Source organism: Arthrobacter sp. CP30, assembly GCF_053470025.1.
Genome location: NZ_JBQEMM010000009.1, coordinates 113,492 through 165,446, shown reverse-complemented (window position 1 = coordinate 165,446; position 51,955 = coordinate 113,492). Strand labels below are relative to the sequence as shown.

Annotated in this window: 49 protein-coding genes and 2 pseudogenes (1 of these 51 only partly in view); 22 read left to right on the top strand and 29 right to left on the bottom strand. The window is 62.6% G+C overall.

The features are described from left to right. Positions 1–964 precede the first annotated feature (964 nt). Positions 965–1,504: a hypothetical protein gene (locus ACTIMO_RS13080; RefSeq protein WP_448182678.1), complete on the top strand. Its 540-nt coding sequence runs from the start codon at positions 965–967 to the stop codon at positions 1,502–1,504. Positions 1,505–1,513: 9 nt separating this feature from the next. Here ACTIMO_RS13080 and ACTIMO_RS13075 read toward each other — a convergent pair whose 3' ends face one another. From ACTIMO_RS13075 to ACTIMO_RS13065, 3 genes are all read right to left on the bottom strand, one after another. Then, positions 1,514–1,651, bottom strand: a complete 138-nt coding sequence (locus ACTIMO_RS13075; protein WP_448182677.1) for a hypothetical protein — start codon at positions 1,649–1,651, stop codon at positions 1,514–1,516. A 372-nt stretch (positions 1,652–2,023) separates the two neighbouring features. After that, the gene (locus tag ACTIMO_RS13070) at positions 2,024–2,584 is read right to left on the bottom strand and encodes a helix-turn-helix domain-containing protein (RefSeq protein WP_448182676.1); all 561 of its coding nucleotides are present in this window, start codon (positions 2,582–2,584) and stop codon (positions 2,024–2,026) included. 104 nt (positions 2,585–2,688) lie between these two features. Next, positions 2,689–4,932 carry a beta-galactosidase gene (locus ACTIMO_RS13065; protein WP_448182675.1) on the bottom strand — a complete coding sequence of 748 codons (2,244 nt, stop codon included), beginning with the start codon at positions 4,930–4,932 and terminating at the stop codon, positions 2,689–2,691. A gap of 381 nt (positions 4,933–5,313) precedes the next feature. Between ACTIMO_RS13065 and ACTIMO_RS13060 the strand changes: the two genes are divergently transcribed. From ACTIMO_RS13060 to ACTIMO_RS13050, 3 genes are all read left to right on the top strand, one after another. Continuing rightward, positions 5,314–6,645, top strand: a complete 1,332-nt coding sequence (locus ACTIMO_RS13060) for an ABC transporter substrate-binding protein (protein WP_448182674.1) — start codon at positions 5,314–5,316, stop codon at positions 6,643–6,645. 128 nt (positions 6,646–6,773) lie between these two features. Further along, entirely contained in the window at positions 6,774–7,628 is an 855-nt protein-coding gene (locus ACTIMO_RS13055; protein ID WP_448182673.1) for a carbohydrate ABC transporter permease, read from the top strand. Then, entirely contained in the window at positions 7,622–8,488 is an 867-nt protein-coding gene (locus ACTIMO_RS13050; protein WP_448182672.1) for a carbohydrate ABC transporter permease, read from the top strand. The genes ACTIMO_RS13055 and ACTIMO_RS13050 overlap by 7 nt, the downstream gene beginning before the upstream one ends. Before the next feature lie 82 nt (positions 8,489–8,570). On the opposite strand, the gene ACTIMO_RS13045 is transcribed toward ACTIMO_RS13050, so the two are convergent. Further along, a complete protein-coding gene (locus tag ACTIMO_RS13045) occupies positions 8,571–9,347 on the bottom strand; it encodes a helix-turn-helix domain-containing protein (RefSeq protein WP_448182671.1) in 777 nt (258 codons plus the stop codon). 178 nt (positions 9,348–9,525) lie between these two features. Here ACTIMO_RS13045 and ACTIMO_RS13040 point away from each other — a divergent pair, with 178 nt between their 5' ends. Both ACTIMO_RS13040 and ACTIMO_RS13035 read left to right on the top strand, forming a co-directional pair. Then, positions 9,526–12,837, top strand: a complete 3,312-nt coding sequence (locus tag ACTIMO_RS13040; protein ID WP_448182670.1) for a DUF5107 domain-containing protein — start codon at positions 9,526–9,528, stop codon at positions 12,835–12,837. Further along, a complete protein-coding gene (locus tag ACTIMO_RS13035; protein WP_448182669.1) occupies positions 12,834–14,186 on the top strand; it encodes a cellulase-like family protein in 1,353 nt (450 codons plus the stop codon). The genes ACTIMO_RS13040 and ACTIMO_RS13035 overlap by 4 nt, the downstream gene beginning before the upstream one ends. Before the next feature lie 102 nt (positions 14,187–14,288). Here the strand turns inward: ACTIMO_RS13035 and ACTIMO_RS13030 are convergent, their stop codons facing one another. The 4 genes from ACTIMO_RS13030 to ACTIMO_RS13015 form a co-directional block, all read right to left on the bottom strand. After that, entirely contained in the window at positions 14,289–14,600 is a 312-nt protein-coding gene (locus ACTIMO_RS13030) for a putative quinol monooxygenase (protein WP_448182668.1), read from the bottom strand. Further along, positions 14,597–15,403, bottom strand: coding sequence for an ATP-binding cassette domain-containing protein (locus ACTIMO_RS13025; RefSeq protein WP_448182667.1), 807 nt, complete (start codon positions 15,401–15,403; stop codon positions 14,597–14,599). The genes ACTIMO_RS13030 and ACTIMO_RS13025 overlap by 4 nt, the downstream gene beginning before the upstream one ends. Next, complete coding sequence (locus ACTIMO_RS13020) at positions 15,400–16,443, bottom strand: ABC transporter permease (RefSeq protein WP_448182666.1); 1,044 nt, start codon at positions 16,441–16,443, stop codon at positions 15,400–15,402. The genes ACTIMO_RS13025 and ACTIMO_RS13020 overlap by 4 nt, the downstream gene beginning before the upstream one ends. An 81-nt stretch (positions 16,444–16,524) precedes the next feature. Further along, the gene (locus ACTIMO_RS13015; RefSeq protein WP_448182665.1) at positions 16,525–17,637 is read right to left on the bottom strand and encodes a substrate-binding domain-containing protein; all 1,113 of its coding nucleotides are present in this window, start codon (positions 17,635–17,637) and stop codon (positions 16,525–16,527) included. 175 nt (positions 17,638–17,812) lie between these two features. On the opposite strand from ACTIMO_RS13015, the gene ACTIMO_RS13010 reads away from it, so the two are divergent. The 4 genes from ACTIMO_RS13010 (at position 17,813) to ACTIMO_RS12995 (ending at position 24,175) form a co-directional block, all read left to right on the top strand. Continuing rightward, on the top strand, positions 17,813–18,814 hold the full coding sequence (locus ACTIMO_RS13010; RefSeq protein ID WP_448182664.1) for a LacI family DNA-binding transcriptional regulator: 1,002 nt from the start codon (positions 17,813–17,815) through the stop codon (positions 18,812–18,814). A gap of 20 nt (positions 18,815–18,834) precedes the next feature. After that, on the top strand, positions 18,835–19,797 hold the full coding sequence (locus tag ACTIMO_RS13005; RefSeq protein WP_448182663.1) for a PfkB family carbohydrate kinase: 963 nt from the start codon (positions 18,835–18,837) through the stop codon (positions 19,795–19,797). 112 nt (positions 19,798–19,909) lie between these two features. Further along, on the top strand, positions 19,910–22,861 hold the full coding sequence (locus ACTIMO_RS13000; RefSeq protein WP_448182662.1) for a GH32 C-terminal domain-containing protein: 2,952 nt from the start codon (positions 19,910–19,912) through the stop codon (positions 22,859–22,861). Positions 22,862–23,254: 393 nt separating this feature from the next. Beyond that, entirely contained in the window at positions 23,255–24,175 is a 921-nt protein-coding gene (locus ACTIMO_RS12995) for a 2-dehydropantoate 2-reductase (protein ID WP_448182661.1), read from the top strand. Here the strand turns inward: ACTIMO_RS12995 and ACTIMO_RS12990 are convergent. From ACTIMO_RS12990 to ACTIMO_RS12965, 6 genes are all read right to left on the bottom strand, one after another. Next, on the bottom strand, positions 24,116–24,322 hold the full coding sequence (locus tag ACTIMO_RS12990; protein WP_448182682.1) for a DUF4913 domain-containing protein: 207 nt from the start codon (positions 24,320–24,322) through the stop codon (positions 24,116–24,118). The two genes, ACTIMO_RS12995 and ACTIMO_RS12990, sit on opposite strands and share 60 nt — an antisense overlap. A gap of 145 nt (positions 24,323–24,467) precedes the next feature. After that, positions 24,468–25,865, bottom strand: coding sequence for a sensor histidine kinase (locus tag ACTIMO_RS12985; RefSeq protein WP_448182660.1), 1,398 nt, complete (start codon positions 25,863–25,865; stop codon positions 24,468–24,470). A gap of 176 nt (positions 25,866–26,041) precedes the next feature. Then, positions 26,042–26,815 carry a response regulator transcription factor gene (locus tag ACTIMO_RS12980; RefSeq protein ID WP_448182659.1) on the bottom strand — a complete coding sequence of 258 codons (774 nt, stop codon included), beginning with the start codon at positions 26,813–26,815 and terminating at the stop codon, positions 26,042–26,044. 144 nt (positions 26,816–26,959) lie between these two features. Then, positions 26,960–27,217 carry a hypothetical protein gene (locus tag ACTIMO_RS12975; protein WP_448182658.1) on the bottom strand — a complete coding sequence of 86 codons (258 nt, stop codon included), beginning with the start codon at positions 27,215–27,217 and terminating at the stop codon, positions 26,960–26,962. A 320-nt stretch (positions 27,218–27,537) separates the two neighbouring features. Then, the gene (locus tag ACTIMO_RS12970; RefSeq protein ID WP_448182657.1) at positions 27,538–28,116 is read right to left on the bottom strand and encodes a hypothetical protein; all 579 of its coding nucleotides are present in this window, start codon (positions 28,114–28,116) and stop codon (positions 27,538–27,540) included. 371 nt (positions 28,117–28,487) lie between these two features. Further along, complete coding sequence (locus tag ACTIMO_RS12965; protein WP_448182656.1) at positions 28,488–29,099, bottom strand: hypothetical protein; 612 nt, start codon at positions 29,097–29,099, stop codon at positions 28,488–28,490. A gap of 271 nt (positions 29,100–29,370) precedes the next feature. On the opposite strand from ACTIMO_RS12965, the gene ACTIMO_RS12960 reads away from it, so the two are divergent. Together ACTIMO_RS12960 and ACTIMO_RS12955 are read left to right on the top strand one after the other, a co-directional pair. Continuing rightward, on the top strand, positions 29,371–30,738 hold the full coding sequence (locus ACTIMO_RS12960; protein ID WP_448182655.1) for a HupE/UreJ family protein: 1,368 nt from the start codon (positions 29,371–29,373) through the stop codon (positions 30,736–30,738). 73 nt (positions 30,739–30,811) lie between these two features. Continuing rightward, positions 30,812–31,867, top strand: a complete 1,056-nt coding sequence (locus tag ACTIMO_RS12955; RefSeq protein WP_448182654.1) for an intradiol ring-cleavage dioxygenase — start codon at positions 30,812–30,814, stop codon at positions 31,865–31,867. A gap of 106 nt (positions 31,868–31,973) precedes the next feature. On the opposite strand, the gene ACTIMO_RS12950 is transcribed toward ACTIMO_RS12955, so the two are convergent. Then, entirely contained in the window at positions 31,974–32,387 is a 414-nt protein-coding gene (locus ACTIMO_RS12950; RefSeq protein WP_448182653.1) for a MerR family transcriptional regulator, read from the bottom strand. Positions 32,388–32,473: 86 nt separating this feature from the next. Here ACTIMO_RS12950 and ACTIMO_RS12945 point away from each other — a divergent pair, with 86 nt between their 5' ends. After that, positions 32,474–33,457, top strand: coding sequence for an aldo/keto reductase (locus tag ACTIMO_RS12945; RefSeq protein ID WP_448182652.1), 984 nt, complete (start codon positions 32,474–32,476; stop codon positions 33,455–33,457). A 512-nt stretch (positions 33,458–33,969) separates the two neighbouring features. Here the strand turns inward: ACTIMO_RS12945 and ACTIMO_RS12940 are convergent. Next, a complete protein-coding gene (locus ACTIMO_RS12940) occupies positions 33,970–34,410 on the bottom strand; it encodes a universal stress protein (RefSeq protein ID WP_152812319.1) in 441 nt (146 codons plus the stop codon). A gap of 230 nt (positions 34,411–34,640) precedes the next feature. Between ACTIMO_RS12940 and ACTIMO_RS12935 the strand changes: the two genes are divergently transcribed. Both ACTIMO_RS12935 and ACTIMO_RS12930 read left to right on the top strand, forming a co-directional pair. Next, positions 34,641–35,132 (top strand): universal stress protein, encoded by a 492-nt coding sequence (locus tag ACTIMO_RS12935; protein ID WP_448182651.1) that lies wholly within the window; start codon positions 34,641–34,643, stop codon positions 35,130–35,132. A 134-nt stretch (positions 35,133–35,266) separates the two neighbouring features. Then, positions 35,267–35,785: a universal stress protein gene (locus tag ACTIMO_RS12930; protein WP_448182650.1), complete on the top strand. Its 519-nt coding sequence runs from the start codon at positions 35,267–35,269 to the stop codon at positions 35,783–35,785. 15 nt (positions 35,786–35,800) lie between these two features. Here the strand turns inward: ACTIMO_RS12930 and ACTIMO_RS12925 are convergent, their stop codons facing one another. Beyond that, positions 35,801–36,661, bottom strand: coding sequence for a universal stress protein (locus ACTIMO_RS12925; RefSeq protein WP_448182649.1), 861 nt, complete (start codon positions 36,659–36,661; stop codon positions 35,801–35,803). Continuing rightward, entirely contained in the window at positions 36,658–37,170 is a 513-nt protein-coding gene (locus tag ACTIMO_RS12920; protein ID WP_448182648.1) for a universal stress protein, read from the bottom strand. The genes ACTIMO_RS12925 and ACTIMO_RS12920 overlap by 4 nt, the downstream gene beginning before the upstream one ends. A gap of 212 nt (positions 37,171–37,382) precedes the next feature. Between ACTIMO_RS12920 and ACTIMO_RS12915 the strand changes: the two genes are divergently transcribed. After that, positions 37,383–38,048 carry a response regulator gene (locus tag ACTIMO_RS12915; RefSeq protein ID WP_448182647.1) on the top strand — a complete coding sequence of 222 codons (666 nt, stop codon included), beginning with the start codon at positions 37,383–37,385 and terminating at the stop codon, positions 38,046–38,048. On the opposite strand, the gene ACTIMO_RS12910 is transcribed toward ACTIMO_RS12915, so the two are convergent. Then, positions 38,017–39,687 carry a GAF domain-containing protein gene (locus tag ACTIMO_RS12910; RefSeq protein ID WP_448182646.1) on the bottom strand — a complete coding sequence of 557 codons (1,671 nt, stop codon included), beginning with the start codon at positions 39,685–39,687 and terminating at the stop codon, positions 38,017–38,019. The genes ACTIMO_RS12915 and ACTIMO_RS12910 overlap by 32 nt on opposite strands. Before the next feature lie 139 nt (positions 39,688–39,826). Here ACTIMO_RS12910 and ACTIMO_RS12905 point away from each other — a divergent pair, with 139 nt between their 5' ends. Then, on the top strand, positions 39,827–40,276 hold the full coding sequence (locus tag ACTIMO_RS12905) for a pyridoxamine 5'-phosphate oxidase family protein (protein ID WP_448182645.1): 450 nt from the start codon (positions 39,827–39,829) through the stop codon (positions 40,274–40,276). Here the strand turns inward: ACTIMO_RS12905 and ACTIMO_RS12900 are convergent. Together ACTIMO_RS12900 and ACTIMO_RS12895 are read right to left on the bottom strand one after the other, a co-directional pair. Continuing rightward, a complete protein-coding gene (locus ACTIMO_RS12900) occupies positions 40,206–41,126 on the bottom strand; it encodes a universal stress protein (protein WP_448182644.1) in 921 nt (306 codons plus the stop codon). The two genes, ACTIMO_RS12905 and ACTIMO_RS12900, sit on opposite strands and share 71 nt — an antisense overlap. 27 nt (positions 41,127–41,153) lie before the next feature. Continuing rightward, positions 41,154–42,221 carry an alcohol dehydrogenase catalytic domain-containing protein gene (locus tag ACTIMO_RS12895; protein ID WP_448182643.1) on the bottom strand — a complete coding sequence of 356 codons (1,068 nt, stop codon included), beginning with the start codon at positions 42,219–42,221 and terminating at the stop codon, positions 41,154–41,156. A gap of 228 nt (positions 42,222–42,449) precedes the next feature. Between ACTIMO_RS12895 and ACTIMO_RS12890 the strand changes: the two genes are divergently transcribed. The 3 genes from ACTIMO_RS12890 (at position 42,450) to ACTIMO_RS12880 (ending at position 45,313) form a co-directional block, all read left to right on the top strand. Continuing rightward, positions 42,450–42,902 carry a pyridoxamine 5'-phosphate oxidase family protein gene (locus ACTIMO_RS12890; RefSeq protein ID WP_448182642.1) on the top strand — a complete coding sequence of 151 codons (453 nt, stop codon included), beginning with the start codon at positions 42,450–42,452 and terminating at the stop codon, positions 42,900–42,902. A gap of 662 nt (positions 42,903–43,564) precedes the next feature. Then, complete coding sequence (locus tag ACTIMO_RS12885) at positions 43,565–43,801, top strand: hypothetical protein (RefSeq protein ID WP_152812333.1); 237 nt, start codon at positions 43,565–43,567, stop codon at positions 43,799–43,801. Positions 43,802–44,971: 1,170 nt separating this feature from the next. Continuing rightward, positions 44,972–45,313 (top strand): BON domain-containing protein, encoded by a 342-nt coding sequence (locus ACTIMO_RS12880; protein WP_448182641.1) that lies wholly within the window; start codon positions 44,972–44,974, stop codon positions 45,311–45,313. Between the two features lie 227 nt (positions 45,314–45,540). Here the strand turns inward: ACTIMO_RS12880 and ACTIMO_RS12875 are convergent. Together ACTIMO_RS12875 and ACTIMO_RS12870 are read right to left on the bottom strand one after the other, a co-directional pair. Then, positions 45,541–46,149 (bottom strand): annotated as a pseudogene (locus tag ACTIMO_RS12875) (VIT1/CCC1 transporter family protein); the annotation flags it as partial. Between the two features lie 268 nt (positions 46,150–46,417). Beyond that, the gene (locus ACTIMO_RS12870) at positions 46,418–46,771 is read right to left on the bottom strand and encodes an MmcQ/YjbR family DNA-binding protein (RefSeq protein WP_152812338.1); all 354 of its coding nucleotides are present in this window, start codon (positions 46,769–46,771) and stop codon (positions 46,418–46,420) included. A 75-nt stretch (positions 46,772–46,846) separates the two neighbouring features. On the opposite strand from ACTIMO_RS12870, the gene arfB reads away from it, so the two are divergent. After that, on the top strand, positions 46,847–47,269 hold the full coding sequence (gene arfB / locus ACTIMO_RS12865; RefSeq protein WP_191931577.1) for an alternative ribosome rescue aminoacyl-tRNA hydrolase ArfB: 423 nt from the start codon (positions 46,847–46,849) through the stop codon (positions 47,267–47,269). A gap of 75 nt (positions 47,270–47,344) precedes the next feature. Here arfB and ACTIMO_RS12860 read toward each other — a convergent pair whose 3' ends face one another. The 4 genes from ACTIMO_RS12860 to ACTIMO_RS12845 form a co-directional block, all read right to left on the bottom strand. Beyond that, positions 47,345–47,716: a DUF4913 domain-containing protein gene (locus ACTIMO_RS12860; protein ID WP_191931578.1), complete on the bottom strand. Its 372-nt coding sequence runs from the start codon at positions 47,714–47,716 to the stop codon at positions 47,345–47,347. 20 nt (positions 47,717–47,736) lie between these two features. Further along, positions 47,737–48,918 (bottom strand): type IV secretory system conjugative DNA transfer family protein, encoded by a 1,182-nt coding sequence (locus ACTIMO_RS12855; protein ID WP_448182640.1) that lies wholly within the window; start codon positions 48,916–48,918, stop codon positions 47,737–47,739. Positions 48,919–48,987: 69 nt separating this feature from the next. Beyond that, complete coding sequence (locus ACTIMO_RS12850; RefSeq protein ID WP_191931579.1) at positions 48,988–49,161, bottom strand: hypothetical protein; 174 nt, start codon at positions 49,159–49,161, stop codon at positions 48,988–48,990. A 90-nt stretch (positions 49,162–49,251) separates the two neighbouring features. Continuing rightward, positions 49,252–49,395 carry a hypothetical protein gene (locus ACTIMO_RS12845; protein WP_191931580.1) on the bottom strand — a complete coding sequence of 48 codons (144 nt, stop codon included), beginning with the start codon at positions 49,393–49,395 and terminating at the stop codon, positions 49,252–49,254. A gap of 343 nt (positions 49,396–49,738) precedes the next feature. Here ACTIMO_RS12845 and ACTIMO_RS12840 point away from each other — a divergent pair, with 343 nt between their 5' ends. Further along, the gene (locus ACTIMO_RS12840) at positions 49,739–50,071 is read left to right on the top strand and encodes a hypothetical protein (protein WP_448182639.1); all 333 of its coding nucleotides are present in this window, start codon (positions 49,739–49,741) and stop codon (positions 50,069–50,071) included. 391 nt (positions 50,072–50,462) lie between these two features. Here ACTIMO_RS12840 and ACTIMO_RS12835 read toward each other — a convergent pair. Next, positions 50,463–50,801: pseudogene (locus tag ACTIMO_RS12835) on the bottom strand (VIT1/CCC1 transporter family protein); the annotation flags it as partial. A gap of 349 nt (positions 50,802–51,150) precedes the next feature. After that, on the bottom strand, positions 51,151–51,955 hold the 3' portion of the coding sequence (locus ACTIMO_RS12830) for an NAD(P)-dependent alcohol dehydrogenase (RefSeq protein ID WP_448182638.1). 242 nt of this gene lie beyond the right edge of the window; only the last 805 of its 1,047 coding nucleotides appear in the window; its start codon lies beyond the right edge, outside the window; the stop codon is at positions 51,151–51,153.

Below are 51,955 nucleotides of genomic sequence, written 5' to 3'. Positions count from 1 at the left end.
ACAACCTCAATGGGCGTGACGCTCGTGATTGTGATGCCGCAGCGCGCTCTGCCGGCGGCCGACGACCTCACTTCAGCGTTCGATCAGATCAGTTCGAACGCAGCGAGTAGAGGCACTCGTCAACATAAGTTGACATAACGTGGGTTATCGGCGATCCACGAAGGACTTGGAGAGCAGAGGGTCATCTCTGGAACGAGCCCTGCGCGCAGCACACACCTCTCGGGGTCGGCAGCCCTGGTGAAATATGATGGGGCTACAGTTTGCGGCTACAAAAGAGTAGGGTGGTACATGGCACCGCGGTGGGAACCGTCAAGCGATAAGCACGGGGTCTCGCGCCAGGACCAGGCATACGCGATCCTGCACGCGAATTTCGTCCATGAGCTAGACGAACCGGTCAACGAGGGTGCGATTGTCCTCTACATCGGCCCGGAGCATGCTCAGACGGATCGGGAAGTTGAGATTCTGGTGCACCAGTTCGGTGATGGAAGAGAGTCTTCAATTTTTCATGCAATGCCCCTGGGGCCTAAGTTCAGTCGATTCCGAGAGGAGCACCCTGATGGCGGGAAATGACATGGATTACGAGGCGTTGGCGCAACGTCTAACCGAACCGACAACGGAAGTTCGCGGGAAGGGAACTCCACTTCACGGAGTTGAGGCGGCCGAGGCTGGACGTTCCTTTCTTCTGCGGGAGTTTGGTAGCGAGGAAGCTTTAGAGAAAGTCCTGCGCCCAGGGCGACCTAAGGTTGGCCAGGAAAGATCTCTAGGTTCGTCTCCCACGGTAAGGGGACGGATTCCTGAAAATGAGTATCAGGCGTTCAATGACTTGGTTGCGGAGACAGGGAAGGGCCAAAGCGCACTGGTCCGCGAAGCCGTGCACCTACTGCTGCAGCATCACCATAAGATTGCTAGCTGACCTAGGAGCCTTGAAGGTGGGAAGTGGAGCTAGGTCTGGGAGAGCGCCCTGATGATTGAGGTTGTGGAGGAGCGGGCACGACTTGTGTTGGAGTATATTGCCACGCTGCAGCGGCAGGGCTATCGCCCAACAGTTCCCGAGGTAGATGCTTATGCGGCGCGTCCACATCGGGAAGGACCCAAGCGGCAAAACTTTGCTTACAGCTTTAGTACGGTGATGGAATCGATGTTGGCGGGCCCCTTGGTTGAGCAAGGCGAAACATACCTCGATTATTTGAAACGGCTCCAGTGGGCGAAAGTTTCGCAAGGTACGGTCGCTTTGACTCCTCTCGCCCTGGCGATGCTTCGAGATCTGAATTCACCCAAAGTCGATCCCGAAGCACAGCCTTACGTCGAAGTGACCGTTGATCCGTCGGACAAGATGGCTTTCGCGCGGCTTCTCAATCAATTCAATAATCTCGGGTCTGGTCTTCTTGTCGACCCTTACCTGCGGCTGGAACAGTTTTTGGAGGTCGCCGAAGCAACCCCCGTGACACGAGTACTTACCTCTTCTCGAGCATTTGGAACAGATCAACAGCGTCGACTTTATTAGCGCGCGATATCAGCGGCCGATGGCAAGATCCAAGTCCGCCACATCGATAAGCTTCATGACCGGCATTATATTCCTGAGGCCGGAAAAATCTGAATGTTGGGTGTCAGCTTGAATGGCGTCGCCAAGAATATCAGCGTGCTTACTCAATTAGGTGATAAGAGCTCGAAGGTACTTCGAGACGCCTACGAGAATTACTGGCGAGATGCTTCAGTTCTGGAGCCAGTCAACGCCGTCGGTGTTGTTGAGGTTGAAAAAGGAGAGGAAAGTAGCGCTAGCGTCGATTAGGGGCTTCGCGTCTCCATAGGGTCCCTGTCGACTCGGCACTCTCCGAGAGGCCCGGAGTTCCTTCCGGGCCGACCAGTGATGTGCGGTCAGCGCTGAACGAGAGCGCAAAGTCGATCGACGACCACTCCCCAGGTTGGTGCGCCTCCTGCCCACACGTGCACGGCACAGGCTCCCTACGCTCCGCTGCTTGTCTCGCACACCCGTGGACAACAGGGCTGTGCAACTGACGGAGGCTTATGACAGCGGATCCAGGGTTTTCTGCTTGAGGCGTTCGTAGGGTGTGATCCCGGCGAGTGCCCCGTGAGGTCGATCGTAGTTGTAGTGGTCCTCCCATTGCTGGAGACGGTCCTGGAAGAGGTTTACGTCATCGATGACCTGTCCCTCGAGGAGCCGGTAGAACTCCTCGGAGTCGATCCGATGTGAACGCTCTACCTTGCCGTTGAGGCGGGGCGTGGCGGGTCTGATGCGTATGTGTCCGATGCCTTTGTCGAGTAGGTGCCAGTGGAAGGACTGACCGAACTCGCTGCCGTTGTCGGTCTGGACCTTCTCGACCACGTCCACCTCTGTCGCCGTCGGTGAATGATGCGGGGCGCTTGAGCGGTCTTTCAGTCCTTCGAAGCCCTCGGTCTCGTAGCGCTTGAGCCACCTGTAATACGCCTGCCGGCTCACGCCGTAGTAGCGACACGTCGCCGCGACGCTCCCGCTGACCTCCTCAACGTGACGCAGGATCGCGAGCTTGTGGTTGGCTCGTCGCTCCATCGCTCGAAGGGCTGATGCGGACGGTCTTGATGTCATGCAGTCTTCCTCTCAACTGGAAGGCCCGACTGTCAACAACCTCCGTCAGTTCTATAGCTAGCGGGTATGGGTTCCGGGTCTCACTGCGCTTTGTTCGCCTCTATTCAACTACTGAAATCAGGCGGGTCCTCAAGCCAGTGGTGCCACTCCACCAGCTCTACGGATAACGCATCCTGCTGCTGGTCTCGCAGCTCGCGCGTCGGTGGCAGCGCTTCCGGCAACTGCGAAGAGTGTTCCATGTTCAGCGGTAACAGGTTCAGGATGAGCGTCGAATCGGTGCCCAACTTCAAGGTCTCGATGTCGACGATCCAAGGTGAACCATCCAAGAACCGATCTGCGACAACGACGTTGTCGACGCTCAATTGTGCGACATCTCCGGCCCAGACAATTTCCAGTTCACGTCGTCGGTGCCCGAGCCCTGGGTCACGGGGAACACCAATTTCATATATAGCTGCCAAGTCATGGATGGTGTCCTGCGTGGGGGCGCTCCCCCTCCCGGCCGAATCGCCATAGCTCGGCGGGATGTTGCCTGCCGGTCGTAGCAGCGTGACCGGAAGTTGTTGTCGGCTGGGAGGGTCGTCGAGAGCTCGAGGTCGGACGGGTACAAACGCGTGAGTTGACGGCTGGTAGCGATGAACCTCGGGCTCTAGTGCTGTTGTGCGTCCGTTCAGTAGGCTGGCTGCTCCGAGCCATATGGGATGTTCCGACAGCACTACTTGTCGATCCGTGCCATCACCCAGTACCCAAACCTGATCTGCGTCTATTGATGGCAGCACGAGGACGTCGATGTACGTCGTCAGGGTGGAGCACCGGTATACATGGGTCCTGGTAACCCTTCCGGGTCCGGTTGACGCGTCGCCTTCGCCGTCCCCATAACGGGTGATAGTGACGTTGTCGGCCCACTCCCACGTCAATGGGATACCGTGCTCGGCGGTGAGGACGAGGACGGTGATCGTTCCGTCCTGCAGTGTGGTCAGTGGGGAAGCGGTGGCCCATAGGAGCTCGACGTTGTTGATGACCAGACCCAGGGGCCAGTGCGCAATGGTTCCGGAGGGAACAGCGACGGGGTGGGGTGGGAAAAGGATACGTTTATCGCTCATGGTGACGTCGAACTGGGCATCTTCGTAGGTATTTAGTGGGATGTAGGGCTGGTGCCAGGTGATGAAGATGAAGCCGCTGCTTCCGTCACTGCGTATCGCCCATCGGAGGGTCTCCATGTCGTCGATGCCCGTTGGTCCTCGGTCGGGGAGTTTCGATTCCATCGGAGCGAAGGACGGGCCGAAGGCGGCGAGGAAGGCGTGTTGGCGCCGGAGCAGGTTATGGCTGGTGTTCAGGCGTCCTGATGCGCCGATGGGAGCGTGGAAGTCGTAGTCGTACTGGGGTAGGTCGTTGGGGTAGCCGGTGTCGTGAGATTCCTGCAGTCCGGTGGTGTAGGAGTGGTCCTGGTTCGTAGGGTTCGTTCCGCCGGTATACATGTAGTAGCCCTGCCACGCGGATCCGCTGCCGATCTTGTTGTGGGCGACAGCCGCGATGTCGAGACCGGTGGGCCGTGGTCGCCGGTGGTAGGCGGTGGCCATGCCTCCGCCCAGTTCACAGGTGGCAGGCGGGTACGGACGATGTGTGACGACTTCCTGTTGGGGGGCGCTTCGAAGGTCGGCGCCGATACCGGGGTCGTCCCATGCGTGGGAGAAGAAGAAGTGCGCTCGGAAGCTCGGATCCCAAGGCTCGTCCGCATCGACCCAGAATCCGTCTCCGTACCCCCCGAACAGCGGGACGACGTCCTGCAGTGGCAGGTTCGCTCCACCCCATGCGGTCGCAGTATAGAAAGGGGCGATGATTCCGCTTTCGATCGCGAGCCGTTTCAAAGTGCTGATGTGGCCGGGCTGGTCATACAGTTCGTTCTCGAGTTGCACGGCGAGCACAGGTCCCTCAGGTTGGCAGAAGGGTGCTACTTCGTGGCCGAGCCGGCGCAGCCATGGTTCGATCAGCGCCAGGTAGGCGGGGTCGTCGGTTCGGTGTTGTACCGGGGCTGCCTGAACCCAGTCCGGAAATCCTCCGTTTCGCACCTCTCCGTGACACCAAGGACCAATCCGAACAACCACGGCCAGACCCAGTTCTGCACACAAGCTGATGAAGGCTGCAATATCGAGCCTGCCGGCAAAGGACACACCGCCGCGATGGGGTTCGTGATGAATCCACAGTGCATACGTTGCTACCACTGTGATCCCGCCGGCCTTCATGAGGTTGAGGCGGTCGCGCCACTGGTCCCGTGGGACACGGCTGTAGTGCATTTCGCCGGATACGGGGATCACCGGCACATCATCGTGCTCAATGAACCAAGGTGTCATCCGGTACCTCGATGATGCGCCGTCGACTGGTGAATCCAAGAGGGTGAGGTTGCGCGTGGATCGTCCATCGATGGTCAGAGGTATGAGTGAGCAAGCCTGGGACATCGGGCACCGCTTCCTGCCGGGTTATTCCCCGGCGTACGTTCCTCGTACTCCTTCCTCCATAACTTCAGCGCGACCACGTGGGCTGCTTCGCTATGGGGCAGGACCTTCTTCGCCATCTAAGCAGTGCAGAAGCAGATCCCCAACCGCGCACCGCCACGTGCACGAATGTCCATATTGACGGCTCATATCCCTATGTCATGCAGCCGCTTGCACGCCTAGATTTAGCGCATTGGACCCGGAAGGGTTCACCCGTCCTGCAGTGCAAAGGAGCATGTAATGTTCGGCAACCACTTTTCGGCCCGCCGGTCGGCGTTGGCCGCCTCGGTCACCATCGTCCTCGCCGGAGGGCTCACCGCCTGCGGCGGCTCCAGTGGAGACACTGCCCCCGCAACACCGGAAGGTCCCGTGGACATCACATTCCAGTCCTGGGTCCCCAACATCGATCAGGCTGTCGATGCCTACAACGCCTCCCAGGACGACGTGAACGTCACACTCGAAACCATCACGGCAGGACCCGACGGCGGATACGCGAAGATGCTCTCGGCCGTGCAGGCAGGTAACCCGGCCGACGTCGCCCAGCTCGGATACGACGCAATCCCGGACTTCCTGGTCAATGACGCGCTGGAGGACATCACCGAGTATGTCGGTGATCAGGAGGACAAGTTCGTCCCCTGGCAGTGGGAAACCGGTGTCTTCAACGACAGTGTCTACGCTGTCCCCCAAGCGAGCGGGCCCCTCGGCCAGTTCTACCGCAAGGACATCTTCGACTCCCTTGGCATCACGTACCCGGAGACGTGGGATGAGTACTACGAGGCAGCGAAGAAGATCCGGGCCTCCGATCCCAATCGCTACATCACGGCTTTCGCCTTTAACCAGGCACCGTGGCTCATCGGTCTGTCCCAGCAAGGTGGTGGGAACTGGTTCGCACCCGAGAACGACGCGTGGACCGTCACCATCAACGATGACGAGACACTGAAGGTCGCCGAGTTCTGGCAGAAGATGATCGACGAGGACCTCGTGAAGATCGAAGCAGACTTCTCGAGCGAATGGAACGCCGATATCCAGAACGGGAACGTCACCTCTTGGATTTCCGGGTCCTGGGCCGACGCCATCCTGCGCGGAACCGCCCCGGACGCTGCCGGACAATGGGCCGTTGGGCCCATGCCACAGTGGGAAGCCGGAGACGAGGTCTCGGCGACATGGGCCGGCGGCTCCGCCAGCGCGGTTCTGAAGGGATCCGATCACCCCAAGGAAGCCGCCGAGTTCGCAGCCTGGCTCAACTCCGATCCCGAGAGCGTCAGCATCCTGACCAGTGTCGGCGCCGGCTGGCCGGCCATCGCCGACACGAGTTCCATCGCTTCCCTGCAGGAGGACCCCGAGGTTTTTGCCTTCTACGGCGGCCAGGACATCTGGGATGTCTTCGCGGAATCGGACAAGAACGTCGACAACAGCTGGAAGTGGCCTCCCCTGTCCTCGACACTCTTCGCCTCACTGAGTGACAACGTCAAGACTGCTGTCGAAAGCGGATCACCGCTGACCGACGCATATGACAAGACGCAGGAGGACATGAGCTCCGCGCTCAAGGACAAGGGAATCGCGGTCAATTGAGCCAGACCCGAGAGGCGGGGCGCACAGCGCGTCCCGCCTCTGCCCCAACATCACCACCCGTTCGCGGCCGAACTGCACGACCCGCCCGTACGTCCGGGCGGCACTCCAGGGTCGCCCTGCTCATCCTGGTGGTGCCCTTCGCTGTCATGTTCGCGGCGTTCTTCATCGCCCCCATCGTCTACGCAATCAATGACAGCCTCTTCTCGACCAAGGCCTCCGGCCTCGGCTTCGGCGCACCCGAGAGGACCTTCGTCCTCTTTGACAATTACGCCACCGCTATCAGCAATCCGTCCTTCGTCGAAAGCCTCGGACGGCTCCTGGCCTTCGCAGCCATCGAAGTGCCCCTCATGGTCGTGACTGCCGTGGGACTGGCCCTACTCATCGACTCGGCCAGTGCAAGGTTCCCCCGAGTCTTTCGGGTTATCTTCTTCATCCCCTATGGAGTTCCCGGCGTGATTGCGGCCTTGCTATGGGGTTTCCTCTACATCCCGGCGACGAGCCCGATCCTGCAGGTCTTATCCGCGATCGGTATCGATCTCAGTCCCTTGAGCACGGGCAGCATCCTGTTCGCGATCGCCAACATCGCGCTATGGGGCTTCGCCGGCTACAACATGTTCATCCTTATCGCGGCCCTGAACGCCGTCCCGTCAGAGCTTTTCGAGGCCGCGAAGATCGACGGCGCCTCCGAGTGGGCCATCACCTGGCGCATCAAGCTCCCACTGATTCGACCATCGATCGTGCTCGTGACCGTCTTCACCATCATCGGCACCCTGCAACTGTTCGTCGAACCACTCGTCCTCAGACCACTGACCACGGCGATCAATTCTGACTACACACCGAACCTCGCCGCCTACAACCAGGCCTTCTCCCAGGGCAACCCGAACCTGGCTGCAGCCATGGCGGTCATTGTCGCAGTGCTCGGATTCGCCTTTTCCTTCGGCTTCCTCCGTCTCGTGAACCGCAAAGGAGACCGCGCGTGGTAGCCCGAAACCGATCCATCCGACAACCCTTGACCAGCACTATTGTGGTCAACGGCGTTCTTGTCATCGCCGCCCTGTACTTCCTGCTCCCCATTCTCTGGGTACTCGTTGCAGCAACCAAGAGCCCGGGTGAACTATTCAGCAGCTTCGGCCTGTGGTTCACCGATTCACCGCAGGCATGGCTGAATCTCACCAATGTCTTCACCCAGGACGGCGGCATCTTCACCTCCTGGATCCTCAACAGCATCTTGTATTCCGCAATCGGGGCGTTGGCCGCGACTATCTTGTCAGCAGCATGCGGGTACGCGATAGCCAAATTCCCCTTCAAGGGCCGGGAGCTGCTGTTCTCCATCATCCTCGGGGGTGTTCTTGTACCCGCAACGGTCATCGCACTCCCCCTCTACTTCCTCCTGAACGCAGTCGGCCTCACCGGCACGTACTGGTCCGTCCTCCTTCCCAGTATGGTCAGCCCCTTCGGCGTGTACCTTGCGCGGATTCATGCCAACGCAGCGGTGCCAGATGAGATCATCGAGGCTGCACGCATCGACGGCGCAGGAGATTTACGGATCTTCGGGGCGATAGCGTCCCGCATGATGACCCCGGCACTGGTGACGATCTTTCTCTTTCAGTTCGTCACGATCTGGAATAACTACCTGCTGCCTTTGGTCATGCTCACCGAGACAAAGACATTCCCACTCACCCTCGGACTGACGCTCTGGAACTCGCAGACGCAGCGGGATCCCATGTTCTACCAACTCGTTGTGACCGGATCTGCACTCTCCGCGGTCCTTCTGGTGGCCCTCATGATCGGGCTGCAGCGCTTCTGGCGGGCCGACCTCACCGCAGGAGCCACTAAAGGTTGACCGCAGACATTCCCAGGATCGGGCGCGGTACCATCGGTAGGGCCGGTGGCACCAGCACCACAGCACGTCCAATCAGTACCTGTCAGCCCTTCCGCTCGGCCCGATACGCGCTTGGGCTCTGCCCGTGAAGACGGCGGAACTGCCGCGAGAAGTAGAACTGATCCTCCATCCCGATCTCCTGCCCAACCTGCGCAACGGAGAGATTGGTGGTGTCCAGCAGCCGCCTGGCCCGCGCCATCTTCAGTGCCACGTGGTGAGCAAGGACCCCGCCCCCTGTCGCCTCCCGGAACAGTTTGCTCAACTGTGAGGATGACACGCCGACAAGTGCTGCCAGATGGGGTACCCGGATCGTCCCGTCGACGCGCTCCTCGAGGAAGCGCATCGCCTGCTCCAACGGCGCTCCCTTCTCCGGTGACCGGCGATCGACCGCCAAGGAGGTCAACAGGCGCCATGCCATGCCTGCTGTCGCAACGAGACGAGCCGGCGACTGGTCACGTTCGAGCGAGGAAATGATCTCGTCCAGAAGGGCGGTCAACCGGTCGACCGCCACCAGCCCGATCAATGGCCGACCGTCGGTGATCCCTGCTTCAGCAAGGAGTTCAGCCACGTCTGTTCCCCTGACGTGACACCACCAGATCGTCCATGGATCCTCTGTTGCTGCCCCATAGGCATGAGGGATGCCCGTGTTCCCGAGAAGCACGACGGCGGTCGCTTTCTCGACCCTTGCCCGGACCCCACCCACTTCGACCCATCCGCTGCCCGCCACGCAGAGCATGATGATCGTCTCCGGTGCTCCCCTGTCCCTATGGCGGCCGTGACCGGTAGCCCGGGGGAAGAAGCCTGCATCGGTTACCACCATCCGCCGCGTGACAGGGCGAGTGAGTGCTTCCCTGATGAGCGGTCGTGGAACCACGACCAGGCGTTGGTCCTGGAACCCTGTCGCTCTCTCGCCTTCAGGTTCGCCTGTGTCGAATCGTCCATGCATGCCTCATTATCTGCCATGGCGAACGGCGATGATGGTTCCTAGGGTTGGTTCTGTGAGCCACGCCAATGACGTCAAGAGTTCCATCACGCTTCCCGCGGCCCCTGCAGACCAGCAGGTGCTCCTCGACGCAGGCGGCGTCGCCTGCTGGAGCGAAGCAGTGTCCATTGATACGTACGCGCCTGAGGAGCCAGACGAGTATCCGATGTTTCTGGACCGCCGCGTATATCAGGGCTCGAGCGGGCGGGTCTATCCCATTCCCTTCACCGACCGCATCTCCACCACGAAACAACCCCGCCTCTGGCAGGCTGTGCACCTCGAAAACCAGTGGATCCGGTTGATGATCCTGCCCGAACTCGGCGGGCGTATTCATATCGGCTACGACAAGACCAACGGGTACGACTTCTTCTACCGCAACAACGTCATCAAGCCAGCCCTCGTCGGGCTCGCCGGGCCGTGGATATCCGGAGGAGTTGAGTTCAACTGGCCCCAGCACCACCGCCCAGGAACCTACCTACCGGTCGAAACCAGCATCGAATGCGCCGACGACGGGACGACGACGGTCTGGCAGAGCGATCTGGATCCCCTGCAGCGGATGAGGGGGACCCACGGCATCAGGATCCGCCCGGACAGCTCCGTCATCGAAGTGGCAGTTCGCCTCTACAACCGCACCGATGAACCGCAGACCTTCCTCTGGTGGGCGAATGCCGCAGCCCGGGTCCACGATGACTACCAGTCGTTCTTCCCCACAGATGTCCACTACGTTGCCGACCACGCCCGAAGAGCTATCACAGCATTCCCCCGTGCTGATCGCCCGTATTACGGCGTCGACTACCCGGCCTGCGCCAACGTGACGCAACCAAACGCTGACCGTATCGACTACTACAGCAACATTCCTGTCCCGACCTCTTATATGGTCACCGACACCCAGGACTCCTTCTTCGGCGGGTACGACCATCGGGTGGAAGCCGGCTTCATCCACTGGGCCGACCGGTCCATCGCGCCCGGCAAGAAACAGTGGACATGGGGTAACGGCCCGGTCGGCCACGCCTGGGACCGGCTCCTTACTGACACGGACGGGCCCTACGTGGAACTCATGGCCGGGGTATTCACTGACAATCAGCCGGACTTCAGCTACCTCGCGCCCGGCGAGACAAGGACCTTCAGCCAGTTCTGGTATCCCATCCAAGCCATCGGCGCAGCTCATCAAGCTACACAGAACGTCGCCGTGTCACTGCGGCGGGATGAGGGCGCATCGGTTGCCACGGTCGGCGTAGCAAGCGCGACGCTACGCAACAACACCCGTATCCTTCTTCTTCGGGACACCACAATCTTGTGGGAGGCCATCACCGCGCTCACGCCGGCCGCTCCCTTTCTAGCGGACGTGCCGCTCGACCCTCCTGACACGACTGTCGCTCTCACGCTGCGGGTCATGCACGAGGACTCCGAACTGATCGTATGGACTTTGCCAGGCAACACCGACGGCGCGGACAGCACCGGCTCCGTTGAGCCGTGGGTCGCAACAGAACCCCCCGCACCCCCCGACATACCGTCAGCCGACGAGCTGTATGTAACTGGGACGCACCTTCAGCAGTACCGGCACCCGACACGATCTGCGGCACCATACTTCCAGGAAGCACTCGACCGCGACCCACACGACTCCCGGTCCTGCCTGGCCCTGGGCGCCTGGCACTATCGGCGAGGTGAATACCGGGAAGCCCATGACCTGTACGCGCGCGCCCTCACCCGACTGACGTCACGGAACCTCAACCCGCCGACCGGTGAAGCCCATTACCGTCTTGGCCTTCTAGCCGAACGATCTGGGCGCCTCGATGAGGCCGAGACCTACTTCCGGAAGGCCGCCTGGGATAAAGCCTGGGCTCATCCGTCGCGCCTGGGCGCGGCACGCATCGCACTGCGGACCGGCAAACCCGCAGAAGCCCTCGAGAATGCCGACGCTGCGCATCAACACGATGCGCTGAGCCCTGCCGCGGACCACATAATGATCGTCGCGCGACGGCACTTGGGACACGTCGACCGCGCCGAGGATCTACTCGAACAGTGCCTTCGCACCGATCCGCTCGATCCGGTCGCTCAAGCCCTCGCGGGCAGACTGAAACCCATCGATCCGCGCACCATCCTCATCGTCGCTTCAGATCTATGGCGTCTCGGCGACACCGGGCGTGCGCTCGAGATCACTGCGCATCCGACCAGTTCGTCCTGGGCGACGTTCGGGAACCAGGAACCTCTGCGGCATTACCTCCGAGCATCATGGTTCGACACGCTCGGTGACACAGCCAGTGCAGCATTCGAACGAGCGGAAGCCCGCACTTCTATGGCGACGTATGCCTTCCCTTCGGGGTTGGAAGAGTACGACGCGCTGGTCGCCGCCATCGCCGCCGACGCAACTGACCATGTCGCCCGTGCACTCCTGGGGGCCTGGTTGCTCGACGCCGGGCGAATCATCGAAGCATACGAAGCGTTACACCAAGCCACAGGTCTCGGGTCATCAGACCCGGTAGCGTGGCGCAACGCCGCCGTTGCAACGATCAACAGTGGCGGCTCCATCATCGACGGCACGCGCTACTTCGACCGGGCTTTGGAACTCCGCCCCGGCGATCCCCGACTGGTCTTCGAACGCGCACTCCTGGCAGCCCTGGGCGATGAGCCCCTCGAAGCACGCCTTCACCTGATCGAGCAGCATGGCCCCACTGTGCTCGTGCGCGACGACTTGGCCATCCTCTACGTGAACCTGCTGATCGACACGGGCCGCATACAGGACGCCCTCACCATCATGCAGGAACGCACCTTCCAGCCCTTCGAAGGCGGAGAGGGCAAGGCCCTTGCTGCCTACGACCGTGCGTCCCTGGCGGTAGCCCGTCGTCTTCTCGCCACCGACCCTTCAGCTGCGCTGCGCCTGGTTGAAGCTGGAACCATGGCACCAGCGAACCTCTCGGAGGGACGACACCCCGTCGACAGCCTCGCCGAGCGCTACGTACTTCTGGGAGAAGCCCGCGAAATGCTGGGCGACAACGAGGGAGCACTGGAGGCCTATGCCCGCGCCAGTGTCAACAACAATCCGCTGGCGGTAGGGCGCACCACCGGTCAGCACGACTTCTGGCGTGGCATCGCCCACCTCAAACTCGGCAACGACGCTCAAGCCGCGGATGTTTGGACTGACCTCGAAGCGCAAGCAGACCAACTCGAGCTAACCGGTCCGCAGGTGGACTACTTCGCCACCTCGCTCCCGGAACTACTGCTCTTCACCCAATCCGCAGACAGCGAGCAGCAGTTGCTGGCCCGCCACCTCAAGGCCCTCGCCGGTCGAGGCCGGCTACTTCACATGACGGAAGTGAGCGCTCCATGAATGACAGATACCTGGGATCAGGCACCGTCGATTCCACTCATCGCGGGCTGACCGGCCCTATCCCTAGTCACCTGCCTGCTCGGCTCACCATCAGCTTGTGGGACTTCTCCTGGTACACCCGCGTAGAGCCGGGAGGCCCCTACGCGGACCTCGATGCAGTCTGCGCTGAAACGGCCGCACTGGGGTACAACACGATCCGCATCTGCGCAGCCCCGCTACTCCTCTTCAGCGACCTCGGCCTGGGTCACTTGGCAACGAGTCTTGAGATCGAAGGCCTCGGTCCGCGGCCGGACGGCGGGTACTTCGGTCAAGGCACCCGGTGGTACGACTGCCCAGGCGGATACACCATCAACCTGCATGAGCGTCTGATCGAACTCTTCGATGCTGCAGCCAAGCATGGGCTCGTCATCATCCTCGCCAGCTGGGAGTACCAACAGTCCCCCTCGTTCGCCCGGTCGGAGGAATGGTTCCGTGCCATTGACGCGGTTGCGCTCGAGGACCGTTACGCACTTCTCGCCAAGGCGTGGAACGGGCTCATCGATGCCCTCACCGCCGCCGGGCACCGGCAACGAATAGCCTTGGTCGAGTTGCACAACGAAGTCGATTTCTCGATCCTCCCCGCACTGGAGGACGGCGGTAGCGAGGCAGTCGCGCAGCTACGGGAACTGCATCCCGACCTGCTCGTCACCGCGAGCTACGGCAAACCCCCGCACCTCACAATGCACGAGCTGCCCGAGGGACTGGGAGCTGCCCAGTTCCATGTCTACAGCTACGGCGTGCTCGATGCGCTGCAGAAGCGGATCGATATCCGCTCCGAAGGCACGACCGACTTCCCGAACGCTGAGCTCAAAGCGCTCCTGCGCACGGGTGCCCCAACACTGGCTGAGTACGGGCGAGCTGCAGAGTGGAAGTACTCAGCAACAGTGGTGACAGATCAGATGCTGTACGGGTACGACTGGATCGATGCCGATGCCTGGGACACCTGGCTGTACAACGAATACGGCACCTATCGCGAAGTCATGCGCCGCGAAATCGAATCACGAGTCATCGCGATCGCAGGCTGGGCACGCTGGCAACAAGTGCCCGCGGTCATCGGAGAAGGCTGGATCGGCTACACGCCGCTGCACGGCACCTTCGAGGAAGGACCAATAGGGCGGATCCTCGCAGAGCAAGGCATCAAAACCGCACTCGACCACGGCGTCTGGGGGATGGTACTCAGCTCGAATGCTGCCCCTCACCATCCCTTCTGGGCCGACAGAACATGGCAACAGCAAGCGAACCGCCTGATCCGTTCTCATGACACCCAACGATCAGTACCTGACAGAGGATCATTATCAGCAGGTTCGTGAGGTCTTTCTGAAGCCGTACCGTGGTGTCGAAATGATAAACGTCCTACCACATGACGAAGCCCCGAGGTCCAGTATCACGAACCTCGGGGCTTCTCGTTGCGGCTACTGCAGGGGTGTAAGGAAGGTCAGGGTGGACCCGGTTCCTACGATCAGTTCGCTGAGTGCTTCGTTGAAGACCTTGCCGTAGTCGGCGCTGATGTGTGCGTCGAACGCGTGCTGGTCACGGTATATCTCGTAAACGAAGAAGTCATTCGGCGACTCCTTGCGTCGGTGGGGGTCGAAGGTGATATTCCCTGGCTCAGCACGGACCTTGGTAGTGAGGTCCAGGAGAAGCGCCTGGACTTCCTCGGCCTTGCCCTCTTGGGCGGTGAACTCGGCGTACAGGGCTACGATTGCCTGCTCTTGTTCGGTCATGCGGTCTGCGCTCCGGTCATGATCGCCACCGCTTCGGTCATGGTGTGGCTCTGTGGGGTGATGGTCGTGGCGCACTTTCCGAGGCGCTGGATGTGGATCCGGTCAGCGACCTCGAAGACGTGTGGCATGTTGTGGCTGATAAGGATGACCGGGATTCCCCGGTCGCGGAGATTCTTGACCAGCTCGAGGACCTGCTTCGATTCGCGAACACCGAGGGCCGCGGTGGGTTCGTCGAGGACGACGACCTTGGATCCGAAAGCTGCCGCGCGGGCGACGGCAACGGCTTGGCGTTGACCACCGGAGAGATTTTCGACGGGCACGGTGACGTCCTGAAGGGTGCTGATGCCGAGCTCGGTGAGTTCTGCCCGCGCTTTCTGGCGCATACCTTTGGTGTCGACCATGCGGAATACGGAGCCGAGTATCCCTCTACGGCGTTCTTCACGTCCGAGGAAGAGGTTGGCGGCGACGTCGAGCGCCGGTGAGACGGCGAGGTTTTGGTAGACGGTTTCGATGCCGGCTTGCCGTGCGTCCTGGGGTCGTTTGAAGTGGACGGGCTGTCCTTCGAGGAGCAGTTCGCCCTGGTCAGGGACTTCGGCTCCGGTGAGGCATTTGATCAGAGTCGATTTGCCGGCGCCGTTGTCTCCGATGATCGCCAGGACTTCGCCCGGGTAGAGCGACAGGGACACCCCGTCGAGGCCGACGACCTTGCCGAAGGTTTTGACGAGGTTGCGGGCTTCGAGGATGGGCTGACGATTGGGGTCACTGCCCGGTGCTGGGAGGGTTGTGCTTGCTGTGTCGGTCACTTGCGTACCTTTCGGATCCACTGGTCGACGGAGACGGCGATGATGATCAGGACACCTACGGCGAAGGTCTGCCACAGGACGTCTAGTCCGGCGAGGGAGAGGCCGTTGCGGAAGACGCCGACGATCAGCGCCCCGAGGAGGGTGCCCCAGATGGTGCCGCGGCCTCCGAAGAGGCTTGTTCCGCCGATGACGACGGCGGTGATGGAGTCCAGGTTGAGGTCGGCGCCGGCGTTGGGTGATGCCGCGTTGCTGCGGCCGATCTGGATCCAGGCGCCGACGGCGAGGATGGCGCCTGCGGCGAGGTAGACGCTGACCAGGACGCGGTTGACACTGATACCTGCAAGACGTGCAGCTTCCTTGTCGTCGCCGACGGCGTAGACGTGGCGCCCCCAGGCGGTCTTGCCGAGGATGAAGGCAACGGCGATGTACAGCAGGAGCATGAGAACGACGCCGTTGGTGATGTTCACGCCTGCGAGGCTGAAGGTCGTGCCGGTGGCGGTGAGCACGCCGGGCATCTCGGCTCCGCGGACGGTGGCGCCTGCTGAGTACAGCAAGGTCAGGGCGATGAAGATGTTCAGTGTGCCGAGGGTGACGATGAACGGGGGAAGCCTGAACTTGGTGACCAGGAAGGCGTTGAATGCGCCGGCGGCGAGGCCTACGACGAGTCCGAGGAGCAGCGCGACGAATCCTGGGAGGCCGTTCTGTGAGCTGGTCTGGGCGATCACCATGGAGGTGAGGACCATGACCGCTCCGACGGAGAGGTCGATGCCAGCGGTGAGGATGATGAGGGTCTGCGCGATGGCGAGGGTGCCGACGACTGCGACCTGCTGGGTGATCAGCGAAAGGTTCGCCGGGGCGAGGAAGCGTTCGTTGAGGAGCCCGAACACGATGATGGCGAAAACCAGCACGATCGCGGGGCTGAGGGCGGGGTAACGGTGGAGGGTGTTGCGTACTCGCGTGAGTGGTGTTGTGCGGTCGAGGAACTCGCCGGCGAGATCATGGCTGCCCGCTGAAGGTGCCGCTTTCACTGTCTGGTTCATGGAAGAACTCCGTTGGTCGGTGCTGATAGTCGGTCCGCGGGGAGAGTGTCGACCCGCGGACCGACTATGTCGAGGGGTGCTTTATCCCCAGCAGATGTCGCTGGCAGCGGCGGCATCGATGGACTCGAGGCCATCCTGCGGCTCGTTGGTGACCAGCGCTACGCCGGTGTCGAAGAAGTCCTTGCCGTCGGTGGGCTCGGGGGCCTCGCCGGTCTCGACCAGGTCGGCGATGGCCTGGACTCCGAGCTCGGCCATCTTCACGGGGTACTGCTGGCTGGTCGCGTCGATGATTCCCTCATCGACCTGAGCGACGCCGGCGCAACCTCCATCGATGGATACGACGATCACGTCGTCCTTGCCTGCGGCCTTGAAGGCCTCGTAGGCGCCGTAGGCGGCCGGTTCATTGATGGTGTAGACGACGTTGATGTCTGGGTTGGCGCTCAGAAGGGTTTCAGCTGCGGTGCGGCCGCCGTCTTCGGCGCCCTGGGAGGCTTCGTTGCCGACGATTTCGTAGTCGCCGCCGCTGTAGGAACCGGTCTTCTCCTCGTCCCCGTTCTTCTCGGCATCGGCCGTATCGATGCCCATTCCGTCGAGGAAGCCCTGGTCACGGTTGTAGTCGACGGAGACGATCTTGTCGTCGAACAGGTCGATCATGGCGATGGTTGCCTTCTCGCCGGCGAGCTTCGAGGCGGTCCACTTGCCGATTTCCTGCCCGGCGACGAAGTTGTCGGTCGCGAACGTGATGTCGGCGGCTTCCGGATCTGACGGCGGGGTGTCGAGCGCAATGACGAAGAGGCCTGCATCACGGGCCTTCGTCAGCGCGTCCTCGACGGCCGGGCCGTTGGGGGTGATGAGGATGCCTGCGTCGCCCTTGGAGATGGCGTTCTCGATGGCCTGGATCTGGGTGTCTTCGTCGCCGTCCTCCTCGCCGGCAGCCAGGGTCAGCTCGACCCCTTCGCTTTCGGCTGCTGCCTGCGCACCTTCCTGCATCGCGACGAAGAAAGGGTTCGTGGTGGTCTTCACGATCAGCGAGACGCCGATCGGGCCGTCGGCCGAACCAGAAGCGGCACCATCGCCCGATGAGGACGACGAGTCTCCGCCCCCACACGCGGTCAGAGCCAGGAGCGACAGGGTCACGACCGAACCCGCTGTCATGAGACGCCGGCGGATCGAGTGGGATGGATGGGATGTCATGCGATTCATCCTTGAATCTCCTTAGGTGGCGGGAGGCATCCTCCCTGACAACGATGTCATGTCAGGTATAGACTATGATCTGGCTCACAGTCAACCTTTCCGGAACGATGGAGATTCGAACGTGACATCGATGTCAGGTAAAAGCTCACCGCAGGCTCCGCGTTCGCGCCCTACGATGCGCCACGTCGCGGCCCTGGCCGGCGTGGGCATCAAGACGGTCTCGCGGGTCATCAATCAGGAACCGAATGTTTCAGCCGCGACCATAACGAAGGTGATGGATGCCGCGCGGTCGCTGGATTATCACCCTGATGAGCAGGCGGGAAATCTGCGGCGGGCGGACGGGCGGACGCGGACCCTCGGCCTGCTGGTGAGTAGCGTCGACAACCCCTTCGCCGGGGCCATGCATAGGGCCATCGAGGATCTGGCCCTGGAAAGGGGTATCGCCGTCTTCGCCTCCAGCTTGGACGATGACCCTGAGCGGGAACAGGCTTCGGTGGCTGCTTTCCTGAGGCGGCGGGTGGATGGGCTGATCCTCACCACCATTTCACGCGACCAGTCCTACCTGGCCTCCGAGATGCGCCATGGGACCCCCATCGTCTTCGTCGACCGCGAACCGGCGGGCATCGCCGGGGACTGCGTTGTGAGTGACAACCGTGAAGGTGCGCTGACGGCTACCAACCACCTGCTCGACCATGGCCATCGACGCATCGCCTATCTAGGGGACCGGAGTGACATCTACACCGCAGCGCAGCGGCGCCTCGGATTCTTCGATGCTCTCGGTCGAGCAGGTGTTCCCACGGGTGACATTCCGGTCATCGAGAATCTTCACGATGAACGATCCGCGGCGCAGGCAATGCTCGCTCTGCTGGACTCCCCCACCCCACCCACGGCGGTCTTCAGTAGCCAGAACCTCGTGACCATTGGTGCCATTCGGGCACTGAGATCCCGTGAGGCACACCGAAGCACAGCGCTTGTCGGCTTCGACGACTTCCAGCTCTCCGACCTGCTCGATCCAGGAGTCACCGTCGTCGCCCAGAGCCCGGAGGACATCGGCCGTACCGCTGCTCAGCGCCTCATCGGCCGGCTCGACGGAGAAGTGACACCGCCTCGCACCTGCATCGTCCCGACCACCCTCATCATCCGTGGCAGTGGCGAAATCCTTCCCGCTCAGCGCTGAGCCCAACAGAAAGAACCACGATGACATCCCAGACCACCAGCAGCGTCGTCGTGATCGGCGACGCCCTCATCGACGAACTACGCGAACCATCCGGATCACAATCCTTCCCCGGCGGTGCAGCATTGAACGTAGCGGTCGGACTGACCCTGCTCGGTATCCCCGCGACCCTCATCGCCATGGTCGGCAACGACGAAGACGGCCAGCGCATCAGAGCATTCCTGGACCTCCACGGAGTAAAACTCCTCGCAACGCCTGCGCCCTACGGCACCTCCCGCGCCGTATCGGATCGCACCGACGGCGAACCCCGCTACGCCTTCAACCACGCCGCGAGGCACCGCACCCTGCTCTACCAGGACGCACACCGGGCAGCCATCGCGCAGGCAAACTTCATCGCCGTCAGCTGCTTCCCCTTCGACAACCAGAAGGAAGTCGATGCGCTGACGGCCCTGATCAGCCGGCCCGAGCGCCGCCTTGTCATCGACCCGAATCCTCGCTCAGGCATGATGGCCAACAGGGAGCTCTTCCTCGCCAACTTCACGGCCATGGCAACCCGGAGCTTCCTCAGCAAAGTCGGCGACGACGACGCAGCCCTCCTCGCCGCCGAAGACCTCCACACATTCAGTCAGCGCCTCCTCGACGCCGGAGCGCCCACCATCCTCGCCACCGCCGGGCCGCTGGGCGCCTGGCTCCTGCGCGCCAACGAGCTCGGAATCCACCAACCGGTAGCCGACCTTGAAGGTCTGATTGTCGACACCATGGGCGCCGGCGACGCCACCTTGTCGTCCGTGCTGTCCACGCTCGTCCGAGACGGAATGCCCACAACAGCCTCCGACATGACGACCGCGCTGGCGGAAGCAATGCTCATCGCAGCCGCCACCTGCCGCGCGCACGGCGCTCTCCTGCAGCAGCCTGAAGCATCGGCTCGTCGTGAAGCTCACCATGAATCCGGCGCCACATCCATGCCTGAAGACCTGAGCGTCTGACGCCGAAACACCTCTCCTTGAATTGTCCGGTAGACAGTGCGTAGCATCACACTCACCAATTGACAACGTTGTCAGTTCAGCTGACACGCGCAATGAAGGGCGTACCTAGACCATGAAGTCCGGAACCCGCAGCCAAACCCTCACAGCAGGTGTGATCGCCGCTATTGCCGCATCGCTCCTGGCCGCCAGCGGCCCCGCTCTGGCCGAAGAAGCACCGATTGATCCTGCCAGCCAGCAGTACCGCCCGTTCATCCACTTCAGTCCCGAGAAGAACTGGATGAACGACCCGAACGGCATGGTCTACTACAAGGGCCAGTACCACCTGTTCTTCCAGCACAACCCCTACGGGACGACGTGGGGCAACATGAGCTGGGGGCACGCCACGTCCACGGATCTGCTGCAGTGGGAAGAACAGCCCCTGGCCATCCCGCAGACTGTCAATGCCGACGGGGTAGCGATCGAGGACATCTTCTCGGGCTCGATCGTCGTCGACGAAACGAATTCCTCGGGGTTCGGCACCGCAGAGAACCCGCCCCTGGTCGCGATTTACACGAGTGCCTACACCGGTGCGCATCCCACCCTCGCCGGCCGGCAGGCCCAGTCCCTCGCCTACAGCATTGATGAGGGACAGACCTGGACAAAGTACGACGGGAACCCCGTTCTGGACCGAAGTTCGGCAAACTTCCGGGACCCCAAGGTGTTCCGCTACGACGGCCCTGCCGGATCGTACTGGGTAATGACAACCGTCGAGGCAACCGACCATAAGGTCGTCCTCTACAAGAGCGACAACCTGAAGGACTGGACCCACCTCAGCGACTTCGGCCCCGCCAACTCCACCGCAGGCATCTGGGAATGCCCCGACCTCTTCCCCATCGCGGTGGACGGCGACCCGAACAACATCAAATGGGTGATGATCGTCAACCTCAACCCGGGAGCTGTCGCGGGAGGAAGCGGCGGCCAGTACTTCGTCGGAGACTTCGACGGCACCACCTTCACCTCGGACACGACCGAACCCGTGGACTCCGTGCCCGAGGGCACGACACTGGCCGGTTTCAACGACGGAACGTACAACGGCTGGACGGTCAACAATGAACCCGGGAACTGGAAGAACGGCCCGTGGTCCGACGCCCCTGCCGCCGGTGCGATTCCCGGCCAGATGACCGTCACCGGGTACACCGGGGCAGGACTCATCAACGGCTTCAACGACGGCGACTGGCCCGTCGGGACCATCCAATCCCCCACCTTCACCGTCGGAAGCCAGGACCACATCAACTTCCTGGTCGGCGGCGGCAACCACCCCCACGTCCCCGGCGGCCAGCTCGAAAACACCCCAGCACCCGGAACCCTCCTCTTCAACGGCTTCGAATACGCCCAAGGCACCCTGACCGATCAAGGGTGGATCATCGACGGAGACTTCGAAGCCGCCCGCAACCCCTCCACAGCCGGCGGCGAGAACTTCATCGGCACCGGCCGCATCAACACCTTTGAAGCCGGACCCAACGGTGACAACAACTCCGGGACACTAACATCTCCCGAGTTCACCATCGACAACACGAATCTGAGCTTCCTGATCGGCGGCGGACGACGTACCGATGGAACACTGCAGGCCGAACTCGTCATCGACGGCCAGGTCGTCCACACCGCTACCGGAGACAACTCCGGATCGCTCAACTGGCAGAACTGGGACGTCACCGCCTACACCGGCAAGCAAGCAACCCTGCGAATCGTCGACAATGCCTCCGGAGGATGGGGACACCTCACCTTCGACCACGTCGTCCTTGGCGAGGAACCCGCCCTCACCCGCAGCGATGAAACCTCCGTCAACCTCGTCGTAGACGGAGAAGTCGTCCGAACCGCAACCGGCAACAACAGCGAAACCCTGGACTGGAAGAGCTGGAACGTCAGCGAGTTCGAGGGACGAGAAGCCAGCATCACCGTCGTCGACAACAACCGCGGCGGCTGGGGCCACATCCTCGCCGACGAATTCATGCTCTCCGACGAACCGGCCGTATCCCGCCTCGAGGACTACGACTGGCTCGACTGGGGCAAGGACTACTACGCAGCCGTCTCCTTCAGCAACGTCCCCGACAACAAAAGAATCATGATCGGCTGGATGAGCAACTGGGACTACGCCAATGACATCCCCACCACCACATGGCGCAGCTCCATGTCACTGCCCCGCGAAGTGAACCTGACCGAAACAGCAGACGGCCCCCGCCTGGTCCAGAAAGTCGTTGACCAGATCGACATCCTGCGCGAAGACAATGCCGCCTACACCACCGGACCCCGGACCATCGCCGAAGGCGCCGAGACCCTCCCCGTCTCAGGCGACGTCGTCCAGATCGATGCCGTCTTCAGTCCGGGCGACGCCGAAACGTTCGGCCTCAGCGTCCTCGGCGACGGAACCGAAGCCACGAAGATCGGCTACAACGCACAGACCAGCAGGCTCTTCGTGGATCGCACCAATTCCGGCAACGAAGGCTTCCACCCCGCGTTCTCCTCCATCGAGGACGCCCCCGTCCCGCTGAAAGACGGCCAGGTCGCCATGCGCGTCTACGTCGACCGGGCCTCCGTCGAAGTCTTCGCCAACGACGGGCTGACCACCATCACCGACCAGGTCTTCCCCAACGTCGGCGCCAACCAGATAGGCCTGTTCTCCTCCGGCGGCACAGCAACCCTCGAGGGCCTGACCGTGACCCCCCTGACACCCGCCATGTGGCACGGACCCGTACCGGAGAAGCCCGAGGACAACGCCTCCACGGCGCCTGGTAAAGCCAAACTGTCCATCGACCACGGCAAGGACAAAGGGCCCCACGACGGCAACTACACCGTCACCATGGACCTGAAGAGCGGGGAGAACGGCAGCAGCTTCACCCTGTACGAGAACGGCGAGCAGATCCACACCCAGAAGCTCGCATGGGCGACCCCGAAGCCCCAGAACGCCATCGTGGACATCACCAACCGGGCGCCGGGCAAGTACGTGTACACGGGAGTGCTCACCAACAGTAAGGGGGCGACGGAAACGACAAAGCAGACCGTCGTCGTGCAAAAAGCGAAGAAGTAGCTACAGGGAGGAGGCACCGCAGTTCCTCGAATCACTGGTCAAACCTCCACAGGCGAGAGCCGGTAGCCCACGCACCGGGCTACCGGCTCTCGCCGTGTGAGCACCGTAAACGGCATATCCCCGACACCTGCCGTCGGGGTGATTCAATTCGGCTGTGCCAGGTACCGAGGGCACCCCACTCGCTCTTGCAGCCTGTCAGGTGCTGCGACACCCGACAGAAGGTGGGTTATCGGCGGTTTATTGAAGGTCCGACTCGGCCCATTGGCTCACTATGGTTCAGCGGGTGCTGGTTCGTTTCCGGGTGCCCAGGCGGGCAGGATGTGAGAAGTTGCAGCGCATACGCCCGTGCTATCACGTGAGATTGCTGGTCGTGATCGAAAGGATGTCATCGCGGTGCGGATACTCGTTGTAAGCGCAGGAGCAACCGGTGGTGCATTCGGCACTTTGCTGCAGGAAGCGGGGCGGGACGTGACTTACCTCGTCCGCGAACGCAAAGCCGACGCCTTACGTCGGGACGGGTTACGGTTTGTTTCCCCGGAAGCTGACCGGACACACCCGGTGCAGGTCCTCACGGCGATGGATGTTCCCGCGGCCACGCAACAGCCATTCGATCTGGTGCTCATCACGGTGAAGGCAACAGCCTTTTCCTCCGCGGTCACTGACCTCCACCCCTTCGTCGATGAAAATACCCGCATCCTCCCGATCCTCAACGGCATGGCGCACATCGACCCCCTCCAGGGGCGGTATCCGGGACAGGTCCTCGGCGGCCTGGCCCGCATCGTGGCAACCCTCGACGGGGACGTCGTCCACCAGAAGACGCCGATGAGTTCACTCATGGTGGGATCCCTAACTGACATCCCGGTACCGGAAGACATTCGGGACGCTCTCGACGCCCCAGGTATCGACTTGTCCGTCGCTGACGACGTGAGGGGTGCCCTCTGGGACAAGTGGGCGTTCATCGCTGCTGCCAGCATCATCAACTGCCTGTTCCGCGCCCCTATAGGCCGCGTTCTCGAAGCCGGCGGCGAGGATTCGATCCATGCGGCGATCCATGAGCTCGAGGTTGTCGCTGCGCGGGCAGGACATCCCGTGTCGGATTCGGCACACCGACAAGCGGTGGCTTTGCTGACTGAATGGGGCTCGTCCTTCACCACATCGCTGTATCGCGACCTCACAGTAGGACTTCCCTCCGAGGTTGACCACATCCTCGGTGACTACGCCCTGCGCGGCCGAACCCTGCAGCAACCAACTCCCCTACTTGACCTGGCACTGATCGCAATCAGGGCAAACTTCCTGCTGAGTGCCCCAGCGTGACGGTCGTCCCAGGTAGACATGTTCGGGCCGGGGTCCCCCGCCGTCGGCGTGAATCCGCCACCAGTCGGACATGCCCGTGCCGGGATCGAGCCTCAGGGTTTCCCACGCCCTCCACAGGGCGTTGAGGCGACTCACCGCCCAAATCATCGGCGATACCGAATCACGTCGAGGGGTGGTTATCTGGCGCTCCTGCCAGTCCTTACTTACCGACTCGCGCAACACTTTGCGTGCTCGGAGGAAACGGGCCGCCGCAGGCGATACAGAGACGGTCTTGGCGCGCTTCTGGCGACGATTATGGGATGAACAGATCCACCCTGAATTGCGTCCGGCCCGGTTCGCTGGTCACGCTGAGCGCGCCTCCGTTCGCCTCGACGAGGGCCTGCACGATCGCCAATCCCAGTCCGGTGCTCGTGGTGCTCCCGGTTCCGGCCGCGCGTGAATCGTCGCCTTTGCTGAAGCGCGTGAAGATGGTGTCCAGGAATGACGGGTCGATGCCTGGACCCGAGTCCGTGACCGTGATCGTCACTTCCCGGTCACGGACTGTGAGGGCCGTGGAGATCGAGGTACCCGGTGGGGTGTGTTTGTGCGCATTGGAGAGCAGGTTGATCAGCACTTGGCGGATTTCCGGCTCGACGGCCCGGATCTCGACAGGCTCCTCCGGCAGATCAAGGCTCCAGATGTACGCAGGCGCGGTTACCCGTGCGTCGCTTGTTGTCTCGATCACGAGTTCCGTCAGGTCGACGTCGGACACCTCACCGCGTTGGCCCTCATCGAGGCGCGCCAGTAGCAGGAGGTCCTCGACGAGGGAGGACATGCGCTTGGACTCGCTGTCGACGCGCTCGAGGGCGGAGCGTCCCGCCGCGCTGACTGTCTCGCTCATGAGAACCAGTTCGGTGTACCCGCGGATGGACGTGAGCGGCGTGCGGAGCTCGTGGCTCGCGTCCGCGACGAACTGCCGCACTTTCATCTCACTGGATTGACGCTGGCGCAGCGCGCTGGTGACGTGGTCGATCATTTCGTTCAGGGCGATCCCGACGGTGCCGACCTCCGTTCCGGGCTGCGCTGCCGTGGAAGGCACCCGCACGGGGATGGCCACTTCGCCGGAGGACAACGGCATCCTGGACACCGAGGTCGCGACCGCGGAAAGCTCCTCGAGCGGACGTAAGGACCGGCGGATGATGACCGTTCCGGCGAGGCCGGTCAGCGTAAGCCCGATGAGGGAAAGCCCAGCCACGGTGATGCCGAGGGAGGCGAGGGTATTGTCGCGCTCGGTGGTGGACAGCCCGGTCACGAGGATGGATCCTGCATCAGGGCCAAAGGCCAGCGCCGCTGCATCGACCCGATATCGCCCTGATGAGAGCACGAGCTCTTGGGGCTGGCTAGCCGGATTCACTGACTCGAGTATGTCGAGGTCTGCGTCGGTGAGGGGTTCTGTGCTGCCGTCGTCCTGCACGAGCGCGGAGTTCTGCACCTCGCCGTCGTCGAACACCGCGTTGAACGTGCCTGGCCTTTGGCCGGCCGCATTTTCGGGGTCTACATCATCAAAATCCGGTGCTTGCCCGCGCGGTGGACCGTTGGAGAAGCCAGCCCGCCCTGCGGCCGGGGTCAGTGCCTCATCGAGCTGGCTCGTCAGGTAGCTGCTCATTGCAAGGTGACTGAACACGCCGATCGCTATGCAGATCGCGGTCAACAGTGCCAGGGTTGCCAGGATCAGCTTGGTTCGCAGGTGTAGTCGTCGGTGGCGGTGTTTCCACGATGTGGATCCGGTGACACCGGGAGTGCTGAGTCCCGATTGAGGGTTTCGTCCGAGAGTGGACACGGGGACCGACGGGTTAGTGCTTGGCAGCTCAGGCGCGGGGGAAGAACTCACGGGATCGTGGGCTTGATGACGTACCCGGCGCCACGCACGGTGTGGATCATCGACGGACGTCCGAGGTCGATCTTCTTGCGCAGGTAGGAGATGTAGAGCTCGACGATGTTTGCTTGACCGCCGAAGTCGTAGTTCCAGACGTTGTCGAGGATCTGGGACTTGCTGAGCACGCGGCGGGGGTTCTCCATGAGGTAGCGCAGCAACTCCCATTGGGTTGACGTGAGTGTGATGTCCTCGCCACCGCGGGTCACCTCCCGCGTGTCGACGTTCATGATCAGGTCTCCGACGACGAGTTCTGCGGAGTCCGATGCCGCGACCCCGGAGCGCTGCACGAGCCGGTGCAGGCGCAGCATGAGTTCTTCCATGCTGAAGGGCTTGGTGACGTAGTCGTCCCCGCCGGCGGAGAGCCCGGAGATGCGGTCCTGGACGGCGTCCTTTGCTGTCAGGAACAGCGCGGGCACGTTCGGTGCGAAGGCGCGGATTTTCTTGAGGGCGTCGATCCCGTCGACCCCGGGCATCATGACGTCGAGTACCAGCACATCGGGGCGGAAATCGCGGGCCGCGGACACCGCTGTGGCGCCGTCGTTCGCCGTGGTGACGCTCCATCCCGCCATGCGCAGCCCCATGCTGACGAGCTCCGCGAGGCTGGTTTCGTCGTCGACGACGAGGGCCCTGATGGGGGTACCGTCCGGGTGGGCAAGGCGCGGAAGGTTGTCGATCATGGAGTGGTGCGAGCCGTCGGCCATTATGTCTACCTTGGTGTCTTTCATTATGTCGTCCATCGATGCCCGTGATGCCGGTGATGCAGACGGTGCCAGCGGTTGCGTGAGAGGCTGTGCGGGCCCGGCGTTGCGGTCCAGTATCCCGTACGGAGAACGGCGCACGGCGCACGGCGGGAGCGCCCGAGCGGCGTATTAGACGGTCAGGGGTCCGGCCGCAGCACCCTCATCGAGGGAGCCCCCGGTGTCCTGGCGCCGGATGAGCGCCTGCTCGGCGGGAACAGTCGTCTCGACGATCACACCGGCGCGGGCTTCCGACGCCACAGAAGTATCGGCTCCCACGGGCGCGAAGGCCGTGGTCCCGAGGACCGCGGCCAGGGCCATCGCGCTAATCGCGGCCCTGAAGCCCTTGCGTCCTACGGCGAGTTCCGGGGTGGGTCGGTAGCTGATCATGGTGTTCTCCTAGCTGGCTGTGGTTGTTCCTCCACTGTGCCGTCCGGGCTTAGGACGTGCCTATCCCGAAGCTGTGCAGCTGCTGTGCAGGTTGACATCCTCAGATCGACTCGGAGAGATTCACAATCGGCTGACGAATAGACGTCTGAGCGCCGGCCTAGTACGGTCTCGGTGCGCACGTGGTCGAGACACTTGGTGGCTCCTTACATGAGCGTGCCGTCCCGGGAGATAGACAAAAGTTCTGACGGTGTCTATCTCGCCGAGACGGCTGGTCCTTCACGTGCAGCAGCTGTTAGCCCCCACTCCGCGCGCGGTGGTGGTTATCCGCGACCTCCGCCGCCGAGGATGCCCAGCTCGAGCGCCTTGGCGGCGCCGTCGGCTTCGGCCTGGGTGAGAGATCCGTCCGTCACCGCAGCGTCGAGTCGCTCCTGCACTGCCGCGGATCGAGCAGCAGTCCTCTCCGCCTGAAGCTTATCGATGGCCGTCTGGACGGTTGCTTCATCCAGTCCGAGCGCCTCGGCCAGAGTCGCGGCGACAGCACTCTGAAGTGCTTCCCGGTCAGGCTTCTCGCCCTCGACGGCTTCGATGTCCGCCTCGGCGGCGTCTCTGGCGGCCTGCAAAGCGTCGGTCACCGCCGCCTCGTCGACGCCGAGCTTCGTTGCCAGTGCAGCGGCGTCGACACCGCCCTGTCCGCGTCCCTGTCCAGGTCCGTGTCCGGGTCCGCCCTTGCGGTCCATGGCTGTCTCGTCGCCGGTGGTGGCTTCCGCGGTAGCCGAAGACGTTGAAGTTGGGGCGGAGTCGGTGGTCGCCGCCGACGCCATGCCAGTAGCGCCGAGACTCACGCCGAGGACGACGGCAGCCGCGCTTGCTCCGAGGGCGATTTTCTTAGGGGTAGACATGATGTGCGTTCCTTACTGTGCCGCTACGCGGCCTTGGTAGTCGTTCCTGGTGGTAGTAGTCCCGATAGGAGGGACCACTACGAATCTGGGCCTGCACTTTAGGTGTGCCCTGTCGGGCACCTGTCGTTGGGCTGTGAACTAAGGGCGGTTTCTGTGCTGCGCTGCTGCTGGCCCCTGCGCGTTCTGAACCAGACTGACCAGCTGCATAGTGCTCGATATGGGTACGGACTCGGGCCAGTCAGCGCTAGTTTCTCGATGCGGGTGCCGGGGGCAGCGCTGGCTCAACGAAGGCGCCCAGCGTCTGCCGGGGCCTTCGTTGAGCTGTTGTACGGGTGTAGTGAAGGAGGTCCTGAGAGTTGTCGTTGCAGGAGTTAGGCGGTGAGGCCGTCGAAGGTGGGGGTGGCTTCTTCTCCGTCCCAGGTGACGCGGTAGGTGAAGGCTTCCTCGAGCGCGGCGGCGTAGGCGTCGGCTTGCTCCTGGGTGATGGTGCCCGACGCGAGGAGGTTGTCGATCGCAGGGCTCCACGATTCGACGAGTGCATCGACGAGGGTTTGCGTGCCGACGCCGAGCTCGTCGGCGATGTCGGAGAGGTTCTGGCCGGCTCCCATGCGCACGTGCAGTTCCTCGTGGGAGATGGTGAGGACCTCGTCGAGGACGTCCTGTACCGGCATGTGGCCGCGGTGCAGGTCCAACCCGGCGTCGCCGTAGGCTTCCTGGATCAGCGCGATGAGTTCGTCTTCGGTTGTGACACTGGAGGCATCGACTTCACCGCCCGGGCCGCCGGCAGGCATGCCGCCTTCGAGCGGTGTTCCGGTCCCGATGGTCGAGCCGGCGGCTGACTCAGTGGCTGTGGCGGAGGCACTGGAGGACGTGGTGGTTGCCGAGGAGTCCGTGGTCGAGCTGGCGGTGGTCCCGGCTGCGCACCCGGAGAGGGCGAGACCGGCCGCGAGGCTGAGAGCGGCGAGTTTCATCTTGATGTTCATGGTGTTGGCCCTTCCAGGCTGGTCCGAGTGGAGTTGATGGTTCAAGCCTCGAACCCGTTCCTTTCGAAACCCTATGAACCACCCATGGCTCGGATATGAGCAGATCTGCGCCGTCGGTGGGTCAGACACGCCGATCGAAGGGACAACCGCTCCCCCACTCCCTCGCTCAACTCATCGCTGCATGAAGATCGGTGTTGGCCAGGCATATAGGCATGGTTGGGGTTAATGCTGGTCACAGCCTGAGCAAAGCAAGTGCGATGAGCCTTGGTTCATGCGATCTTTCCGACGATTTGCCCTGACCGCTTCCACTGCTCTCGCCGCCACCGCGCTGACACTCATTCCTGCAGCATCAGCGCAGGCACACAGCCTGGACAGCAGTACCATCGCGGTGCGCCTGACTGAGGACTCGGCGGAAGCGACGGTATCGGTCGCGCTGGAATCTCTCGATACGACTCTTGGTACTTCCTACGCGACAGCGACCGAGCTGACCGAGGCTCAGGTCGACGCCATTGCCGGATACATCGACGAGCACCTCACGGTGACCGGGGCAGATGGAACCACATGGTCCGAGACTTACTCGGATGCTGTGGTGGAATCCGTCGAGGGAATTCAGTCGTTCAGTGTCGACGTCAGCTTCGATACCGGCAACGTCGACCCCTCGAGTCTGGTCATCGACTACGACGGCATCATCGAATCCGATGCTTCCCATGAAGCGGTCGTCGTCCTCACCGACGCAGCAGGCTCCATCTCAACACCAGGGGTCATCACAGCCTCCGACGAAACCCTAACCATCGGTGATGCTGTCGAACCGGGGCTGATGGACATGATCGGTTACGGCTTCCACCACGTCCTCAGCGGAGCAGATCATCTGCTGTTCCTCACGACACTGCTGCTCGTCGCACCCCTTGTTGTCAGCATCAGGGGGCGGTGGATCCCGCGCGCTGGATTCGGGCAATCGCTGCGCAATGTTGTCGGCGTGGTGACGGCTTTCACCATCGGACACTCGTTAACGCTCATCGCCGCCGCCCTTGGGTGGATCGCCTTACCGTCCGGGCCCGTAGAAATTCTCGTCGCCGCGTCCGTTGCTGTCGCAGCCCTCCACGCCATTAGGCCCCTCATCCAGCGCGGAGAAGTCCTCATCGCAGGCCTGTTCGGGCTGGTCCATGGACTGGCGTTCGCCCGTATCCTCACCGACCTCGGGTTCGACGGGACCCTGTCGATTCTCACCCTGCTCGCGTTCAACGTCGGCGTGGAGCTCGCCCAACTCGCGACCGTCGCCCTGATCTTCCCCTCCATCTACCTCATCTCACGCACCACGTGGGGCACACAGGTACGCACCGGGATAGCCCTCGTCGCCCTCACCGCTGCCGGGTTCTGGGTCCTGGACCGAACCGGCGTCCTCGCCAGTCCCATCACAGGACTCGAAGAAGCACTCATCAACAACTCCTGGGCCGTCGCTGCAATCCTCGCTGGCATCGCAATCACCGCCTGGCTGACAAGCCGTACTGCCACCGCATCTCGGCCAACCGGAACCACCTTCGCCCCAGAACGACCAGCCGCGATGCGACGAGCCGACAAGGTATACGGCCTCGGCCGGCATGGATACCTCAGCTCTGCACGCTTCAAAGGTGGCGCATAGCTGCGGCAAAGCCCTCCCATTGATAAGCCGTCGAGGCTGGAACTATTCCAGTCCACACACCGAGTGAGGCATCATGAGCAACATCCCAGAACCGGACAACACACCGGAAGGCCCCATGTACGAGGGGCGGCTCCTCAACCGGACAGAGGAGGAGGTCGTCGACCAAGGTGTCGCTTTCGACATCGGAACACTCGTCAGCCGACGCTCGATGCTCGGACTGTTCGGCGCCGGCGTCGGGGCTCTGGCCCTAGCTGCTTGCACGCCCAACACGACCCGGACCACCACCTCAAGCGCCACAGCCGGATCCACCGCGTCTGCGTCATCGGGCGCTTCGATCGTGGGAGAGATTCCGGACGAAACTGCCGGCCCTTACCCCGGAGACGGATCCAACGGTGCCAATGTGATTAAGGAATCAGGCATCGTCCGCACCGATATCCGTTCGAGCATCGATGGTGGCACCACAGCGGCCGGCGTACCGATGACCCTGACCCTCACCATTGTGGACATTGCCAACGGCAACCTTCCCTTCAAAGACGCCGCCGTATACGTATGGCATTGCGACGCCGCCGGTGGTTACTCCATGTACTCAAGTGGTATCGAGAATGAAACGTACCTGCGCGGCGTGCAGGTAGCCGACTCCAACGGCATCGTGACGTACACGTCGATCTTCCCCGCCTGCTACACCGGGCGCTGGCCTCACATCCACTTCGAGATCTACCCGAACGTTGCCGACATCACCGACTCGGCCAAAGCCATCGCGACCTCCCAGGTCGCCCTACCTCAGGACGTCAGCCAAACCGTATACGCCCTCACCGGCTACGAAGGTTCGACCTCTAATCTCTCCCGAGTCAGCCTGGATTCCGACAACGTCTTCAGCGATGACAGCGGCGCCCTGCAGCTCGCCACCGTGACCGGAGACTCGACCTCCCGATACCAGATCAGCCTCACGGTGGGAGTAGACACGACCACCACACCCGCAGCAGGCGGAGGAATGCGCGGCGGGATGGGTGGGACTCCCCCAGGAGGCATGGGCAGCACACCCCCTGAAAGTGGCCTCGGCGGGACGCCTCCCACCGACACGACCCAGGAAGCGCCGACCGACACGGCCACACCCACACCCGCCAGCTGAGCATCCCCGCATAGTGCGCGACCACACTGATGACGCATCAACGACGCGCCGCCTCTCGCATTCTCGCGCTCGAGGGTTCTATAGGCGGTCGTTCATGGGATGTATCTCAACGATCAATCACGTGGGCCTGATCGATTCTATGGATCACACCCTTGTAGGCCTCTATTTTTCGTTCGAGAGCGTCGAGGTGTCGACGAACTTCCGCCTGCCGCGCCATGACCGTCTCGTAATGCGCTTCTAGCAGCGCGAGCCGCTGTTCGTCAGTGGCTCCGGCCCGGTAGGCCGCCGCGTACTCACGCATCTCGGTAACGTTCATCCCGGTTCCTCGGAGCATGACCACTCCCGCAAGCCACGCCAGAGCTCTGTCGTCGTAGCGCCGCCACCCGTCCGCACTGCGATTGGGGGCGGGAGCGATTCCTTCCTTTTCGTAGTACCGGATCGTGTCGACGGTGATTCCGAGCAGATCAGCGGCGGCGCTGATGGTGACCGGTTGAGGAACCTTGGTGGCAGGAAGGAGCATCTTCCAAGTGTGGCATTTGACATGGTGTGTACACCATGGTCGAGGCTCGTGGTGTCCGTCCTTCCAACACGAAAAGAGACGCCAGCATGAAACAGATCACTCTGGGCTCGCAAGGCTTAACCACTTCCGCCCTCGGACTCGGATGCATGGGAATGAGCGCCTTCTACGGCGGTGCGACAGAGGCCGGATCCATCGAAACGATCCGCAAGGCCCTCGACCTTGGGGTCACCTTGTTCGATACGGCGGAGGCGTACGGCCCGTTTGAGAACGAGAAGCTTCTCGCGCGGGCACTCGGAGCCGACCGGGGGAAGGTCGTCATCGCGTCGAAGTTCGCCTCCGATTTCACCGACGACGGGACACCTCTGGGTCTGAATGGCTCTCCCGAGCACGCGCACCGTGCCATCGACCGGTCACTGCAGCACCTTGGTACTGACCACGTCGATCTCTGGTACCTGCACCGTGCCGACCCGAACGTGCCCATCGAGGAAACGATCGGGGCAATGAGTGAAGCCGTCACCGCGGGAAAGGCGAGCTATATCGGTGTCTCCGAAACATCCGCTGATACCCTGCGTCGCGCTCATGCGACGTTCCCCATCACCGCGATCCAGTCCGAATACAGCCTGTTCGAGCGAGACGCTGAGCACAACGGCGTCCTCAACACCGCCCGCGAACTCGGTATCGGCTTCGTCCCGTTCTCGCCACTCGGCAGAGGCTTCCTCGGTGGAACCGTCATGCGCAAGGCCGACCTGCCCGAGGGTGATGCCCGCCGCAACCTCCCCCGATTCTCTGATCAGGCCATTGAGGCGAACCTACGCATCGTTGACGCTCTCCGACTGATCGCGAAGGAAAAAAACATCACACCGGCGCAGCTTGCCCTCGCCTGGGCCATCCAAGCCGGCACTGTTCCCATTCCGGGAACGACAAAAGTCTCGCGAATGGAAGAGAACGCTGCCGCCGCCGACATCGAGCTGACCAGCGAAGACCTAGCCCGCATCGATGCTGTGTCGCCTCATGGAGCCGCTACCGGTGCGCGAAACACAGAAGCAGGAATGGCTCGCGACCGCGGCTGAACCTGAATGTCTTCAATCACTGATCGTGAGTCTCGAAGCGCTACTGCATCTTGAACAGGACTAGGGGGAATCCGAGACGGTGTCGGGGCGGGCGAGGTCCTGATGCTTCTCTGCGGGCTCCGGACACCCAGTGGGGTCTCGCTTGATTGGGAGCAACGCTGTGAGCTTCTGCTCAATTATTGCGCTCCTAAAGTTCGAGCAGAATCCGCCTGTGCCAAGAGAATCAGCGGCAGCTTGACGCGCCGCCGCCTACGGGAAGGAGGCGTTGTGGGGTGAATTCTCTTCTCGAGGAGATGGGTGCGTTTTACGGTAAGCCTCTTTATGAAGCGCGAGTTTGCGTTCCGCTTCCTTCCTGCATTCTCCTCGGGCTCGGAGTTCAGCGGGAGTCAGCGTTTCCCGCGGTGCGCGAGGCCGTGCCGGTCTTTGATGCTGCTTCATGGCGAGGCTTCTCTGGTCGGAAGGTGATGGATGGCTGTGACCGCTCTGAACATCGCTCTGCAGGCTGAGTCGGTTCAGGGGTGGGAAGGGGTGTGGACGACGAGGACAGGGCATTTCGCGTGAGCGACACAGGCGCCACTGACGGAGCCGAGGAGCAGCCCGCGGAATGTACCGTGCCCTCTGCGCCCGACGACGAGCATCGCGGCATCCTCGGAGGCTTTCACGAGAGCTTTGGCTGGATGCGCAAAGATCACCGTGCTGTCCAGGCCCTCAGGAGTGTCCTTACCGTAGGCGGACTCCAGCGCCGTTTTGAGATGGGCGTGGGCAGCGTCGGAGAATTCGCTGGTGCCCATTGGTACGTACCCGGGGTACTCCGCCGGATAGTCCCAGGCAGCGACGGCATGGATGGTGGCTCCTAGCGCTGGTGCGAAGGTGGCCGCATAGCGCAGTGCTTCCACGGATGCGTCCGATCCATCGACTCCGACAACGATGCGTGAGGGGGAATCGGTCGACATTGCGGCTCTCCTTTGTTGGTCGGTAGTACTTTCTTCCTTGTAGATTGCACCTCGCGTGCGCCGGTGCGTAGGGCCTTTGGGCCCGCCTTGTTTACGGTTGCTCCGTGACGCCTAGAGCAGTGCTATCAACGCCTAGGAGCCCCTAGTGCTGGCGAGAACATGGCTTCGGACCGAATCGAGGTTGAGGTCGAAAGGCCCTAGTCCCTGGCCCCTGCGCAGGGCATTGTCGGGTGACAGAACGGCGTGCATTCACTCGGATAGCCGGAGGGAGGCGGCGTGTGCGTACCCTGACCCGCGCGCAGATCGTTGTAGGGGTGGACGATTCTCCTTCATCGGTCAGCGCCCTGCAGTGCGCTCAGAAGCTGGCGCCGGCGTTAGGCGCCACGATTCGTGTTGTCATCGCGTGGGACTACCCACCCAAGTTCCCAGGCTATGTACCTCTGGATACGAGCGAATTCGCTGAGGTCGCGAAGGAGCACCTCAGTAACGCCCTGTACGCGGCGTTCAGAGGCGATGTGCCCGATGACCTCCAAAGCTCCGTCGTGTACGCACACCCTGTTCAGGCTCTGATTGATGCCTCCCGCGATGCAGCCCTTCTCATCGTGGGTCGGCACGGCCGCGGGTCCCTACACCACTTGTTCGTCGTATCGGTCAGCACAGCTTGTATTTCGGAGGCACGTTGTCCTGTACTCGTCGTGCGAGAAGCCCCTGGGTCGATCTGATGGATCGCCCCACTCCGATACGGCACTCTTCTCATGCCAGGCAAGGGCCTGCTGACGATGGACACCGTTGTGGACGAGGTCGCGGCAGGGTACTTACGGCGTAGCGGGTCGGGATCCTACAGAGGAGGGGTGCGGTGGTGCGGATAGAAGCTGACCATGAAGTGGTGGTGGGAGTCGACGGGTCCGAGGAGTCAATCGAAGCTTTAAGGTACGCAGGGACGCTCGCGCCGTTTCTCAACGCGACCCTTCACGTCATCACCACGTGGGACTACCCTGCCGCAGACCCGCTACTGATGCCCTTCGGCAGTGGTGAATTCGCCGATGTCACTCGCCGTGACCTGAACCGAGCCCTTGTCGCCGCGTATGGGTACGAGACGCCTCCCCGGCTGCGGACCACTGTGGTGTTTGCCCGCCCCGCCAGGGCACTACTTGAGGCCTCCCGCCACGCCGCCCTGCTCATCGTTGGGCGCCGAGGCAATGGCAGAGTTCCCGTACGTGGTCTTGGCTCCGTGAGCAGCGCCTGCGTATCCCGCGCTCAGTGCCCTGTTCTCGTTGTCCCTCGCCGCCTGGCTGACGGGGAAGAAGTCGTGCCAAGAACGGCAAAGCTCTTAGCACGGGGTAGAGACCAGATGCGGGCGAGAGGGATCATCTGAGCCTTACCGAAGGCCCTACCGGACGACAACGACGTTGCCGCGGGAATGGTGGAGGACAGCGTGGGCGGTGGACCCAAGTCTCGCACCCAGCGTGTTGCCTCCCTTGGCCCCGAGCACGACGCAGGCCGCGTTATGCGACCACTGGACGATTTCCCCAGGAACAGAGACAGCAACGACAGAGTCCCGGGTGTAGTGGACCTCGGGGTGCCCCTTGAGCAGGGCCGCTGCCCGGTCCAGCACAGCTGCCTCTTCCTCACGAGCTGTAGCAGGTCGCGGGTCTTTGGGATGGGGCTGCACGTGTAGAAGCTGGATATGCTTTCGCAGGGTGAGCGCGAGATTCGCTGCGAAAAGTACTGCCTGGTCGCTCTCGGTTGAACCGTCGACACCGACCAGAAGAATGTCGCGAGTGGGGCGGGCTTCGCGAACGACCATCACGGGGCAGTCCGCGCTTGCTGCGAGGTGGAAGCTCACGGACCCGATCAGTAACCCCGCGAATCCGCCGAGACCACGGGTGCCGATGACGAGCAGGGAAGCTTCTCGGGAGAATTCGGTCAGTGTCTTGGAGGGAAACCCGATGACCAGTCGCTGATGCACCGGAAGATCCGGCTCAGAACGAACCGCTAGGTCACGTCCTTCTGTAACAACTCGCTGCGCTTCCCGACGTAGCCCGCTGTCTTTGATTCCTGCCACGGGGCCCAGGTTCTGCGTGAAGTAGGGCCAGATCCACGCATGGACGACCATGAGAGGTAGGTGGGCTACCGCCGCATAGCGGGAAGCCCACAGAACCGCCTTCCGGGCATTTTCAGAGCCGTCATAGCCAACGACGACAGGCTTTCGCTCGAGGCCCCGGACCGAGAAGTCCGCACCGGAGGTCATACTGGAGCCGTCGTAACCTGATCGGCAACGGACGTGCATCCGGACTCATCCGCTTGGATTCGACTCCGGAGTGAACCGTGGGCGATGACGACCGGGCAAGCGGACCGCTCCGCGACTGAGGAACTAACGGAGCCCAGGAGAAGCCCGGCGAAGCCACCATGCCCGCGGGAGCCGACAACGACCATCAATGCGTGCTCGCTTTCGTCGATGAGCACTTGAGCCGCCGGTCCTTGAAGGACTCGTCGTTCCACCCGGCAGGGTGGTGCGTCTTGAAATGCGGCGGACAGTGCGTGATCGAGGGCGTTTTCTGCTAGTTCGTTGGGGTTCCAGTCGACGGGCGCAAAGGTGCCGAAGCCGATGGGGTACTGCCAGGCGGTGACTGCTCTAAGGAAGTCGCCGGCCAGTGGGACGAGGTGGGCTGCGAGTTCGAGTGCGGCGATGGATTGCTCCGAGCCGTCGGCGCCGACGACGATGGCGCGCGGTGTGAAGGATGATGTAGCGGTGTTCATCGTGGCGTCCTGCTTCCGGGTTCCGACTGTTGGACACATAGATCGTTGTACGGATGCCGGATGTCTTGGTAGGGCCGAAAGACCTGTCCGAGAAATCAGGGTCTTTCAGCCCTGACGGTGCAATGTCCTGCGGGTGATGATGGTGAGGATCGTAATCATGTGGATGACGAGGCCTGGTAGGAGCCCGGGCTTTGTCAGATTGGAGGATGTGCATGGACAGGGTCCAAACCACGCCAGGCGCGAAGATGACGGTTTTTCTCCTCGACGACCATGAGCTGGTCCGGCGGGGCCTGCGGGAGTTGCTCGAGGGTGAGGGTTTTGCCGTTATCGGAGAATCGGAATCTGCCGAGGAGGCTGCTCGTAGAATCCCGGCGTTGTCGCCGAATGTCTCGATCCTTGACGCGAGGCTGGCCGATGGTACGGGCATCGAGGTATGCAGGGATGTGCGGTCGGTCGACCCGTCGTTGGCGTGCGTGATTCTGACAAGTTACGACGATGACCAGGCGTTGCGGGGTGCTGTCATAGCCGGTGCAGCCGGATACATCCTGAAGGAAATTCTCGGATCTGACCTGATCGACAAAGTGCGTCGGGCGGCTGCGGGCGAATCGCTGTTCGAAGCAGGTGTGAAAGAACGGATCATCGCCGGGCTTCAGGACGCGCCAGTCGAGGACCCCCGACTGGTCGGTCTGACGAGCCAGGAGAAAAAGGTACTGGCTCTCATCGGAGCCGGGTTGACCAACCGCGAAATCGGAGCGGAGCTCTTCCTTGCGGAGAAAACGGTCAAAAACTATGTTTCCTCGTTGCTGTCGAAACTGGGTTTCCAGCGACGCACACAAGCTGCGGTCTTCATCTCGAGGCCGGCAGCGTCGCCCCGGTAGGTTCGAGCGGAATGTGGAGATGAACCACAGTTCCCTGCCCGGGTGTGCTGTCGATCGAGAGTGCGCCACCGCATAGTTGGGCACGGTGCTTCATGTTCGCCAGCCCGCTTTCGCGGTCCGGGTCCTCAAAGCCTCTGCCATCGTCGATGATCCTCAATTCCAGGTGATCCGTTGTCGACTTCAGGGAGACTGTGATGGCACGGGCTCCGGCGTGACGAAGGGCATTGGAAAGACCCTCGAGGAGAATTGCGCGAACATGATCAGCTGGCTCGCCGCGTACCGAGGTGTCCAGCGGACCGGAGAGTTGCAGGACAGGTTCAAGTTCGTGGCCGTCGAAGGCGTCGGCCACGAGGGCGAAGACGGTGGTGGTGAAGGTCGGGGTGACCTGCGGGACGGAACGCAATGAGTAGATCGTGTCTCGAAGTTCGCGGATGGTGGCGTCGAGTTCAGTCGTGATTGAACTGATACGGCCCAGCGCCTCCTCGTCCGGGGTGTATTTGCGGAGGCTCTGAATACTGAGGCCGGCGGCGAAAAGCCGTTGAATGACCAGGTCGTGCAAATCCCGTGCAATCCGGTCGCGGTCACCGAAGACCGCCTCCTGCTCCCTTTGGCGGTGAATCCGCAGAAGCTCCAGTGCGAGAGACACGTGAGACGCGAACACACGCATCACTTCGTGATCAACTTCGGTGAACAGTGGCGCCCCCGGAGCGCGGCCGATGAGCAGGAACCGCCGGTCCCCTTCCCCGGGGAGCCTGCAGCACAAAGCCGTTCCGATCCGGCCTTCGGCTGCGGGTAGCAGCTGCGCAATTTCGTGCGGGCTCAGAAGCGCCGGAGAGGGCGACATCGTCAGCGATTCCAGCAGCGAGGCACCTTGGCTTCGCCGCCCGAGGAGGCTTTCGACGTCAACTCCGTCTGCGGCTTCGCACATCAGTTCATGCTGGGTGCCGAATGCCCGAAGGACAGCTGCCAGGATGCTCTGCGATGAGTCGGCAGCGTGGGCCGAAAGGATCTCCAGATCGTTTCGGTCCTCGTCTTGCTGACCGAGCAGCTCCCTGACCGCGTTCAGTCCGCCCTCCAACCATCTCGTCCTGCGGTTGGCTTCGTCGAACAAGCGGGAGTTCTCGATCGCCACACCAGCGGCGGACGCCAACGAGACAAGTAGCTGCTCATCGGCGGCGGAGAAGTCCGCTCCCCCGTTCTTCTCCGTCAGGTAGAGGTTCCCGAACACCCGGTCATGGATGCGTATGGGAACCCCCAGAAAGGAGGTCATCTGGGGGTGGTGGGCCGGGAAACCGTAGGAGAGGGGGTGATCGCGTAGATCTGACAGTCGCAGCGGATGAGGCTCTGTAATCAGCAGTCCTAGGACGCCGTGCCCGGTGGGCAACGGTCCGATCCGGTGGATCTCATCGTCTTGAAGCCCGACGGTGATGAAGTGGCTGAGTCTCCGGTGCGGACCGATGACACCCAGGGCTCCGAAGCGTGCATCAACGAGTTGGCATGCTGCGGAGATGACTCGCTCCAGGACTGTGTCGAGTCCTAAGTCGTCTGCGATGGCAGCGAAGGCTGCCAGAAGGTGCTCGACCCCCGCAATCGATTGCCTGACAGAGTCCGCGGGAAGCTCCCCTGGATCCGTGATCATCAACTGCACTCCTTCGAAGAAGGCGCTCTACCTTCTCATTGACGTTCGATCTGCCGAGGAGGGGCGGCTCGTAGTCCTCGCTGACCGGTAGGGTCCGAGGGCCCTACTGGTCGGGCCGGTCAGTTCGTAGTGTCCGTATATGGAAGCTGAGAGTACACCTACGAAAATTCTTGCAGCTCATGAATGCTGGAGCTTGCTCCGTGATAGCCCGATCGGGCGACTGGCGTTCTGTGTGCAGGGAGAACCCGATATTCTCCCCATCAACTTCGTCGTCGATCACGGCTCGATTGTTTTCCGCACATCCGAAGGAACGAAGTCCCGCTCCTCAGAGAGAGCTGCCGTCGCCTTCGAAGCTGACGGTTTTCTCGGTGACGGCACTCGAGTGTGGAGTGTCGTCGTGAAAGGGCAGGCGTCGACCATCAACCAGACACCCGAGCTCATGAGGACGGTGCACTTGCCCTTGCACCCGTGGGAGGCGGGCCGGAAGGACCGGTACATGCGCCTGGTCCCCGAGACGATCAGTGGGCGCTCGTTCGCGCCGGTTTCGACATCGCCTTACCTTCAAGCGGTGGAGGCACACGATGAGTAAAAACCAGAGTCGGGCACGGAGGCTCCAGCAGCAGTGAATGGGTAACCGAGCCCAACGAGCTGATCGATCTGGCTCCTGCCCCATGCCGGCCGATGATCAGCAGGTCCGCGCCCGCGCCCTGTAGCGTGAGGGCCTGCAGCGGTGAGTGGAGGTCGTCCACGACCCACCGCACCGGCAGCGAGGGATGCCTCCTCCTCACCTCCACCAACATCGCCGACGCGCTGACGGTCATAGGTTCAAATGACGGACCCATGGCCGTCACCACGGTCAGGGAGGTACCAGCGGCATCAGCCTCCTCCGCAGCCCTCATGAGCGCCTCATAAGACGCCTGGGAACCGTCCACTCCTGCAACCACACCGCCCCGGTCTTCTGCCAATGACGGATGCAGGAACCGTGGCGGTACCACCACGACCGGTGCACCCGAATTCAGCCCTACCAGCAGCGCGACGGATCCTGCAAAGACACCGGTGCCCGGGTCCTTCCGATCAGCGCCGACGATGATCATGTCCGCGGATGCAGACATGCCCAGGAGCGCCTCGACAATTCCACCGCAATGTACGTACGTCGCGACCCGCAGGCCGGGATGACAGTGCACTACCCTTCCCGCTTCATCGCTGACAAGGTCCCGGCCGGCGATCACCTTGTCCCCGTACGCGGTTCCTGGTCTAAGCAGCGAAGGATCGGCAACGGCATGCAGAATCGTAAGCTGCACGCCGAGTGACACCGCCCTGCGGGCGGCCCAGTCCACTGCAGCCCGGTCCGTCACTGGATCACGCATCGCCACAAGCATCCGTTCCCCATGCGGGGTGGTCGGTGCAGCCGACACCCTGTCGGGCAGGAGAGTCGTCATGGTCGTGCCTCCGGATCATGATCAAGCTCAGGATCTTGGGCCTGAGACGGGATGACGACGGCTCGTCCCCGAAGGGTGCCGGCGTGGAGCGACTCGTAGGCGGGGCGCCTCATCAAGGCTGAAGCGTTCAATTTCGACCTTGATCCTGCCCGTGCGGGCCAGTTCCAGGACTTCAATGAGCTCGGATCGAGATCCCCAGTAAGGGGCTCTCGCCGATGACTCCCACGGCGTTGAAAAGAACCCGACCTGCACTGTCCCGGGGCCGACCCCGACGACGACGATCTCCCCGCCGACGCCAACGAGGCGGGCAGCGAGTTCTGTGGTCGATTGGATGCCGACGAAGTCAAAGACGGCCGCCGCGCCCCGTCCGCCGGATAGCGCGCGAATCTCCTCCTCAAGCATCAACATCGTCTCTGCTGCTCCGCCAGTCACGAACCCGAAGTGTGCTCCGACGGCTCGCGCCAGATCGATCTTGTCCCCGGCAGTGTCGAGCGCTATCACCAAACTGGGCGTGATCGCGCGGAGGATTTGCACCGCAACGTGTCCGAGACCGCCCGCGCCAATGACTATTGCTACCGATCCTGGTACCAGGATCGGCAGGCTCTTCTTGATCGCGTGATAGGGCGTCAGGCCCGCATCGGTCAAAGACACGCAGGTCACCGGGTCGAGGCCGCCCAACGAGACGAGGTGCCGCGCGTCGTCGACTAACAGGTACTCAGCCATCGCGCCAGGCGCACCAAGACCGGGTGGGCGGATACCTTGGACCGCAGCGCTCTCGCAGTAGTTCTCCTCACCGCGGGAGCACGCATAGCAGCGCCCGCAACCCCAGGGACCATAAACAAGCACCGACTCCCCGACGCTGATTCCCTTCACCCCCTCACCGAGAGATTCGACAATGCCGGCACATTCGTGCCCAAGGGTCAGCGGGAGCCCGTACACGTACTGCTCTTCCGGCAGACTCATGATGAACTCGTCTGAATGGCAGACCCCCGCAGCGCTTACACGAAGCAGCACCTCTCCCGGCCCAGGAACCGGTACGGGAACGTCAACGACCTCCGGGGCTCTGCCGATACTTCTGTACTGAAAAGCCTTCACGAGTGACCTTTCCCTCCGATAAGTCCTGCTCCCTGTCTTCTACGATCACAGACCGGTAACCGCTCGATCAGGGTCTTTCGGCCCTGATATCCATGCAGGGCTCCCCCGTAGCGTCGATATCAGCCACCCGTTACCGATGTGCCGGATGGCGTCACTCCGATCCCAGAGTGACGCGCAGGAACAGGACCGACAAGAGTGGGCGCGAGGCCCACATCATGGAAGGACCGCATGATGACAACGCCTTCACGTCAGGACAGCTACTGGGATAGCCCGGGAACACTGCACGCCTCCGAGGTGCTGACGCCGTCCCAGTGCTGGGCGTTGGCAACCACACAGACGATGGGTCGTCTCGGGTTCCTCCGCGAAGGGCTGCTGAACATATTCCCCGTCAACTATTTCGTCCTCGACGAGCACGTCTATTTCAGGACTAGGGCCGACGGTCTCATTGCGACCAGCTACCTCGAACACGCGGCGTTCCAAACCGACTTCGTGGATATGACCACACAGAGCGGATGGGCCATCCTCGTCAACGGACCCGCTACCCGGGTTCAGGACCCTGACAGGCTTTCCATCCTCTGGGGCAAGGTCGCTGAGGAACCGTGGGCACCAGGGTTACGCGACTTATTTTTCGACTTCACGCCGGAGCACGTGCGAGGCCGGCGGTTCCACACCACCCACTAAGCCGGCCTATCAATGCGCCCCCACCACACAGATAGTTCACACAGACAGATCATGTGAACAGACCAGGCGGACAGATCGGGTGCAAAGTAATGTCCCTTATTGGATCCCTCGATCTCCTCCACCGATCGGTGTCGATGGTGCCAGCTCAAGCATCCCGGCAAGCGCTCCATCTGGTTACTAACGAGAGAAGGAAATCATTATGGATCAGGACCAAGCAATACAGCCTGCGGTGATCTCAGTGCCCGGGAACAGCATCACCGCCCGGGCGCGCGCCGGGACCGGTCCCCGTCCCCTTACTCCAATGTGCCTGATGTGCGGTTCGGAGGACTCCCTGGTCTTCACCAAGTACACCGAACCCCTGACCCTTCCCAACGGGCGAGTGAAGCCCTCCCACGCCTGGTACTGCTGCACGCGCTGCGGACGCACCCGCGATCACACCGTCTCTGCCGGATGGCGCCCGCCCGGCTGGTTCTACTGCACCTGACGAGTACGGCCCATCGAGACGGCAGGAGTACATCGTGCACTTAAGTGTCCAGCGTAGCGGCGGCATCACGGGGGTGACGCGGCTATGGTCCGCTGAAATTCCGGAAGGCGAATGCCCCAGATGGGAAGCAGTTCTCGCGGACGTCCCTCAAAGCGTTAGCACGCGGCCGGATGAGCGCATGTACGACATCACCTTAGGAGGTTTCCATATCCAGGTCACCGAGAAGGATGCGCACCAAGGCCAAATTGCTCGACTGCTACGCGAAGTGCAGCAGACCGGTGCTGCAGCGGACCGGAGCGGATCTGATCTTCTCGCGAAGGCAGAAGCCCCGTCAAAGACACCTGCGTCAGAGAAAGCTGCCTCATCGCTCCATCCAGATGCCGCCACAGCCGCTTTTCATCCACGCCGCTTCTGATCCTTCCTACCGTCACCGAAGCGTAGTGCTGGTCACGTAGCCTACCTACCTGCCTACCTTTGTCAGAAAAGGAAATGCTGACATGGCAGGAGCCGACGTGTGTCAAAGCCGACGGTAGAGATCTACGGCTCCAAATAAAGAGGCTGCACGATCTGCAGGTTACGGGGCGCGGGGCAAGCCATGGTTGTCGCCAGACGAACTGTGAATGCCCTAGCACTCAGATCGGGTCGCACGGACTCCCATGCTTGTGCTCCGCTGAGATCGACGATGACAGTGCTGCCCTGAGCCAAGGTACCCGCACGGCGCACGACCAGGTCCAGTCCGCGCAGGTTCACTGACGTCACGCGGCCATGGACGATGATCCGCACTGTCCTCAGAGACGTATCTGTTGCAATCAGGACCTGAAATTTTTGCCCTACCGAAGACGGGTGGGCTGCCATGGACTTCTCGCGCAGAGATAGCCGGGAAACAGATCCGGGGCTGGTAGCAGCATGCGCTACAGCACCTGGGTCCGTGTTATGCGTCGCGGCGGAATGTGCTGCCGCCTGAGCCTTCGCTGAGGCGTTCACCGGTCTAGGGCCTCTACAGGGAATTGACGGAGAACTGGCGACACGGATGCAAGCGGCGGAGGGCTAGTTGTCAGACTGGTGGAAGAGCCCGCTGCACGAGCCTGTGCCCTGAGGAACACGACTTCCACTCCCGAGAACCTATGCTCCCCATGCTCGTCACTGCTGAGCTTTTCGCCGGTGGTCGCCTCCACACGGTTCACAAGTGTTCGTGGCAGGACAACCGTTCCGGGATTGCTGATCAACCACTGTTTCACAACGGAATCGAGCCCGACCCACAGCGTACTGATGGTATTCACAAGAGAACCTTCCAGTCGTATCAAAGACCTACCCCGCAGACACTGAGGCTTCCGCGGCGCAGCTCCCACAAAGGCACCCGTATCGGGCGATATCAGGTGAGTGCTATCCATCCCACCTCAACCACCGGACTACCGACAGGGCCGAAAGACCCCTTCGCGTCTTTATCGCTCACCGGACACAAGATCCCTGTGATCATCAATTGGAACCTCGTGCACGAGCTTCGCGTCATCGATTGCCGCTGACGTATCACTGGTAGTGACCTTCGGCTCTGGTTGCTGACCTCACCGGATTCCACGCTTGAAGCATGAGAAGCCACGGTGACGACCGACCTCAACCTCAACCTCAAGACAAGGCTGAGCCACAAACCGGGGGCATCCTAACGACTCTTCAAGCAGGCACTGCTGCTCCGAGACAGAGCACCTTGGGTTCGGTTGATGATCCGCTCGGCGTCCGATCCCTTGTGGAGCAGGCGATAAGGTCCGCTGCACAATGTGTCGGTCTGAGTGTGTCCATGGAAGGCGGAACAGTAATTCTTACCGGTACGGCCGCATCCTCGCAGGACAGATGCAGGGCCGGTCTAGCCTGCTGGTGCGATCCAATGGTGAGCGCCGTGCAGAACAATCTCCGGATCAAGCCTCAGTCCTGAGCGATGCGGTAATTCCACTGTTCCATTAGAACCCACCAGGTGTGCCCTACGCCCTCCAACAGTTGCTACTCGACTGCGCCATGCGGGGTCTCCGGCGTAGGATCCGCGACCGCCGACGGCGGACAGAAAGAACGGAACCTCATGCCAGTATCGACTCCGGATCGCCGGCGCACGACCGGTGAGACGATGCCGTGGATAGACCATGCCTCGCTTAGAGCATGCCGCGGTTAGACCATGCCGGTGGTGCCGAGGAGGGCGCCGACGAGGTAGGTGAACGCCATCGCCAGTGCGCCGCCGAGGACGAGGCGGAGCATGGCACGCCGCCGGGAGCTCCCGCCGACGTGGGCGCTGACAGCCCCGGTGATGGTCAGTGCCACCAGGACCGCGACGAAGGTCAGTGGTATGCGGACCTCCTTCGGCAGAAGGAGGATCGCGAGCAGCGGTAGGACGGCACCAGCCGCGAACGCTGCAGCGGAAGCTAACGCTGCATGCCAGGGGTTGACGACCTCGAGTTCGTCGATGTTCAGTTCGGCTGAGAGGTGGGCGGCCAGGACGTCATGACCCGTCAGTTCGACAGCAACCTGCCGGGCCGTGGCGGGCGTGAGGCCATTGGCCTCGTACAATCCGGCCAGCTCGTCGAGCTCACCGTCGGGATCCTCCCGCAGCTCCTGCCTCTCCTTCTCGATCAGGGCTTCCTGGCTGTCCTTCTGGCTACTAACCGATACGTACTCGCCCAGGGCCATCGAGACGGACCCGCCCACCACCGCGGCGGTGCCGGCGACCAGGATCGGCGCGAGGATGTTCGTCACGCCGGCGACTCCGATCACCGTGGCCGCGCCTGTTGGGTCTGGGCATAGCTCATGGCGATAAGGTCCGGGCCCGATTGCAGAAGGTCCTCACCCGCTTCTCCACCGGAACCGTCAAACGCTCCATCCCGGTAGCGATAGCGCTGTTCATCCTCGCAGCAGTCGTCCTGACCATCGCACTCCTCCCATAACCTGAGTGCGGCATCGGGTCCGCCGGACTCGGTGAGCGTCGGGCTGTCCCCCTCCTCGGCCGGCATCCGACCCGTACACGGAGATCACGGCTGAGGCGCCTATCGCGTCAGATGCTGGCGAGCCGGTATGGCTCGATGAGAAGTTCCTCGAGTTCGGCGCGGTCAATCCTGCCCAGCAGTACAAGCACCGTGCTCTCATCTCCCCTGCCGTAGGGGTCGACGAGGGATGGTTCCGCTTGCGCATGGATGAGCGCGAGGCTTTCCTCCGACTTCACGCTGAGGGTGTCCTCGTCGTACATCCGGGCGAACATGGTGCGCGCGAACCAGGCAGGCTGCCGCCACCTGATTTTCTCGACCAGGTCCGGAAAGCCCAGGCAGAGCGCCCGGACATCCGATTTGCTCAGCGCCGTCGAGTGACGGCACACCGCCGGTCGCCCGGCAGCGCGGTTGCTGCCGCGCACGGTTAGTCAGTCGACGGAACGACCTTCATTAGTTGGCGCTGCCGCCAGACACCCCTGGCGTGGCACGCTTACTGCGTGGATCTTGAAGTGACATCGGACTTGATCATTCCGGCGACCGAATTGCAGTGGAAGTTCTCAAGGTCGTCCGGGCCTGGCGGGCAGCATGTCAACACTTCTGACAGTCGGGTGCAACTCACCTGGGTGGCATTGGAATCGTCGGCGCTAAGCGATGAGCAACGGATGCGAATCGTTCACCAGCTCGACCGGAGCGTTGTCTCGGGCGCGATCACGGTAACGGTGTCGGAGCAGCGGTCCCAGTTGCGTAACCGCGAAATCGCTCTCAAGGCGCTCCGCGAAATTGTGGCCGCCGCACTTACCCCTTCGCCCCCTCTGCGCCGCGCGACGCGTCCCACACGCGGCTCTGAACGGCGCCGTTCGGCGTACAAGCAGCAGCGATCCGCGACCAAGCGACAACGCCGACGGCCCACCAGCGAGTAACGGCTCGCTGTGGCCGGTGCTTCGTGACGCACGCGGACTTAGCAACGAGGACGAGAAGCACACAGCAGCATGCGTTCACCACGCCCAATCTTGAGGCGGCTGCTCGGTGGCAAGCACCCGTCGGGTCGTCTTCTCGGAATGGGTGGTCCCGCATTCTCCGAATGGCCCACGTTTAGCGAATAGGACAACAGCGTGGCGGTCGAAGTGGTCGATCCACCAGGACGACACGCCACCGTTTGCTTGGGCATCAAGCCACTGCTCGTACAGCCCCCTGAACCGGTCGACGGCTTCTGGGTGGTTCCACCACCGGGAGCACCAGTACTGGTTTTGCGACCGATCCACGGACTCGAGTATTGCTACGAGGCTTTCCACCCAGTCCACGAGGTCTTCCGGGGTGTAGGTGAGCTCTGCCCCCTCGCCCTGACCGTTAGGTTCGGTACCACTCACGGTCGTGTTTGTAGTTCCCGTCATGACGGCATCCCTGTCTTTTGGCCCTTGATGCGGTCGACTGTTTCCCCGATGCGGGTGTTGATCGTTTTGTCTCGGAACCAGGGGACGGTGCGGACGATGGTTCCGCCTCCGTTGGAGGTCTTCACCCATGCTCGGTTGGCGGGGAGTTCGGAGAGCTGGGAGACGGACAGGATGTCGCGGCGCTGGGTCTGCACGGACCGGGAGGACCCGTTTCTCGAGGTCGAGGAGCTGCGGACCTTCGCGTCGTACTGGCCGATCGTCTTGGACAGCGACTCGAGAAACTGTGTGTCGTCGGACCCGCCGCCGTAGACCTTGATGGCGGCCGCGGACCAGAGGGTGTCCCACCCGGTGCGTTCGAGCATGGCCATCCCCTGCCCGCGGGTCTGGAAGTAGGAGCTGACGACGATGCCCATGGACCCGAAGAACGAATACCAGTCGGGCAGCTGCTTGAGTTTGACGACGTTCCCGACCTCGTCCAGGTCAGCGACTAGAGGCACCGGAAGGCGGCCACCGGCACGACGGGCGGCCTGCTGCGCGGCCGTGAACACCGCATAGACCAGCATGGACACGAACGCTGCGCCGGAGCCTGCAGCATCCTGCGAGAGCAGGATCAGCGTGTCCTTGCCGGTCACAAATCGGGCCGGATCAAACACCGGGACGCCCGGGGTCGGCGTCGACCACGCCACGAGCTCGTCGTGTACCAACGCTGAGGCCATGCGCTGGGCGCTGGCGGCCACGGACCCGCGGGTGTCGTCTGGTTGGGCGCTCATGCCCTTCATTGCCGATGCCGGGCCCGCAAAGCCGGCACGCTCGAGGAGTACGGCTGGTTCCATGAAGTCCGCGCTAACCACCCACCGCAGGACGTCCTTCATAGTGCCGTCATTTTTGGCGGCGGCGAGGAGGCACCAGGCCAGGAAGTCACGTCCCTGCGAGTCGAACTGCGCGTCCCCCTTGCCTTGACCGGCGTTGGGTGCCGACGAGGTTTCAAAGATTGAGGCAACCTCGCCTGCGCTCACCGTATCCGTGACACAGGTGAGTGGGTTGAAGATCATGGCGGGTCGGTGGCTGTCGCGCCAGATCCGCTGCGGGTCGAACAGCCACACCGTTCCGGTAGCGGTTTCCATTGTTGTGCGGGCGGCCAGGACCTCGGCAACGCCGTCGACCTTGTTGCTGGTCATCACCTACGGGCCGGGCGCTTCGGTGGCGTGACGAACGACCTGTGGTGTCGACTTACCCCGCCCTACCCCTCAGACGTAGGTCGAGCACTCCCGCCAGCCCTGAATAACTGCTTTGGCCCCGGCGTCGCCGGCATACCCGATGGTCGGGCCCGGGCCGATGCTTTCGGCGGTCGGGTGGAGGCGGGCGGCTTCGGTGAGGCGGGCATCGAGCATCGCCGGGCGCATCTTTCCGCCGGGACTCATTCGACGGGATACCTCGGCGGTGCGTGACACCGGGCGGGTCCTCCACCTCGCAAAGGCAGCGATGACCACGACCGCTTCGGCGCCGAGCAGCTAGCTCGCGGCCGCCGGCCACGGATCCCCGGTGGCAAGGCCAATGACGAGGGTGATCGGGTTCCATGACAGGTCGGTGGGAACCGGTGTGAACGCGTCGGCAAGGTGGATGAGGGCGACCGCGGCGAACGCAGCGAGGACCACGAACGAGAGGCGATGACGGGGCCGTTTTCCTCGGTCCACGTCCGGGGGGGGGGGCGGTGACACCTGACTGGTGTTGGGGTTCATCGACCCTTCGGCGACCAGCCGACCAGCCGACCAGCCGACCAGCAGGGCCTTCTCCCGCTCCGAGACGGGAACACCGGTCCAGCAGGTCCGACTCGTTCTGCGCGAGTCCGCCGAGGATTTTTACGGAGGAGCGTTCCACGAAACCGGTCGCGATTTTCGTCAGCTCGTCGGTGGACAGCTGTAGGTCCTCGATGAAGTGCGTGATCATCAGTTGCCCCAGGCCCTCGGTCCGGTTCAGGCGGGTGATGGAGTCGATCTGGTGCACCAGCAGCTCACTGGCGCTCAGGGATTGCCACAGCTCGTCCATGATCATCAGGTGGTGGCGTTCCTCCATCAGGCCCGCGTCGGCGAGGGTCTTCGCGGCCGAGATGCCGGCCTGACCGTAGGACCAGCACACTGTCTGCACCGCGGCGCGGAGCGTCAGCTGCGATTCGTCGATGAGGGAAATATCGAAGTCAACGGAGGCGTCGATCTCTATTTCCTTGGTGGTGTGCTGGCAGAACACGTCGCCGAACGGGCCGTGCTCACCGAGGGCGTTCAGGCCGGCCAGGAAGTTCTTGAGCCGACTGGATCTGCGGTGGCGCGGACTTGATGGCGTCGACAACGTCCCCGACCAGCGGTTGCCGGCTCTCAACTTCTGCTTCTCGGCCGCCATGGCGATCACCATGGACAGCACCGTCTGTTCCTGCTTTTTCGCATCCAGCGGTTCCTTGAACACCAGTTCGATGAGCCCGGTGAGGGTCATCAGGCGCCGTGCGTGGATCTCGGCGCCATCTGCCGCTGCATCGAAGCCGGAAGACACGCGAGCTCCCGCCAGAGCGGGCCGGCGTCGAGAGGGTTGGCCCCTCCGACACCAGTGGCAGCGTTCCACATGATCTTCGCCTCGACAGCCTGCAGCTGGTCAGGGCTCTCGACCGTCGCGGTGACGCCGATGCGAAGCGCACCAGTGCCGCCCTTCGGCTTGCTCCCGTTCGGCCTTGCGGGCCTTCTCGAGGGTGCAATCCGGCCAGCTCGTCGAGCTCACCGTCGGGATCTTCCCGCAGCTCCTGCCTCTCCTTCTCGATCAGGGCTTTCTGGCTGTCCTTCTGGCTACTGACCGACACGTACTCGCCCAGGGCCATCGAGACGGATCCGCCCACGACCGCTGTGGTGCCGGCGACCAGGACCGGCGCGAGGGTGTTCGTCACGCCGGCGACTCCGATCACCGTGGCCGCTGTGGACACGATCCCGTCGTTGGCTCCCGCCACGGCAGCCCGCAGCCGGTTCAACCGTGCCGCAACACCACTGTCATGGGGCTCGACCAGACCCTGTTCATCCGTCATGGAAGCAGTCAACACCCGACGTCCGGCTCCAGCCACGCAGGAACGGCTCACCTGAGACCGGCACCGCAGCAGCCGGCGTGCCTTGACCCTCCGGAACGGGCTGTCGGGCAGTCATGCCTCAGGAGGTTTCGCCGGCAGTTCTACCCGCGCACCCCACTCCGTCCCTGGCTGGAGTGTCCGCTTCCTCATCAGGCAGGTCGACGCTGCCGAGAGTTGACGGGCGCAGCGATAGGTTCCGCCGTCTGAAGTGGTCGTCATCCGTGGGGGTATAAGCCCCGCGTGTGTGGTGGCGGAACGGGTCACCTTCACCGAGGGGGGGTGAAGGTGACCCGTTCCTCCTTCGCACGCGTCAGGCGAAGGTGGCGGCGTCGATGACGAAGCGGTAGCGGACGTCAGAGTTCAGCACACGCTCGTAGGCGTCGTTGATGTCGTCGGCACCGATGAGCTCGGTCTCGGGGTGGATGCCGTGCTCGGCGCAGAAGTCGAGCATCTCCTGCGTCTCGCGGATTCCGCCGATCATCGAACCTGCCCAGCTGCGGCGGCCCGGGATCAGGGCGAACGCGGGGACACCGAGGGGCTCGGAAGGAGCGCCCACGTTCACGAGGGTCCCGTCGACCTTGAGGAGGCCGAGGTAGGCACCCATGTCCACCTTCGCCGAGACCGTGTTGATGATCAGGTCGAACGAGTTGGCGAGCTCCGTGAAGGTCTCGGGGTCCTTCGTGGCGTAGTGGGCCTTCGCGCCGAACCGCAGGGAGTCCTCTTTCTTTGAGGTCGTCTGCGAGAGCACCGTGACCTCGGCGCCGAGGGCAGCGGCGATCTTCACGCCCATGTGGCCGAGACCGCCGAGGCCCACGATGGCCACCTTCGTGTCCGGGCCTGCCTTCCAGTGGTGCAGCGGCGAATAAAGGGTGATCCCGGCGCAGAGCAGCGGGGCGACCTTCTCGAAGTCGAGGCTCTCGGGGACGCGGAGCACGAAGTCTTCGGTGACGACGACGGCCTGCGAGTAGCCGCCCTGGGTGATGGTGCCGTCGGCGGGGTCGACGCCGCCGTACGTCTGGATGTTGCCTTCAGCGCAGTACTGCTCGTCGCCGCGGACGCAGTATTCGCACTCACCGCAGGAGTTGACCATGCAGCCCACGCCGACGCGGTCGCCG

Excerpts from the sequence above, each read along its gene's own strand:
- ACTIMO_RS13080 (WP_448182678.1), top strand. The coding sequence starts at position 965 with ATGATTGAGGTTGTGGAGGAGCGGGCACGACTTGTGTTGGAGTATATT.
- ACTIMO_RS13070 (WP_448182676.1), bottom strand. The coding sequence starts at position 2,584 with ATGACATCAAGACCGTCCGCATCAGCCCTTCGAGCGATGGAGCGACGA.
- ACTIMO_RS13065 (WP_448182675.1), bottom strand. The coding sequence starts at position 4,932 with ATGACACCTTGGTTCATTGAGCACGATGATGTGCCGGTGATCCCCGTA.
- ACTIMO_RS13060 (WP_448182674.1), top strand. The coding sequence starts at position 5,314 with ATGTTCGGCAACCACTTTTCGGCCCGCCGGTCGGCGTTGGCCGCCTCG.
- ACTIMO_RS13045 (WP_448182671.1), bottom strand. The coding sequence starts at position 9,347 with ATGGTGGTAACCGATGCAGGCTTCTTCCCCCGGGCTACCGGTCACGGC.
- ACTIMO_RS13035 (WP_448182669.1), top strand. The coding sequence starts at position 12,834 with ATGAATGACAGATACCTGGGATCAGGCACCGTCGATTCCACTCATCGC.
- ACTIMO_RS13030 (WP_448182668.1), bottom strand. The coding sequence starts at position 14,600 with ATGACCGAACAAGAGCAGGCAATCGTAGCCCTGTACGCCGAGTTCACC.
- ACTIMO_RS13020 (WP_448182666.1), bottom strand. The coding sequence starts at position 16,443 with ATGAACCAGACAGTGAAAGCGGCACCTTCAGCGGGCAGCCATGATCTC.
- ACTIMO_RS13015 (WP_448182665.1), bottom strand. The coding sequence starts at position 17,637 with ATGACATCCCATCCATCCCACTCGATCCGCCGGCGTCTCATGACAGCG.
- ACTIMO_RS13010 (WP_448182664.1), top strand. The coding sequence starts at position 17,813 with ATGCGCCACGTCGCGGCCCTGGCCGGCGTGGGCATCAAGACGGTCTCG.
- ACTIMO_RS13005 (WP_448182663.1), top strand. The coding sequence starts at position 18,835 with ATGACATCCCAGACCACCAGCAGCGTCGTCGTGATCGGCGACGCCCTC.
- ACTIMO_RS13000 (WP_448182662.1), top strand. The coding sequence starts at position 19,910 with ATGAAGTCCGGAACCCGCAGCCAAACCCTCACAGCAGGTGTGATCGCC.
- ACTIMO_RS12990 (WP_448182682.1), bottom strand. The coding sequence starts at position 24,322 with ATGATTTGGGCGGTGAGTCGCCTCAACGCCCTGTGGAGGGCGTGGGAA.
- ACTIMO_RS12980 (WP_448182659.1), bottom strand. The coding sequence starts at position 26,815 with ATGAAAGACACCAAGGTAGACATAATGGCCGACGGCTCGCACCACTCC.
- ACTIMO_RS12975 (WP_448182658.1), bottom strand. The coding sequence starts at position 27,217 with ATGATCAGCTACCGACCCACCCCGGAACTCGCCGTAGGACGCAAGGGC.
- ACTIMO_RS12970 (WP_448182657.1), bottom strand. The coding sequence starts at position 28,116 with ATGTCTACCCCTAAGAAAATCGCCCTCGGAGCAAGCGCGGCTGCCGTC.
- ACTIMO_RS12965 (WP_448182656.1), bottom strand. The coding sequence starts at position 29,099 with ATGAACATCAAGATGAAACTCGCCGCTCTCAGCCTCGCGGCCGGTCTC.
- ACTIMO_RS12960 (WP_448182655.1), top strand. The coding sequence starts at position 29,371 with ATGCGATCTTTCCGACGATTTGCCCTGACCGCTTCCACTGCTCTCGCC.
- ACTIMO_RS12955 (WP_448182654.1), top strand. The coding sequence starts at position 30,812 with ATGAGCAACATCCCAGAACCGGACAACACACCGGAAGGCCCCATGTAC.
- ACTIMO_RS12950 (WP_448182653.1), bottom strand. The coding sequence starts at position 32,387 with ATGCTCCTTCCTGCCACCAAGGTTCCTCAACCGGTCACCATCAGCGCC.
- ACTIMO_RS12945 (WP_448182652.1), top strand. The coding sequence starts at position 32,474 with ATGAAACAGATCACTCTGGGCTCGCAAGGCTTAACCACTTCCGCCCTC.
- ACTIMO_RS12940 (WP_152812319.1), bottom strand. The coding sequence starts at position 34,410 with ATGTCGACCGATTCCCCCTCACGCATCGTTGTCGGAGTCGATGGATCG.
- ACTIMO_RS12925 (WP_448182649.1), bottom strand. The coding sequence starts at position 36,661 with ATGACCTCCGGTGCGGACTTCTCGGTCCGGGGCCTCGAGCGAAAGCCT.
- ACTIMO_RS12920 (WP_448182648.1), bottom strand. The coding sequence starts at position 37,170 with ATGAACACCGCTACATCATCCTTCACACCGCGCGCCATCGTCGTCGGC.
- ACTIMO_RS12915 (WP_448182647.1), top strand. The coding sequence starts at position 37,383 with ATGGACAGGGTCCAAACCACGCCAGGCGCGAAGATGACGGTTTTTCTC.
- ACTIMO_RS12910 (WP_448182646.1), bottom strand. The coding sequence starts at position 39,687 with ATGATCACGGATCCAGGGGAGCTTCCCGCGGACTCTGTCAGGCAATCG.
- ACTIMO_RS12905 (WP_448182645.1), top strand. The coding sequence starts at position 39,827 with ATGGAAGCTGAGAGTACACCTACGAAAATTCTTGCAGCTCATGAATGC.
- ACTIMO_RS12900 (WP_448182644.1), bottom strand. The coding sequence starts at position 41,126 with ATGACGACTCTCCTGCCCGACAGGGTGTCGGCTGCACCGACCACCCCG.
- ACTIMO_RS12890 (WP_448182642.1), top strand. The coding sequence starts at position 42,450 with ATGATGACAACGCCTTCACGTCAGGACAGCTACTGGGATAGCCCGGGA.
- ACTIMO_RS12885 (WP_152812333.1), top strand. The coding sequence starts at position 43,565 with ATGTACGACATCACCTTAGGAGGTTTCCATATCCAGGTCACCGAGAAG.
- ACTIMO_RS12880 (WP_448182641.1), top strand. The coding sequence starts at position 44,972 with ATGAGAAGCCACGGTGACGACCGACCTCAACCTCAACCTCAAGACAAG.
- ACTIMO_RS12855 (WP_448182640.1), bottom strand. The coding sequence starts at position 48,918 with ATGACCAGCAACAAGGTCGACGGCGTTGCCGAGGTCCTGGCCGCCCGC.
- ACTIMO_RS12850 (WP_191931579.1), bottom strand. The coding sequence starts at position 49,161 with ATGAGTCCCGGCGGAAAGATGCGCCCGGCGATGCTCGATGCCCGCCTC.